Genomic DNA, 55,631 nt, shown 5'->3' with positions numbered 1-55,631 from the left:
CTTTAATACTTCTGATATTATATTACTTGTATATATATCTTCATAATACCAGGAAGTCACCACTGCAATATTGTTTATACTTTTTGATTTCTTAAACTCTTCCAATATAATAAAAAATGTTTTTCTTATCTCACCTCTAAGCTTTTCATTAGGATCCTCATACTCAATATTAAGCTTTTTCTTAACTATAGAGTTCCCTCCGATAGACTCAACTAAGCCTGCTGGAGTTTCTGAGTTAAATTCCAAAATTTTTAAATTACCATCATTGTCAACAACAAAATCTATCCTTCCTAAAGCACAAAGTACAGAAGTTAAGGATTTAGAAACCAACTTATAAAGTTTTTCTGGTATTCCAAGTATTTTTCCAAATATATCTATGTTTTTCTGGATATGAGGATACATTCTCTTTAATATTTCACAAAACTTTTCACTTACATATAGCATTTCTTCATGGAGATTTTTCTTTATAATTAAAGAGTCCAATGAAATATATTCATTAACATTAGTATACGCACCTGTAAAATTATACTTAAAAGCAATTTCTTCTATTACTTCATTCCATGTGTCACATCTATTTTCAGCTTCAAACTTTTTTACCAAAATAGGAAACTCTTGAACCCCTAAAGGACACATCCAAGTATAATTATCATTAGTAAGGAAGTTTTCGCTCCATCTTACTAAAAAACCTTGTACTTTATCTTTGATTAAGTAAACACCAAAATTCCCAAAAGCTGAAGTTGGAATGTTCATGTTATTATTACTTGGAACATAAGTATATTCCTGCTTAATATCTATTATATTTTGCCGTACATGTATCTTATTACTTTCATATATAATCTTAATTTGTGTATTCCATTCTTCCTGAGTATACAACTTACCAATATAAACTTCTTGACTATATCTTCCTAGCGAAGACTTAACAACATAATTATCCTTATTACTCATTACTTCTTCAATTCCATTTGCAGTTAATATTTCGGTATAAGGAATACATTGAGTTATAACCTCCTTATCTCTTGAAGAAATAAGGTTTGAATCTTCCTTAACTAAATCCCAAAGGTAAGCAAAAAAACCTTTTGCTTGAATAGCTATAATTCTCGGATCATTTATTAACAAAAGTTTACCATTATCCGCACATTCTAAAATTTCCTCTATATTCGAAATTTCATTGCAAAATTCAGTTGGAAACAATCGTAAAATTATAGGCAGCTTAATACTAGAATATCCATAAACATCTCCATCTCTAACAGATAAATTGTTAGGCCCAACCTGCACTATATTAATATTAGTATCTTTAAAGACATGTTTAAAATAGTAACTGTGATGCAACTCTTCATAATGACAGGGATCCATCAAAAACCCCACATTAATCTTTTCATCACTTTTAGTGTAACTAATACAGATTTCCATTAGCTCCTTCATAAATACCTCTAAAAAATTACTGTTTAGATTTCCACTAAAATTACTTTTCCCTGCCAGATGCATTTCTTTTTGCCCACAAGGTTTGTCATAATTAAATTCAGCAAAATAAATTCTATCGTTAACATCTCTAAAAGTGTCATATCTCGCCCAAAACATTGTTGAGATTGGGCACTTTAAGTTAAATATCTTATCTTTAAAAATAAAATCATCAAAGTAATTTAATAGTTTTTTGTGTTTATCATTACTCTCTTTTAGTATCTCTAAGGATATCTTGTTTATTTCTTCACTATAATACACCATTTTTTCATATGTACTCACTTCAAAATAGAAAGGTATTTGTGAATGGACATATTCTTCACCTAAAGAACTTACCATATAATTATTAAATAAAACATCCTCAATATAATTTATTTGTTTTTCCATATCACACTTCTCTTTCTATAAGATATATAGAACAAATATGAATCTCAGTATTTCTGACTAATTTTATTCTTACTCCAGAATCATTTTGAACATAAATTAGCTAGATGAACTTCCTCCTATTGAACCCGAATATCCAGAAGACTTTCCACCTGATGAACTTATGCTGCTTTTCCCGCTTGAAGAGCCATCACTTATAGAAGACTTACCGCCTGATGATCCTCCAGTAAATCCATGCCACCCTCCGGAAGTGCCTCCACTGCTGTATCCATTGTCTTCCTCATCTTTCTCTTTTTCTTGAGGATTATAACATCCTGCGAAACCAAGAGGACTACTAACCATAAATGTTGCAGCTACCGCTATCGCTAATGCTTTTTTCTTGTTCCCCTTTGCTATATCCTTTATCTCCTTTGATATTTCTTCAATATCTTTCATTACAACATCACCCTTATTATTTCTACCTTTATATCTTTACTTATAGAGTCTATATAAGCCCTTAGATCTTCTTTTAATTCACCTCTAGTTAAAATAACAACTCCATTGTATTTAAGTTCTTTTAACATGTTTACATATGGAAGGTCATCCTCCCCTACTCCGTACTGATTATTTAATTTATCTTCTAAATATTTAACTTCTAAATTATTGTCATATCTGTTACTAGGAATTAGCATAACAATTTTATTAGAGTTTACCTTATTTAATTTTAATCCATTATTTATTAATTTACTTATACCCACCCTATCTCCAACGATACCAAACGGGTGAAATAAAAGATTAATATTCAGAATTGGTTTAATGCTATATTTGTTATTTAATACAAGTGCAGTATCCAATATTTCGTTAAGAGGTAAATCAACTATTGTAAAATTATTTTCATCAAGATTTTCTTTTATCTTGTCCACCACATCTTGCCTACACTTATTTTTACTTCCCGCCTTTAGCTCAAAATTTTCGTAAGTTTGCAGCGAGACAAATGGTGTACTTCTGAAAAAGCCCTGAAATGGCCCTAACCCTGATTTCCATGTCCTGTATAGCTTTCTTAAATCTACATCCTGCAGTTTCATTGAAATGCCTACCTTTCATAAGTGACAGCATAAATTCCATCTAAGGATATACACTGCTTAAAACCATCTTCAGTTATAAAAACCAAGTGACTATCTCCACCTTCGTCTTCATGAACTTCACCTTTAAATGAAATATTGGGTTCAGAATTTTGCCAAGATTTTATATTCGAGTATATATTAATTTCCTTAGCATATGACAAAAATCCATATGGGAGCTTATATATAAAAGCGAAGTTATTCTTCAAAGAAAGTATCTGTCTATATTTCTTATGTTCACAAATTGTATCAATTGCCAGTACTCCATTATATGTAGAATTAACCTCTCCCTCAAGTACTTCTGTAGGAATATCATTAAACCATTCATCGTAAGTCTTATAAATATAAATTTCCATTCTTACCTCACACTTGTTATATTAATAGTAATATTATAATCTATTTCTTCTTAATTACATACTATAACTTATAAATTTTCAAAATTTTATTATATATAGAATTAATTATAAATTTGTTTCTTATTTGAAATTGTGATTTTATATTATTATACTAAAAATATATGTTTTAATAAGGAGGCACCTTAGTTAATGATTTCATTTATTAAATTACATTCAGAAATTTTCATTCTATTATTCCTTTTATTTTTAACAATTGATGCTTTTATACTAATTATAAAATTCACAAATAATTTAGATTCTCGTCCAAATCTAAAAATTTCATATGATATCTCAAAGAGTTACTATCTGGGTTCTTTTTATGATAATGAGTATATATTAGTAATTATAAACTTAACCATTGAAAATAAGTCAGCGAAATCTGTTGATATTTTAAACATAAAACTACTTAATAGAGATAGACCATATTTGGCAACCATGCCTAAGATTAAAGATATCACTAATGAATATAAATCCAGATCTATTAATCTTAATATTATTTCAGACAATATCCTTCTCAAAAACATGAACATTCCTTCACAAGATACAATTAATGGATATGCAGTTTTTGACAATGTTGACTTAATCACTGATAATGGAGATTACACTATTATTGTTGAAACTCCTAGGAAAGTTTTCACGAGTCAAATTGCTCTAAAGCCATCTGATGGAATCTTTTGATCAAGTAATCCATTATAAAAATAATTTATTTTTTTATAAATTGCTTTTTATTCTCATTATCATAAATATTATTATTCCTTTCACGCATAAATTTTCTCATTAGAGAAAACCTAATAAATATTATAATTTCTACTAGTACTATGGAGGATAATGATGAAAATATTCAGAAAAATGCTAACATTCATTATTCCAATTGTTATACTTTCCACATCAATTCATGTGATATTAAACAAAATACATTATAATACCTGTTTATCTTCTGCTAACACAGGAGGGATAACTAATATAGGAGTACTATTTTTTAAGCTTGATGATCCATATATGTCATTGGTTAAACAAAGTCTTGATAATATTCAAAAGCAACACGAAAATACTGTAAAATTCACATTCTTTGATGGCAAGGATAATCAAGCTATACAAAATGTAGCTCTAGATTCTATGTTTAGAAATAACTTTGATCTTTTATTGATAGACTTAGTTAATGAAAATGAAAATGCGGTATTGAATATTATTGTTCAGGCTAAACAAAATAATATTCCAATAATCTTATTTAATTTTGAATTATCTACTATACCAGAAGCTGTTAAATCTTATAATAAAGTTATCTTTATAGCAACAGATTCAAGAAAATCTGGAGTTTTACAAAGCAAACTGATCATAGATAAATGGATTACAGATAAAGAAATTATAGATAAAAATAAAGATAATAAGATTCAATATATTATGTTAAAAGGTAATGCAGACAGTAAAGCGACAATTTACAGAAGTGACTATTGTATCTCAACAATTAATGCTTCAGGAATAGAGACTGTTGAATTATCTTCAAAAGTATGTAATTGGGATAAAGAATTAGCTAAATCCAACATAGATTCTTTATTCTTAAGATATGGTAATAATTTAGAGATGATAATTTCCAATAATGATGCTATGGCAATTGGGGCTATTGAAGCCTTGCAGAAATATGGTTATAACAACAGCGATAAAACTAAGACTATACCAGTTTTCGGAATAGACGGAATACCAGAAGCGAAAGATTTAATCAGTAAGGGCTTTATGACTGGCACTGTTATTCAAAATTCTAATGAATTAGCCCAAGCACTTTACACTGTTGGAGTCAACCTAGTTTCAAATGTTAATCCCTTGGAAAATACAGATTATAAATTTGATAAAACTGGATTTGTAATCGAAATGCCATATTATGAATATACAAAATGATAACAAAAATACCAACAGTTTAGAGTTGCTCTCAACTGTTGGTATTACTACTTTCATGGTGCACCCAGTGGGACTCAAACCCACGACTTCTGGATTAGTTTTTTTGAAATTTATAATAATTTATATTATGTTATATCAGCTATAAAACTAACATTCTGCTTTATAATTTTCTTTGCTAATTTATATTAATTTATAACTTTTGTGGGAAAAGTGTGGGAATTAAGGAAACTAGAACTTTTCAGAAATATAGAGATATTATAAAATGTATTTCATCTGTTAGTATTACATTTAGTTTTTGAATTGGTCAAGATTTTAAAATAATGTCATAAAAATATAGCAGTATTTAAGTACTCTTAAACTACTGCTATATTTACACGATGAAATTGGCTTGTATTCCCACATAAATATCTTTAGAAATGTGATGCAATTATAAAAGTTTCAGGTTCTTGCTTACTTTTAAACTTTAGATTTTCAACCACTTTTGATATTAATTTATTAGTTGTTTTTACATTTATATTTACATCTACAGTTACAAGATCAAATAATTCTAATTGCTTCCTTATACATTCACTTCTTTCACTTTTTATATAATCCAGTGAAAAAACTTGTTCAGTTGAGTTACACATAGAAATTTCATTTAAATAATCATATAAAAAGGTAAAGTGTTTTAACTCCTCTGGACTTAAACATTCCTGTGCCAATTCTATTACCACAGATATAAATTGTTCATCCCATTCTAATTCCTCATTATCATAGATTAAAACCTTATGACCATCCCTATTACTCTCAATAAAATTAGTATCAGCATATATTTCACGTAGTTTTTGAATTAATTCTTTCATAATTTAAGCCCTCCTTACTTATTTTTAACAATTCTATAAAAATCTTTACTATGTCTTATTGCATTTTTAGCTATTCTATCATCCATCGGTTCTTTCGAATAATCCGCCTTGTGCCTTAAATCTCTTAATGTTTGAGTACACCTATTTGCCAATAATTTATCATTAAAATCTATTCTTTTACTAAGAATGTTGTCCATATACCAAGTTATAGTATAATTGTGAGAACCCATAGTGCTCTTTTTGGCTTCTGTATTTACCCCGTCTAATTCCTTACTTAAATCTATTTTATGTAAAATTATTTGAAACATTCCATAATATGCCCTATTCACGCAAGAATTATACTTCTTTTCTTCATATAGCTTGTCACTAGCATCTAAACTTTCTTTTGCCTTTTCTTCAAAAGTCATATTATTCACCAACTTTTAATTTTTTAGGAAGATTTATTTGCATATTCGAATTCTTAAAAATATACTCAATATGCTTTTTTATTTTGGGATAAGCTAAGTTAAATAGATAATTTGTAAATTCTTGCTCTCCAAGGTTATCTTCCTTATCATTATCTAGTTCATCTATTATAGATTTAATAGTTTCACCTTCATAAATATTTAATGTAGTTAAACTTAACTCTGACTGAGTTTTTTCTTCTTCATCCGAAACTTTTAACTTTCTAACAATGCTCATATCTGTTTTTAAGATTATATGACTTTTTTCATCATCCCATCCTAAGTTAATATTAACTGTTAATTTGCTTTTTATCTTTGCTGCTTCTGGATCTACATTAAGCATTTTAGTAAACTTTTCTTCCACAACATCATAAGCTACTAATTTTATTGCTTCAAACGGCTCGCTTAATTTCATGTTATTTTCTTTTTTACCCATAAGTACTCCCTCTTTTATCATAAACTACTAAAGTAAGTAAAGTCATGTATATATTTGTATGTTTTTGTATATATTTGTGTGTGTATGTATATATTATACATACATGCACAATAATTCTGTCAAGTTGGGAAAATTAACAAATTGCCCCATTAAGTTAGGTATCTTTTGTTTTCTTCCTAAATGCTAGTCTTATTGTATTATTTTGTAACAACATACTAACATAGCAAAAACTAACCTTATATATATTATATACTTTTTTCCTTTATTTGGAACAAAAAAAATCGTTATTAGTTATAATTATTTTCCTCAAAACTCTCTTAACCCTGTAAACTTTAATAGTATATCTTTTTCTTATAACATATTAACTACATAAAGTAGTAAAAGTCTTCTATTGTTAAATATAGACGACTCTTACATTCAACCTACATCAAGGAATAACTTGCTATTTTTTTATTCTATATTTTTATTATACTTATGTTTATATTTCTATTTCAATCGAACGATCTAAAAAGTCCAATAACCTTGCCTATTATTTTACAATCTTTAACTATAATAGGCTCCATAGCATTATTTTCAGGTTGGAGTTTTATAAAATCCTTTTCTTTAAAAAATCTTTTATTGTAGCTGAATAATCAATTAACGCAGCAATAATTTCCCCATTTCTTGCTACATTAGTATTCTTTATAATTACTAAATCATTATCTCTTATACCTGCATTAATCATACTTTCTCCAGACACTCTATTCTGTACAGCGCAGAAAAATAGATGAGCAATTAAAAGCTTTAGAAAAAGATATGTTAGATATATTAAAAGATAAATAATGATTTTGAATATTAATTAAGCTTGTATATGTAAAAAAATAGAACTAGTGGTATTTCCACTAATTCTATCTAAAAATTTATTTACTTATTTATACTATCAAAACTTATAACTGTTTTATCTAATCTATCAGCTACATATTGAACCGTTGCAATTCTAAATGCATTCATTATACTAATTACTTTTCCCTCAACTTTTCTTCCGTTTATGTCAATCCCACTAATTGTGATTCCCTCTTTTATCTCCATAGTTTACTCTTCTTTATAATCTTAGTAACTTCGCTAAACATAGATATATTAGAATTATTACTCATACAAACTTAGAATTGAGACTTAGAAACACCGTAAAATTTTAACTTATTGATCTTACTTCTTGTCTATATATTCTCTAAGTTTAAGAGATAGTTCATATATTTCCTGGAGTTCCTTCGTTAAGAACGATAAATCAGTATTAGTAATTCGAACATTGGGCATTCTGCTGAATTGTCTGTAAAATCCACTTTTCTGAATATTGTTAATAAGTTCTATATGATCAGAATCCATAAAATACATATAAGGCATAATTTTTTCTATATAATTACTCAATCCATAATATGAATCAGCTAAATAATTCCACCACGTTCCATTAATCCTATTTATCGGATCAATAACTATCGGAGCTTGGCTATTAGGGTTAACTGCCAAAGCAATTGTCTCAACGTCTTGAGCAGATAGTTTATCTTTTTGAGGCATATTAATACTTTCACGTAGCGCCTCAAAAAGACCAAGACTTCGAGAACTAATCATTCCAGATAGATAATAAGTGTAAACGGATATCTTTTCACGATCTCTATTTGCCGGGATATAAACTAGCAAATAGTAAAAGAAGGAACTACTAATAAATGCTATTGATAGATCGTAAATAACATCATCCAGTATAATAGAGCCTCCTTTAAATAGTTCAGGTGTATCAAAGAAAACTATCCTTATTATTATTAATATTACTGAGACAAGACAACCAATGTTTAATATTTTATGTAACTGTTTTGTATTCATAATCTACTCCTTTTCTGATTTTTTAGTAAATTCGATATGATTCATCTATCTTATCAAACATATAGAAATTATCACTTTTTTGCCAACTTTATATATTTATATAATGTACTTCTTCCAATCCCAGGCATTTTTGCAAATCCACTTGCAGTTATATTTCCATATTCACCACATTTAAATTTTTTATATTCTTTAATAAAATTACGTGATACCTCTGCTTTTGGTCTGCCTAATGTTTTCCCTTTAGATTTTGCAACTGCTAATCCCTGGTTTATTCTCTGAACTATCTTTTCTCTCTCTTGTTGCGCCATATGAGCTTTAAGAGTTATAAATATATCAGATATCATATTATAAATACTTGAATCCTGAATTTTCCCTCTAGTATTTTAAACTGTGGCCTATGATCTGCATTAATTGTTCCAGGTATTCTTTCATCTAATAATAGTCTACTTTTATTTGATTTCAAAAAGCACAAAATTTTCTTTACTTGTATTATAAGGTGCTATTTCTATATATTTAGCTTTATTGAAATCTCCTGATACAACAATTTTACCATTTTCATTGTCAGCAGTATCAATACCAATATTTTTTACTTCTAATGAATTTCCCTCTTTGTCTTTTACGTCTATAGCCATAAATTTATCTAAAGAGTATTTTAATAGTTGATATGATGGAGCAAAACAATTTACTGTAATCGAACTTTCATTTTTCTCCATACCACTTACATTAATAATTGGATAGCTTCCATCTGAATTTTTATCAGTGCTATCTCTATAAACTTTATTAAATTCTGCAAGCTCCTCTGGTTGCCACTTCTCACTAATTTGTGTTTGTTCTTGTTTTGAAGTCTCTTTTGCTTTACTAGCATTATCATTCGAATGGCCACATCCGACCAAAGTGAACAATCCAGCTATTATTAAACTAACTAATATTTTTTTCTTCATCACATTATCCCCTTTAATCCTATACCATAATTGTATATTATTTGATATCTTTGTCAAATATCTTAAAATTAGTATGTATATTTTTTCTAAAATAGGTCAATGATTATAAGGAATTTGAAATTAAAAGTGCATTTTAGCACAAAAGAGATAGTATTAAAGGATCACTCTCCATAAAATACTATCTCTATTTTTATACAAAAAAATAAAGGGTATAGGATTAACTCCTATACCCTTAAAATTATCTTAATATATCTTGATTAAATTCATTTATATCTACTGCAGTATTAATACCGTTTATTGTTCCTAACTCTGTGTATTGATGTCCTACTCTAGTTGTCCATATAAAGTTACCTGGAAGGTCCCATGGAGTATTATTGTAATTAGCTTCCCATAATGAATATCGAGACAATCTAGAATCTAAATTATTCATAAATCCACTATAGGTATAAATACATGGCTCCATACAACTTAATTCTTTAAACTTAGATATAAATTTTAATGCATAATCCATTAAACCCTCAAATAGAGTTTCTATGTCTAAACAAGGTTTTAAATCACTTTGTTTATCCTTAATTTGATTGTAGAAATTATTAGCTTGAGTTTCAGGTGAGCTTGTACCCACTAAGAAATGATAGAATCCTGTTTTTAATCCTGCTTGTCTTGCACCACAATAATTAATGTTTAAATAACTGTCCATAAATGTTGTCCCCTCTGTAGCCTTAATATAGACTGCATCAATTCCATAAGTTTTCACTTTATTAAAATCTATATTTCCATTGTGACTACTAACATCTATTCCCTTAAATATCGCATTATCAGGTGATTCTATCCATGCTCCATTTAAATCAAAGCTATAATTTTTACTATCTATAAGAATCGTACAATTGGAATAGCAATAACCTTTGTCTATATCTAAGTAGTACCATTTATCTTTGTACTGCAGCCATCCTGTTTGCATTATACAATCATTATTGAAATAATACCATTTACCGTTAATGTAAACCCATCCTGTATAAGCGTAACCTTTATCAACATCTAGATAAAACCATCTTTCCTTCGAATCCTGTAACCATTCCGTATGCATAGTTCCATCTTTATTCATGAAATACCATTTACCCTTCCATTGTAACCAATCGTTTTGAACTAAAGTATCTCCGTCTTTAGAATAAAGCCATTTTCCGTTAGGATCTTTGTCCCAACCTACTCTATATTTTTTTACTACAGGCTTACTGATAGGCTTATCAGTTATAATATAATAGTCACTTATTATATTTGAATCTTCATTTAGTATTAAATCATGATCCCATTCTCCATCCCACCAGTTTAATAAATTATAATCCTTACCTTTATATCCGGTTATAAGCATTTCATGATTTCCAATTTTATTACCTATTGGCACTGACGGAATTACATAATTATTATTTACTGCTTCATAAAAATTTGTATATACTTTTACTCCTATTAGAACTGGAATTCCTTGAGATACGAGCCTTCTGACATCTTCTTTTTCAATTTTAACATATCCGCTAATTTTATTTTTAGCAGCTTCCACGAATATTTTATCTTTATTACTATTCTTTATAAGATCTGTTCGTATATCAGGATATTCTTTCATTATATTAAATAATTCTAATGAGGTTACACCCTCATTCTTCATATGATTTAAAACTTCTCTAGGAATAGAACCAATGCCTTGATAATCACTATCTAACCTATTGGCATATAAGAACCACCATGAGAAAGGAACTGTCGCTGCCTTTTGTATCATATAGGCTGCAGCGCATGTACATGCATTGCAAGCACCTATATTTTTTTGCTTAACTTTAACAGGTAAAGAATAATTTATATGGAATTCTTCAGGAATAATAGTATTGCTACTCACAGCTTCAGTAATCACATCTAAGGTATAATCACGCATATCTACAGGATTTTCTTTAGATAACGGATGTTTATTTAACATATCTTGGATATAATCATCATTTATTGTTATGTTACTCATAAGTTAATCACTTCTTTCTAAAAAAATAAAAGAGCAACCTTGAAAGGCTACTCCTTGATCACTCTTCTTTACCTAATTGTTTAGTTGTTTGATTAATTCCAACAGATACTCCCCAGCACAATATACCTTGAAGTACTGCATTTACTATAGCTTTATACATAACTGAATACTCTGTATTTATTAAATTTAAAAGAACTGAAAATGTTATGCAAAATGCCATTAATATTGATGTTATATATTTATCTTTAAAATTTTCTAGTTTCTTTAAAAATATTCCAACCACATAAGCTGCTACTATTACAATCATTAAATTTTCAGGGATAAATTGAGTTAAATTTGTTAATTCCATTCTTCATTCCACCTTTTCTATTTTTTTATTACATAAGTTATTGCTGCAGTTGCACCTACAACAATTATTGTTCTAATTAATTCATTCCAGTTTTGGCCTGGTTTACTTTCTAATGCTTCCAATTTATTAGCTATTATTTTTATACTATCTTTTATTTCATTAAGCATTTTAAATAGAGACTTAGTTCTATCTTCATTAACTGCTGAATTTCTTTCTGTTTCTGCCACTTTATCCTGTAGTATCTCACATTTTTCTTCTAGCTTTGAAACTCTCTCATCTACTTTATCTAACATTTTCGCTTGTACACAATTGCTACAGTTATCACTCATATTTCACCTTCCTTGATTCAAAATAATATAAAAATGAACAATAAAAAACACCTTACTGGTGCTGAGTTATCGCCTTTTAATTAACATTTAATTGTTTATTCTACTAAAAACTACTCAAGTAACTCTTTTTCAGTGGCTTCCCTCCATTTCATCGGTACATCATCAATTGTCATTAATCCCTCACTAATTCTTCTAACATAAATTACAACCATTATTGTGCACCTCCTACAAGTGAAGCTAATTCTACAAGTGCTGCTTCTTGTTCTTCTATTCTTTTCTTTAATAATTCCGTTTCACTTAACGGAATATCTTCAAAGATTGGTTTATTAGGTGTTACCGTTACATCAATCTCCTTTATTTGCTTACCACTTGGAATTTCTACTTCTAAGTAGCTGATTCCTCCTTTTGGTACTTTATACCCACCAGTCATTTGTAAAAAAATTTCTCCTGTATTATCATATATTATAATTGTCATTTTTCATCTCTCCTTTTTATAGTAATATCGCTAAATATTTGCCACTAAAACTCATGCCTGATGACATTGTTGCTGATATTGTAGCACCTACAGCGGAAAAAGAACCATACCATGATTTTGTTTCTCTATCTATTATGTGAGCCGCTGTTCCAGATAAGGCCCAACTTCCAACATTTGCACTATTATATAAAATAACTATCGTTGGCGTAAATGGTAGATTTATAGATAATGAACCTCCACTAGCTACAATAAAATCACCAGATACAACTCTTGAGGCGCTTCCAGCTATTCCAAGTATATTTTTTCCACTTAAAATATTTGCAGCTAATAAATCTGGTTGTAAACTTCTAACCCAATTTACACCATTTAAGTATTTATTATTTGGTATTCCTAAATATGCATAGTTTTGTCCATCATTACTTGCTGCACCAACTGTTACATTTGAGGCAGGTATTTGATCAACATAATCTGGATTGGCTAATGGTATCGTACCTGTAATTTTAGATCCATTTACATATCCCGTAGAATTATATAACATTTGTGCTGAAGTTGCAGTTGCATCTGATGTATCTACTACACTTGATTTACCAGGAACACCATTTATAGTTACTCCACTTTTTATATTATCTGTAACTAAATTTGTTAAATCCAATGTACCTGTAACCAGTCCGCTATCTACTGTAGCCTTTTTACCAAGCAAAATTTGAGCTGCCGTTGCATCTCCACCACCTCCTTTACCCAACACAATAAAATTTGTACCATTGTAGCTTAAATGATATGGCAATCCAGCCTTTAAACCTCCACTAGTTATGGAATTTCCTAACGTATCTAAAATTGTTTTAGCCCCTAAACCGTTTATATTAATAGTACTTGCACCAGTACTTGCATTTCCTATCTTTACACGTACTGTTAAACCATCTGTATATGCTGTAATTTCACTATTAGTAACAGCATAAGTATTTGTTCCACTTGTAGTTCCGCAATAATAAATTCTATCACTCATCAAATCTGATAAAATCGCCTCAACTTTATCTCCTCCAGAATTAACTACTAATCCAGCAATTGTTCTAATATCTGTTATATTCGCATTCGTGATACTTGTTACATTTGCATTAACTCTTACTCGAGCTAATGATATACCTACAAATCCTGTTGGAAGTGCAGGTACTGAAGGTGATGCTGATGCTGTTCCTTTTATCACTTTAACCTGTGGTATATATGGTGTTGCTGTTGTATCAATTCCGATAACCACTAAATCTATTCTTGGATTTGTTGTATCTGCTGCAGGTATTGCTAATGTTGCTAACGAATCGTTAAATACTCTATATCCATTAGGCAACCATGCATTTCCGCCTGTTTGTCCTTGTGCTGCTCCGGATACAGTCACATTCATTGATGCTGTTGTTGTTTGTGCTACGACTAAATCTTGTGTTGAAAGTACTCCTGGACTTATCCAGTCTGCATCTCTCTGCATCATGTCCGCCGGAGTATATCCACCGCCTCCAGCATAATAAGTTGCATTTATCATTTATAATACCTCCCTTAGTTAATTGTTATTGTTAAGCTTCCAATTGCAAACGATAATGTAGCACCTGAACTTGCAACTACCTGAGGATTGTTTAAAGCTGCATACCCCAAAACATTCCCTCCTGTAGCTGCATCATAAAAGACTAGATATCCTAATGATGCTGATGCAAGCCACGCTCCTGTCGATGTCGGAAATGTGATTGCTGCACCATTACTTTTATTATTTGTAGCTGTTGTTGGGAAATTAGTTGTATTATTTGTTGCTGCTGCTCTTGCGTATCCATTAGTACCTATAGTTGGCTCTGTTATATTACCACCTGTAGCTGTAGGTGCAGTCGAAGATAAACCAGTGTAAATTGTAGCTGGAGGTGCCCAGTTAACCCCTCCGAATACTTCGTTGACTAGCGCATTTGCTAGATATGTTGAAAAAGCCATAATAATTTCCTCCTTAAAATTTTGTTTTATTTGTGATATTAGCTAATTGTACTCTTTCTTTATTGTTTAAAATTTTACTTGAATTTGAAATATTTGAACTAAAAATAACCGTTTCATACATATCTGAAACAGTTATTACCGTTTTATTTATTGAAATAGTTTGTACACTTAATTGTTTTATAGTATTAAATATTTCTGTTTCTTTAATGCTATTCATATACGTTAATTTCAATATATTTCTACCTAAAGTAACAATGTCAACAAAGTTAACATAAGGTGAATTAGTATATTTTTTTGAATCAAATTCTAAAGTTGCCTTAGAATTTCTAATAAAAATTCCTTTAAATATAATGGAATATGAATAAGATACTTTTACATTTACAGCTGAAGCAGAAATTAAATTCCCTACTAATTGCAGATTGTTTTTTGCTGTGCCTATAATACTTGAATTAGATTTAACAGTTGCAGTTAACGGGTTAACCTTTATTAAATCTCCCTTTATGCTGGAAGGAGCTATAAGACTTCCTGATATTAAAGTAAAGTCCTCTATTCCATCTTTAAAATAAAATGGAAAAGTTAATGGAAATCTAAATTTTTTATTAAGTTTAATTTCACCTGTTGATATACATGTACTTTCAATAAGGGAACATATATAGCCGCCTAAATTTACAGTACCTTTTAAATTCTCAGTTAAATCATAATCCACTATAGATATACAGTGTATTGATGTAGTGCTAAATAAGTCTGATGATATTAAATTTTCAATAGAGTTATTATCTATAACTACATTTGCACTTATATTGTCAGGATACAAATTTAAGTTGCTACATAAACCTATTCCTAAATAAAGCGGAAAATTTAGTGGAAATCCAAGTAATCCCTTCTCATATATACCACCCAATGCATCTATATTACTTGATATAAGATTAGTAGTAGTTCCGTTAATATCCGATAAAATAGAGACATTGGCTTTTAATAAATTTTTAATACCATCATTAATAATTAGAGATTCTGAAGTTAATTCAGTACTACTTAATTTTATGTTATTACTTATTCCTTGATTAAAGAGAAGTGGTAAAGTTAGTGGAAAATTTAATAACGGTTTTAAATAAACATCGCTAACAGAATTGCAATCGCTAGTAATAAGAGTACTTAAATGTCCATCTAAATTAGTTTCAATATTTAATCTGACACTTTCGACAAATGAAATATCAGTCAAACATTGTATTTTGGAAATACTCGATAAAGTTGCTGTTGATAATTGTTGAATGCCATTATTTATTATTGATGAATGTACATTAATTGATTGTGCATCTAACCCTAGATTATTGTTAATTCCATCATTAAAATATACTGGAAAATTTAAAGGAAATTCTATTACTCCCTGCAGCTCTATCAAAGTCTCTTGGATTAATATACTTGAAATTAAATTTTGTGTTTCTCCTTCAATATTTGTATTAGTAATTGCATTTGAATCCTCTGAATACTTAATTGAGGATATTCCTCCTATAGACTCACTACCAATAACCTGGCCAATTAAATTAGATTTGTCACTAATTGTAGGATTAATAGTTGATTTTATTCTTATATCTTCTAATAATAATCCAATATTTTGTGAAATAGTCGATGAAATGCTACTTATAATAGTTGCTATACTTCCTATTTTATAAATACAAGCTAATGTTGCATTTAAGGTAGTATCCGATTCTAAATTAACATTTATCAAATCCGTAATAGCTGTATTCATAATTATTGAGCTTAATGTTACATCACTATCAAGGGTTATATTAAATGCCTGGTTATCATCAAATTCTAAAGGTAGTTTTAAAGGAAAATTCATTCTTTCCAATATTACTATATCGGCATTTTGAATAACATCACTTTTGATTAAATTAATTGAATCTCCTTCTATATCTCCATTAACACTTAAATTGCTATCTAAATTAATGTTATTTTGTATTGAAATTGCTATTGATGTATTTGCAATTATATTAGTTATAAGTTTAAGTATCGCTGTCGGCTCCCCAACTATATCTGCAGTTGGATTAATAGTTTGTGGTACTATTAATTGTCGCTTTGAAATTTGTATATTGATTGTTGAATTACTTATTATATCTGCATCCATGTTACAAGCTCTTAGAATATTTGAATTAATAGTTGTTACACTCATTAATCCACATGAAATTCCTAAACTATTTTTAACTTGCCCTTTAACATTAGTACTAGACAATGAATTTCCTGAAATTGGAGTTATCAATTTTATAGTTCCATTAATTCTAACGTTACTGGTCAACGATGCAGATTCACTATATTTAATATTTACATTCTCTATATAAAATTTAAGTAGAAAACTAACTGGGAAATTAAATCTGGCAGGCTTTTGCTGTATGCTTGTGATTACATTTATTGAGCCATATATTGATATATTCGCCATTAAATCAATCCCCCAACTAAATTAAGCTTTTTTCAATCTTTATAGTTCCACTTATTACTATTGATGATCTACCATCAGCAGTTGTAACTCTTGCTAAATGACGATAGTTTCCTGATAAATTATCTGTATCACTTGAAGTTATCTCTATTTTAAACTGTCCTCCAGTTGCATTTGAAATTGTTATTCCGGAATTAATACTTTTTTTAATCAAGACCAAATCATTATTAATCAATGCCCATTCTACTGTTGCTCCAGTTAAATTTATTGAGCTGTTATTTTCATCAACTACATTTATAATAAGATTCCTACTATCTCCTGAATAAAATGAAAGATCCATAATTACACCCCCATTATTAATGCGGATGCATAAACTTGATTCGCTACATTAGATGTAATACTTATAGTAATCGGAGTATTTTTAACTGCATTTATGAGTAATGATTTTAAATAATATACACCTATAGCATACGATTGAATGCCAGAACTACATGGAAAATATAGTCCATTTCTTTCGGATAACATTATTTTAGTTTGTACACCTGTCGAATCTGTATAATTTACACTTACAATTATATTTGCTGCAGCTAATACTCTTAGATAAACATCTATTTTGAAATTACCTTGTTGAGCAGGAGTATAACTAAGAATATTGGTAGCTGCTATCGATGTAATTTTCATGTCACTAGCGGACTTTGAGTTTACTTTACTATCCGTATATAAATTTGCTTGGGATAGCGCACTAGCAACATCTTCTGGCGATGCATATACAATTGTTTGATCTATAGCTGCAGTAACATTTGAAGCATTTCCTACTATTGTATTAAGATTAATTTTTTTAGTAACTATTTCTGCTCCACCAAGCGGTGGAATATATTCTGCTAATGCTCCTGCATTTCCATATGAATATAATATTTCTCCTTGATCAGGATCTAAAGCAAATAATCCTATTTCTCTAAAGTAAAATCCTGTGGTTATGTCTTTATTAGATAATATTCCTCCAACAGTTGCTTTTCCTCCTGTCATTGTTTTAAGCGTTGTTATAGGAATTGATTTAACTTCATGTATAAGACTCGCTAAATTACTTGTATCTTGTCCATTACTTAAACTACCATCACCAACAGCTATTCTCGTGAATTTTAATTGAACCCCAGTTAATGCCTTGGCTTGTAGTGATTTTCCTTTATTGGTAAAACTAATTGCCAAAAAACTCATATTACACCTCCTGTTCTATGGTTATTTCATCACATATTTGGATTACACTAGCAAAATATGAATCAATTTTTCCTGAAATATCTATTATGATTTGCTCCAAATGTGATCTCATGTTTTTTACTGAATTTACCGCCATTGTAAATTGATTTGCAAGCTCTGATGTTACTGATGTATTTGTTGTAACAACTCTAAACATATATGGATTACCACCATACTCGAACCATTCCTCAATTGTTCCATCTCCGAAATAATCCTGGACTACTTGTTCAACAGCATATGGAGTTCCTCTGTATCTATGGACTTTTAGTGCATTCTTGATTAAATTTTTTTTGATATCAATATTAGCACTCATATCGTACCAATCAGCATGCATTTGATAAGCTAGTTCATCTAATATATCTTCACTAAGATAATCTATCCTGCTATAAATCAAGCAAGTTTTTACTTCTTCGCCTAGTTCTTGAAATTTAGAATTTAATGCTGCACAAATAGCTTTAGTAGTTGGATCTTGTTGCATTTGAGCAGTTTGAAGACTTAGTAAATCAATATTTTTAACAACCATTATTCAAGTCCTCCATAGGTTATTGTTTTATTCCCAACTTTAGCGACTTTTTCGCCTGTTAAAACAGTATAAACTGGAGATATAATGTTAACTCTGTCCGCTCCTGCATTAAGAGTAAGTTTTTTTAAATAATCAGGATTAATTGCCTTTCCAAGATTGGATTGCTGCCACAGTATATACGCGTCAATGGCACCTCCTTCTCCTTCTATTGCATTTCTTATATAAGTCTCTTTTGTTTGGTTTTTGGAATCTATATAGTAAATTAAATTAATATCGTAATTTAAAACAGTTGAAGCTACTACTTTAACATTATCTGTTAATGGTCTTCTATTCTTAGCTGAAACTGAATCATTTACTTTATCTAAAATATATTGTGATGGAATTCCTCCATTTTCTTGTAATACAACTATTTGTACTACCCCTGGACTTGGAGAACTAACATTAATATCACATATAGTTGAATCGGCTGACAAAGCAAAATATTCGTATGCACCCTCTGGACCTGCAACACTAAATGATTGAGGAGAAAGTCTTATTCTTTCTCTATAACCACTCCATACATTTGTTCCATCATCATCTGCTTCAACATCAGAACCGCCAGATGATGTGTCTATATTTACAATTGAAGCTATATATGGAATAGTATCTGTTAAAGTTTTAATTTGCCCAGGAGTAAAACCATTATATTTTTCACCAGTTTGAGTTGCTGTTAAAACTAAATCTATATATGTAGCTCCTGCTGGTACTATTGAATCGCTTGTTGTAGCAAAATATAAAACACCATCTGGAGTTACTCTTTTACCCGAAGCTATAAATATATCTTGTGATTGTGCTTCAGATAAATTAAATCTTTCTGTTACAGTTGCAAAATCTGCTTTTAACCTTGGACATGAATAAAATTCTCCAAAGGCATCTAATGTTTCTCCTGTTGCATATCTCAGTAAATTTTTCTTTGCAGTTTCATTTATATCATTTTTTAATGCAACAATTACTGGTGTTTCCTGCTCTAAAAATATTCTTCTTTCATCACCAGGATATAATGTTTCTCCTAATGTTGTTTCAAAACTACTAATTAAACTTCTATTAATACTTTCAGCATCAACTTCAACAAAATTCATATCACTCATATATCTATCACCACCTTAAATTTTGCATCACCTTCTTCATCAACTCCTAACAAAGATACACTTTTAACTACTGCTCTTGGTTCATCTTTTTGAACAACCCTGTACACTTCAGCAATATAAGCAGCTTGCATAATATTCACTGGTTTATCTAATATAGCTGGGCTTATTCCTTTCTCACGATTATATGCAACTTCATATTTAAATGTACTTATTAAGTTAAGTACATTTTGTGCTATCCTATCTTTTCCTTTAGCACTCCAATTAAGGTTAACTCCATTGGAAGTGTCAATTATATATTCCATATTGCACCTTCTCTCTAATCATCAATTAATGATGCAAATTCAGTACCAGATAATCCTTGAACTTCAGATGATTTTTTTCCTAATTTTTTATTACTTGATTTTTTATTAGAATCAGCTGATCCTGCTCTCACATATTCATCAAAATTTAAATCTAATTCTAAAGATAAAATATTACCTTCATTATCTATATTGAAATTACTTGGCTTAACCCCAACTAAAATATAGTTGTAACTCCCAAGTGGTTTCCCACCTAAAATAAATGGATATGCAACACCGGATTCCATTAAAGATTTCCACTCTTCCCAATCGCTTCTTGGATTAACTCCATATGAAGCATCTAATTTTACTTTGAAACCAAAAGAATCAAGATCAGGACCTTTATTATAAGTTGATGGTTTATTTCCATCGGAATCCTGTTTATCTGTTTGGAGCGAAGATGAATACTGAAAATCTTGAAATGTATATATTTTATTATCTCCACTAACTTCAAAGACTTTTGTTGCAAATGAAGCCATTGACATATAATCACCTTCCTAATATTTAGCTATTATTAATCCATCTTTCATGTTGTTTGAAAAAAATATAACTGCAACTTGGTCATTTATATTTAAATCACCAACATGACTAGCTTTTACAAGTAGAGGAGATACAGTATTATCTCTATCAGGAAATGTAATTCTTGCTTCCTCACCTTGATTGCTTGTAACTATACCTTTTAAAAACATCAATATCCCTCCAATATTTTTCTTACTCTAAAATTTGTTCTTCCATCGTTAACGAAATTATGTCTTGTTTGTTCACAAATATATTTACCATCTAAAATTCCTACTCCAGTAATGCTTGTATTACTTCCAGCTGTTAATTCAGTATTAAGTTTTAGTGCAAATACCCCAGTAGTTTCATACTTATTTTTTGACCTTAAAATATTCTTAGCAAATCTATTCCCCTCATCTAATGAATAAAAATATATATCACTACATTTTAAAATTGGTCCGTTTGGAGCATTCGATGGTGAATAACTTGCTTTCATGCCTCCACACATTAACTCACATGAATTATAAATTTCTGATGATTTATTCAAAAATTTATAATCTCCATCAAATAAACTAGCGTATATTTCTTTTGCACTTTGACTTTCAATGTATGATTCATCATATATAATCACTTTATTATCAGCTATTTTTAATACATACCCCTCTAATAAACATCTCCTTGCTAAAAATACGAAATCTGATTCTTCATATTGATCTACTCTTTCATATAAATAATTTTCAATTCCATATGTTTCTATAGAGAAACCATATCTTAAAGCAATTTCGGTTGCAAATTCTAAAAATCTAACTGTTTCCCATGATTGGGTATTGCTATTTTTAGCTTTTTGAGGAATAGAAAGAGCACGTAATATAAACGTGCCCCTTTGTTGTCCTATTTCATCTATATACATTGTTCCAGTACTAAGCCCATCTTGAGAAATTATTAATTTATCATTCTTTTTAGGATTCCAATCACTCCATGTTCCTTTAGGATCATTAAGTATCAGTTCAACGCTATCAGCAACATTACCAGCATTATCAGTAAATTCAGCTTTGCTAAAATTTATATAATCTGATATATCTTTATCTTCATAAACTAATTTCATAAAATCACCTCTTCCATGGTGGAAGTGTTGATGCTGCTTCCTTACTTATTATTGGTATTGTTAATTCTATTCCTTGAGAAAATACTAAAACATTAGCATAATTAGGATTTGCTTGAATAATATAATGAGCCTTGAATTCATCTCCATATGCTCTATAAGAAAGCATATCAAATGTATCGCCTTGTACTGTTGTATATGTTATACTATTAGCCAAATGATACCCTTCCTTTCTCATTCATTATTTCTTCTAGCATTGAACGTAATTCATCCTTATGTTTACTCAATATTGAAGATATCTCTTGAGTATTTCCACCATAAATTTGAGGAGCATAAGTTAACTGTATGCTTGCTGATTCCTGTTTTGCTGAACCAACTCCCAACATGCTTGCTGTTTGACTTAATAATCCTAAACTTCTTGATGTTTTTTTAAGTGGAATAGCCATTTCTGGCCCATCTTCTCCAAAAATAGCTGGTACAGATGATATTCCTCCTGATGCATATTGTTTCATTCCAGTTACGTCACCCGTATCCGAACCTGAATCTGATGATCCACTGCCAAATCCAAAGAAATTTTTTACTGCATCGAAAGCTCCAATTGCTAAATCTTTTAATTGTCCAAAGTGTTTTATTAATAATAACAATGGTGCAAGTGGTCCTGTTAATGCTAATGTAAGATCTGGCATTCCATCAATAATATTTGTGAACCAAGTCCATGCATTTGATACTGCAGTTGTAATTTCAGTCCAATTATTATATAACAATAATCCTATTGCTATTAAAGCTCCTATTGCAACACATACAACTCCAACCGGATTTGCATCCATCGCCACATTCAGAGCATCTTGTGCTATTGCTGCTAATGTCATTCCTTCTCTCATAGCACCTATTATTCCAGTTGCTATCCACCAAGTCTTTGATAAACCTTGAATTATCAAACCTGCCTTTGTTGCTAAATTTGATGCTTCCATAGCTATTGTATAAGCAACCATTGCTGCAGTTATTCCATATACTATTGGAGATATATTAGACCAGTTATTAACAATAAAATTATAAACTCCAGTAGCACCATCTAATAAGCCTGACAATACAGCTGTTATTACAGGTATTCCATTTTGAGCCAACCATTCAAGTTCTGGCTTACTATTTTGTATTGCATTATAAGCTATTTTCCCAACATCAAAAACAACTTGACCTACTTTTGAAATCGGTCCTGTAATCATATCTATAGATGAAGAAATTTTATCTGGATCCAAACCTTTAATAAAGTTATTCCCAAATTGTACAACCTTAGTTAACGCAGGTAGTGCTTTTGCCATAATTTTAGATGAAAGCTGTTCAAAATTAGTTTTTAATAGTCGTGTTTGATTTGCAAACCCTTCTTGTGTCTTTGCAAAATCTCCTTGTGCATCTTTTGAAACTTTCATTAAATAACTATATCTTAAAGCAGTTTGTGATGCTTGATCCATCTTATCATATGAGGTTTTTATTCCTTTGCTAAGTGCATATGCTTCTAAATTTGCAACTGACATATTTATACCTAGTTGTTTTAAAGGTTCAGTTTCACCTGAAATTCCTGCTCTAATTTTCTCAAAGGCATCATCTTGAGATAAATTATAGAATGATGCTAAATCTCCTGATAATCCAGTAAGCTTTTCTGACATTGTTACCAGACTATTCCCTGTTATTCCACTACTTTTCATCATAGCTCCAAGAGTAGAATTGTATTTCTTTGCTTGCAATTCTGATAACCCAAAATCATTCAATGCCTTTTGAGACCACTCATTAATACTATTTGAACTAGCTTCAAATGTTGTATCAACTACATTTTGAACTTCTGATAGATTCGATGCAAGTTCTATACCATTTTTACTAACATCAATCATTGCTGAACCTAGTTTTTCAACTCCCATCGCTGCTACATTACCAAGAAATGCACCTTTTGCAATTGTTCCGACTTTACTTAACTCTGTACCTGATTTCTTTGCTCCTTTTGATACATTTGAAGATAATTTTGAAGCTTTCATCATTGCAGATTGTAAGGAAGGATCTATTTTCCCTGCAAGTGTTATAAGAGCTTTTAATTCTTTTTTGCTCGCCATCTATTTATCACCCCTTTTCAGGTGGTCGCCTTGCTTCAACTTCTTCTATATAATCACTATAGAATTCATTAAGTTCAATTAAAGGCATAGTGATACATTCTTCACGAGAAGTTGATGTATCCATTGTTAATCTTATTATTGCTCCTCTGAGGAGTTCATCTGTGTATTGTCTTGGCTCTCCTCCGAGTCTATGAAGAAAAAACTTCTTACAATATTTGATGCTTTTGTTGCATCTTTTGCACTCATTCTTAATACATCGTTTATGTCAATATTACTATTTGCCTTTGAAGCTGCTTCAGCAAATAAATATAAATGATAGTCAGAATCTAAATCTGGAACTGATGCTACTCCTCCATCTTTCTTATACTTTACTCCTGCTTTCATCTTATCTCTTGCTGTAAAATTTTCTAAGTCATAAGGAATCTCTTTACATTCTTCTCCATTTATTTTAATAGGCTTTGTTAATGGTAATTTTTCAAATTCATTCATATCTTTTCCCTCCAAATATTAAAAAGCAACTCTAGTTAAGAGCTGCTTTTATTTTTGCCATATAATCTATTCCATTTACTTTATAGATATAATTAACTTTATCTATAAGTAATACTTCCTCGCCATCAATAACGATTCTATATCTTAATACTTCATATTCAATTGTTCCATCCATTGTTGCTCCATCTTCAACTTTACCTGGATCAAACTTTTTGAATACACCCCTTACGAATATTTTCGTACCTATAGGAACTGATTGACCTCCACTAGTAAATTGATCTTTGGAAAATCTAAGCTCAATATTATGAACTCCTGGAGTTGAAACATTGATAGCACCTTTATTTATAGATCTCATTGTTGCTGAAAAAGTCATTGAGTTTAATTGACCAGATGAAGGCATATCCACTGAACCTAAAATTCCTGCTCCTTTTACTTCACTTGAACCAAATTCTAGTGAAGGCAATTGACACGAAACATTATCTGCTATTTCTGCATCATTATCAAAAAATCTATGCGCAATTACCGAACCTGACATTATCATGAATTTTCACCCCCAAATAATACACTTATTCCTTTAGTTGTGTATTGTAATTTTGCATTTATGCTCTTTCCTGGTGGAGTTGTAGTTGTAGCAATATCAAAATCAAAATCTCCCTCAATTAAATCACTAGTTGGATTTGATCTTTCAGTAAATTGTATTAATCCGTAAAGCATTTTCCCCTCACTTATCAACGAATCCAACTTTTCTTGATAATTATTTATTATTGTGTCAATTCTACTTCTTGACATCGGTTTATCAACTTCAATACCATATGTTAATTGGAAATTGTTCAATAAATAATGCATCATCCTTATGCTACTATCAAACTTATCTCTTGCATCCATGGTTTTTCCATACTCATAGGCACCAGTATGTGCTCCCCATAGTACCCATTGTCCCCCCCAATAGATTGCTGTTCTGATTCCTTTACTATTTAAATCATTTGCTTGGAGCTTATCAAAAGTAATATCAGTTCCATCTGCCAAGCATAATCCAGTAATATCAATTTGCTTATTTGATGGAGTTTCATATGGAATATCATCATTTTGATAATCTACCCATTGCATTGTGACAGTTGCAAGTGTAGATAAATGAAAAATTCTACTACCATTCTTAGCACAAGGCCATGCTGGAGCTTCGCAGTTACTTGTATAAGCATTAGCAGTTTTCCATGCTTTTGCTTCACTTATAGTATCTGCATTTGTATCAGTAACCAAGTTACTATTAACCCATGCGTACCAATGACCATTTATAAGCTGACTTGCACTTTTAAGTGCTGCATCTACCTCTGCAATATGACTCCAACCTGGAGAATCCAATATTGTTGGAACTAAGTTTTCAGTTTGATACACCAAATCAACAACGCTTATTCCAGTTTTAGCACCTGTTGTTGCATTTGTACCTCCAATAATTTGAGTTTTTGTAACCGCTGATGGATTAACTTCATCAAAACTTACTGTTACCGCTGCAGTAAACGCTCCTTTTAAATCAGTAATTATTACAGATGTTCCATCACCTGAATATGCTACCGAAAAGTCAGTTCCAAGCACCTTTCCAGTTATAGCTATAGATTTTAGAATGATTTTATCATTTATTATTGTTGCCTGATAATTAGTAAATGTAACACTTGCTGTTTTACCAGCATTTTTCATTGTGTCAGGATCCAATACATTTACTAAAACTATAGGCCCTATTATTTGTATACTATTTTTAAAATGAGCATATATAGCTTCGCAAAGGTCAAAATCCTTCCAATTACTATCATTGTAACCAACCTTAGAAACTGCATCTGTAAAACTGCTTACTATAATTGGTTTATTTACCTTACCTGAGTAATCAGTTAGCTGATGTACTGGAAGTCTACCAAAATATACTGGTAAAGTTCCTGCAGATACATCTGTTAAATCTTGTGTTGGAGACATGCTCCCATAAGAACCATGTTGATAACTCAATATAATCACCTCTTATTCTAATAATTTATCTATTTGTGATGCTGGATAAGCTTTATTTTGTGTTCCAAATGTAATCCATCCATAAAAATAGGGATCTGTATCAGGAATTTGTTCTTCTTTCTGATAGATCCCCCATTTTAATGGACTTTGAATTGTTATTCCATTTAATATTCTATTTCTTAATATTTCTGCTTTAGTTTTATCTATAAAGTTTAGTAAATCAATCCAACCATTTCCGTCTGGAGTAACTTCAACAATGTTTTCCGAATTCTCCTTATGAAATCCTGGATTATATACTATAAAAATTAATCTTACATTCATGTCAGATGTTTGATTATCATCAATACCATCCTCAAAATTAATCATTATGCATGGAATTGTTGATTTAATTCCATCTGGCAAGAAATTCTTAGGAGGAAAATTCATGATAAACACATTCGGATTAACTAATTCAAATTCATCAACATTTTTATCATTGGGCTTTTTTAACTTATGTTTAGAGCATACATTTTGTTGTAAAAATAACTTTATTTCGTCTAATGTACTTACTGTAAGCAATTTACTACCCCCTTATAGCTTTATCCATTTTAGTCATTTCTCTAACTATTTCATGCTCAAGTCTTTCTTCAAATTTTGAACTTGCTGCATTCATAATTTGCTTATCAACTCCCTCAGCTGTAATCATTTGAGGAATTGATAATGTTCTTATTGGTGCTATAGGTAATCTTTTATTACCTACTCTCATAAATACATTAAATTGAGTTTTATCTTCTGATTTTGCTCCAGTTGATGCAACAAAACCTTTTTTAGATATAACTTTTCCCTTACTCTTCTTGATGGTTACCATTACAGCATTTCTAAATATACTTTTACCTCCTCTTTTAGGACTTTTAGGTGTATATGGAAAATGTGCAAGGCTTAAAGTAGGTCCACTTGATGTAATACTAGCCGACAAATCACTTTTGGATGGTCTTTTTATACCACCTTTGAAACTTGCTTTAACTTCTGCAGATTTTATTACATAAAACTTTGGTACTATTTGACCAGTTTTTGTTATAGCATGATCTATTGTTCTATTTAAGGCTAATCTTGTGGCTTCTCCTACTTCTCTTGGAAATTCTTTAAGCTCATTAGCTAATCTATCTATTTGTTTTGTATTTATGCTTAATGTTACATTTGGCATTTTATTCACCTCTATTTTGATAAAGAATTATTTCATACATACCATCTGTTTCAATAGCACTTTTTACTGACATAAATCTACCATCAAACTTTTGAGGAGCATCCACCGTAGGTAGCTCCCCAAAATCATCAGCCTTAACGTAATAGAGAATTTCTTCTGTGCTTATACCATCAAAATTTTTGTTTTTCATTTGCTCAAGCTTATCATTATCTATAATAATGCTTAAACTTCTTCCATCAATTCTATGTTCTGATGAAAATTCATCTTCATTAAAGAGTGTTGAATTATCTTGTTTTAGAATCTCTTTAAAGGTGGACATTTTATTTTCCACCCTTACCATTTCCTGATTTTTCAGCTTCTTCATCGTAAATAACTTCTACTTCATCAGCTTCACCATCATAAAATTCAGCAAAACCAAGATTAACTAATCTCTTTTCATCTACTTCTTTCATCTTAAGTTTAGCTCCAACTTCTTTTAAATCACCATCAACGTTAACTTTTCCTTCTATCACTTTAATAGCCATAATAATACCTCCTATAAAACAGTTGCAACATACCAAGAATCAACTTCTTGTGGTGCTGGTAATGGTCTACTATGCATTGCAAGATATCTAGCTGCCGGATCTTTTTTAATCCATGTATCTGCTGCTCTTTCCCCTAAAATTGATCTAAATCCACCTGTATTTTCATCAGTAAGAGTAATTTCACCATAATAAATAGTAGATCTTGCATTTGAAGATCCAAGCAAGCATGTACCATTTGGAACTAATGGAAGTTCAACTGGTGTATCTGGATTAGTCCAATCATCAATATACCATTCATTGTAAATATAGATTGGCATATTATATTTTAAAATCATTCCACCATATATAACATTCTCGCTTAATTGTTGTGGCTTGATTACTGCTAAATCAACATTCCCAGAATATTGATTCATATAGTTAAGTGCTATAAGTCTTTGAATAAATGCATTATGAACATCTGCTGACATTAAGCATACATTTGGTGTATGATATCCATTCTTTTGGCAAGTTTGAACCCATCTATCAATATCTTTAAGTGGATCTGATGTACTTGAATTCCACACTGCTGCTCCTGTTAAGGCTTCTTTATTTGAAAATCCAAAATCAATTGTATAACTTACCCCTTCACCTATAACTGGAATCTTACCAGTGAGCATCGATTGTGCAGCCATCCATTCTTCTCTTCTAATTATCGCATCATTAAATTCAGATAATTTATCTGTCAATAATGCAACTGCTCTTTCCTCTCTTGTAATTCCACCATATATATTTTCTCCTGGTGCTCTTACTGAAAGATCTTCAATCGAAGTAACATCCTTTGGCTTTAAAAGTGGTGTTTCAAATGTATTTGTTTTATATCCAATCTTTTCAACTGTTTTAGCAGCTGATTTTGGATTAACAAAGGGAGCTATTCTTCTTTTTCCTTTATAAAAATCAATATCAATTTTAGTTCCTGGTACTAGTGTACGTTTCTTAAAAAATGTATCTCTAAAAAAACCTCCTGTTGCAGGCATTAGTTTTACAACTCCATCTAATACTCTTGGATCATATATATTTATTGGCATTATCTATTCCCCCTCTAATTAATTCTTTTGAGCTTTTGTTAAGTAAATTGATTTATCAGCTAAAACATCAACATTATCATCTGCAGTTGAGCTTCCACCGAAACGCATTGCAGCTGAATCAAATTGACCTGTTTTATATCCGATACTTGCTACTGTTGTGCTTGCATCTGTTGTAATATCTTCTGATGCAACAACTACAACATCAGTACTTGCAATAACAGCTGTTGGTCTCTGAAACTTACCAGAAACCTTTTTAAGGATATCTCCTCTTTGAATTGTTTGTGATACATCTATAGTTATTGGTTGAGTAACTATATCAACATTACCAGCTAATAAATTGTCATACTTTAATACCTCTGACATATTGAATCCCTCCTCTTATTACTTTCCTAAAGTTTTCTTTGCTATATTTTGAACAAAATTTAAAGTACCAGTTACTTCATCTGGATTACTATTATCAGATGAAGATCCTGATACTTTATTTGCATTTTGAGCATCTGTTTCTATTTGATTCATAACGCCTGAGTTAATCATTTTTCCTTCTTGCATTGCTCTAAAAAGAACATCTTGAGCTGTAGCTCCATCCTTATACTTTTCTTCATTTAAGAAAGCAGGATCAACTTTACCATTAAGCATATCAAATGCTTTTAGTCTCTCTCTTTCAGCTTTAATTCCTTCCATGCTTCCCTCGTTATACACTTGATTGTGTATATCAGGTAATTGATTCTTTAATTCAGATACGTTTTTAATAACCATATCTTTACCCTCCTTATTATTTATAATTAGTTTTCTGCAATTACTCATTGTAGTTTTGTCACATTGACCATTATTGCAATTACAACCGCAACAACTTTGATTATCACAACAACTACACTGCCCACATTCAGAACACTTACAATCATCAGCTTCTTGTGAACATCCTTCACATTGGCATTGATTTTCATTTTTTACTATGTTGTTTGCATTGAATTCAAGAAAATGCTTCAAAGATTCATTCACACTATTTTTTATATCATTTCTACTAAATGCAAAGTTCATCACTGTTTCACTTTCTTCTTTATTTTCAGGTAAATATAATACACTATCTGCAAAACCTGCTTTTACTGCTTGATTTGCGCTCATCCAAGATTCATCATCCATCATAGTTGATATTTCTTCTCTGCTTCTACCTGTTTTTGCAACATAAGCATTAATGATTGTTTCTTTTACAGTATCAAGGACATCTGCTGTTTTTCTCATTACTCTCATATCACCTTGTGCACTAGTCAAAGGATTATGAATCATCATAATTCCAACTGGTGACATTAATATTTCATCAGCTGCCATAGCAATAACTGATGCTGCACTCATTGCTTTAGTTATTTTAGCAGTTACTTTTCCATCATGCTCTTTTAAAGCATTATAAATGCCTGCTCCTGCGAATACATCTCCACCATAAGAATCAATCCAAACAGTAATGTCTTTACCTTTGTATTGAGCTAATGTATTTCTGAAATTATTAGGTGATGCTACTGGTATGCCAAACCATTCACATATCCAACTATCATCATCACTCATAATTTCACCACAAATTCTTAGTTCAACACTTTCAGCTTGCGTTTCAGTAGCTTGATTTTGAACAAAGTTCCAAAATTTATTTTTCAATATTCTCACCTCCTCTCAGTGTATCATCAGCTAAAAGACCTGATTCTTTCATAAGTTTTTGCTCTCTTTTAGCTTGTTGAATATTTTTATCAAAGTTTCCTCCATTAATCTCCATTGTTTCCTGCTCTCTTGTAGAAATACAATTTTGAATTCTCTTTTCTGCTGCATTTATTTCTTTTAATGGATCTAATTGACCTGGGGCCGGCCCATTCCATTCTGCTCCACACCATGCTTTTCTAATTATAGGATCATCAAAGAATCCTCGAGCCTTAATTCTTCCCATAGCAACTGCTTGAGTAAGCCATTCTTCATAAATTGGCTGACAAAAGTCATTTGACATCCATTCTCTACGCATTTTAAACATCTTCCACGCTTCAAGTAGTGCTGCTCTTGCTGCTGAATAACTTGATTGGAATGATTTTTGAAGTAACTCTTGAGGTATTTCAAGTGCTGCTCCAATGTATCTACATAATGAATTTACAAAGCCATCAAAAGCTGTATTAGGTCTACCAGGATTAGCAATTTCTACTTCTTCATCAGGTTGTAGAACATTTATTGCCCCTGGTGCAAGCTCATAATCGACTTCTCTATCATTCCCAGGTATCTGTTGTTCGTCTGGAATCATAGAACCAAACGGTATATCTGAACTTGGTCCTTTACTCTTTATAAATACAGTAAACATACCTGTAACAACTGCTGCCATAAGTTCAGCTTCTGTATACCTAGTTAATTGCTTTAACGGTTCAATAACTGGTGCTAAAAATGGTACTCCTCTTCTTTGTTCTGGTCTTTCAGACTCCATTAAATGAAGTATATTTCTTCTTCCAGTTAGCTTTCCAAAGGCTTCAACCCTAGTCCATGATAAAGGAGCTGTATTGTTCATAATATAAAAGCTTTGAGGATATCTATTTGAAATATGATAAGCTACAACTGCACCATTAGAATCAATTTCAACTCCTGAAATAATTCTATTGCCATTGTCAGCTGTAGCTTCTATTGCAAATATTCCATTACTAACAACATTATTTAGTGTATTGGGTGTACTAACCCTATCAGCTTCAATTAAAGCTATCCTAAGACCATAAGGCATATAAGGTAATGGTTTATCTTGCTTTAATACTGCAAACGTATCTCCGCTTTGTAACCATGATAATTGAGCCAATTGTTGAATCTCATAAAAATTATTTAATTTACATGAATCACAATGAACTGATTCTGCCCAAAGTGCAAATTCACGTTCAACATTTTGTTCCCATTCATCTGCTTCATCTTCACTTATTCCTAAGAATTTAAAATCTATTCTTGATTTTAGTTTCAAACCACTACCTACAACATTAGTTCTTGTAGTTTGAATTGCAGATCTTCCAAGTGGTGAATTATATAAATCTCTACACCTATTTCTTAGCACCCAAAGGTTTAAATCAATATCTTCTTCTGGACTACTGCTTAAAGCATTATATCCTTTAAGTGATTTCTTTTGTGTACTTGCTCCACTTTCAGAATATCCTGTATTCATAAAAGTTTTAATTACTTTAGCCTGTGATCTAGCAAGCTCACGTTTAAGCCCAGCTTGAGGACTAACAAAACTGATTACTTTGTCTAAGACATTCAAATCATATCATCCTTTCTAAAAATCTAAAAATCTCTTGGAATAACTCCAAAAACTCTATTTCTTCCTTTGCCTTGGCTTTTGCTTTCTTCCGTAGCAATTTCTTTCTCTAAATACTGAATCATTTGAGAAATTTCATTCAAATCAGCACGTCTAAAATCTCTAGAACCAATTTTATATTCTTGAGCACCATTTAAAATTGAATCCTCAGCTTTATAATAGTTTTCAAGTCTAGTTTTCAATGTTTCTAATCTACTTGCCATATAATCACCTTTCTATTAGTAATCTATACCTTTTTTAACCACTCCATAACGCTTTTGAGCTGGTTTCTGAGTATACATATTGCTGTTTTGCTTTGAATTTTGAAGCGACTCAAATGAAGGATTTAATATTTCTAATGCTGCAGTAGCATAATTTCTAATATCTAAAGGCTCATTTCTAGTTCCTGATTTCTTTAACCATTCAACTTTTGGCTTTCCTTTATAGTATTTTATAATTCTTTTTTCACTTGTTAGGCCTTTGAAATAAGCTTCATCATACCCTCTATCACCTTCCATAGGAAAATGGCAATATCCTTCACCTTCAAATTCTAATTTCAACCTTGATAATAGTGTTTCTTTTCCTTGGTCAACTCCTAGATTGAATAAAGCAGCCTTTTCTCTATTGGTCCTCGATGCTCTACCTACAAACGGTATTCCATCTCCCCCTTGGCCTTTAACTGCAAATATTCTCCTATGTTCTCTAGCTTTACAAAACTTATAAACTTCACTAGTATAGTGACCACCTGAGTCTATACATGTACATGAAATAACTATTCCTTGACCACTTGCATATGTCCATGTTCTGCTTAAATAACTATCAAGCTGACTCCATATTGCTGATTGTGATGGATCTCCATAAAAAGCTTTATATTCAACTCCCCAGCTTTCTTTTCCCATACCCCAACCAACAATTTCAACTTCAAGCCTATCATCTTGAGTATCTACACCTGCAGTTAAAACAAGAACTTTATCAGGTACTTGGCAATTATATCTCTCCCTTCTCTTCATTAATGTTTCTTCATCAGCTTTTTCGCCCTGTTCCTCCCAACTCTCGCCAAGTGAGGTATTTACCCAAACTTTTAATGTTTCAGTGTTCTTTTTCGCTTCTCTAAAATCTTCAATGATATCAGTCCAGCGTTTCCAAGGTGATGCTAATTCATTTAGGTGAAATCCTCTTTTGTTTCTATGTTTCCGTCTAGCTCTCCATTCGCCTTTACCTGATTTCCATTCTGCTTCTGTACCTCTTTCCCTACAAAATAAACATTCCATAGTTGCATCTTCAAATCTTAACTGCCCCCAAGTTAATGGTTGATGCTTGCCACAATAAGGACATGGTAAACACCATTGCTCCATTGTGCTATCTTCATATTCAGTTTCAATTCTTGATGCTCCTTTTATAGTTGGAGTTGAAACATAAACCTTTTTTCTATTCCAAAAGGTTGTAGTTCTCTTAGCTGCTAGATTAACCGGATCTCCTTCTGTACCTGCTGACAATGGATATCTATCAACCTCATCAGCAAGAACTACTCTTATTGGTCTACTTGCAAGAGATGATGGAGAATTTGCTCCTGCCATCGTTATGTGACCACCAGGGAATGTTTTATGAAGTAGTGTATTCCCACTATTTCTTGCTTTAGCATCACCAATTTTATCTTTTAAAACCGGTGTGTCTCTAAGCATTGGAGCTAACCTATCTTTTGAGAATGCTTCGGCCATTTCTAAAGTTGGTTGTAATAATAACATTGGTGATGGATCATAATCCATAAAGTAGCCTATAATGTTTAAAATTATTTCTGACTTTCCAACTTGAGCTGATGACATAACAACAACTGTTTCAACTTCGGGATCATTTGTTGCATCCATTATTTCTCTTTGATATGATGCTCTGTCTGTTCTCCATTGACCAGGTTCAGCTGATGCTTCTTTTGATAATTTTCTGTAACTATCTGCCCATTGACTTGCAGTAAGTTTAGGTGGTGGAGCTAGAACTTTTGCAATGTTTTTAAATAAATTAGTTGTTCTGCTTTGAATCTTTTGTCTCACCTGCTTCACCACCTTCTAAAATCTCCTCTTCTTCTAGTTCAATGTATTTTTCATTATAGAATAAAGCAGGATCATAGCATGATAGTTCAGTAAGTACATCAAAAAATTCTCTTTGAAGCATCTCCTGAATCTCTGAAATATCATTTCTAGCAATAAGAATTGGAGCTATTTTAGTTGGTAATGCAATAATCTTTGCTCTGAAATTAGCAAGCATATCATTCATCACACGCTCAACATCATTTGAAAAATGCATTTGACCTTTCATTGCTGCAAGTTCGAGCTCTAATTTCTCTCTTTGTCTTCTAGTAAGTAAAGCTCTTTCTTCATCAGGGTCTAATCTATCATCATCAACTATCTTTTCTTTTAAATCCTGATTAGCTTTTAGATATACAATATAACTTTTTATATTTTCTTGGAGGTTATATCTACCTCTACTAGTTTTATGAATGATACCTTCATCAGCTAGCATCCTAATTCTTCTTGTTGTTAGTCCAAACATATCTGCAAGAACCGTACTTGAAACAACAACACTATTTACATCTTCAATTTTTTTATTTTTATCATCCAATTCATCATCACCTCCTTTTAGGGAAACGGAAACGTTGCTCCAGAAAAATTTTTATCTAAAAAGATATCGGGCATCGCAAGACCCGCATATCATTAAGGTTTCTAGAAGAACCTACGTGCATAATAAAAGACACCTACTATATTTAATAAATAGTAAGTGTCTTATTTAACTTGTTTAATTAAAAATATTGTAAAATTATAAATAATTTTCCTTTTGCCTATTGATTTCCACGTTATAACGTGGTATACTATATATATAGTAAAGGAAAGGAGATGATAGCAATTGATATAATAATAAAGGTACTTACAATCATCTGGTTGATATTACAAATAGCCTGCAAGCTTGCCGATATCATAGATGATGATAAGCACCAATAGAACTTGGGGAACTCAGTTCCCCTTGCAAAATAATTATATCATATTGCAAATGCCTATGAAACATTTAAATAATAATCTAATTACTATTATCCTTGTATTGGTTATTTTAAAACTTATTGATTTTAACCATGTTTCTATACTTAATATTATTATTCTTACATTGCTTATTATTAACACTATTCTATCTTTTATATCAAAAAAGGAGTAAGCTAATGAAACTAAAAAAAATTAGAAATTCTCAATCTTTAACTTTAAAAGCGTTATCTGAACTTAGCGGTGTGCCTCAACGTACTATAGAGGATATTGAACGTAAAGATGAATGTAAGGTATCTACAGCCATTAAATTGGCTGATGCTCTTAACGTAAGCCTTGATGAATTATGCAGATAACCATTAATAATTAACTAAAAAAGTATATTAAGATCTTGTTTCTTAATATACTTTTAATAAATTTTTAGCATTCATCTTAACTAACATCCTATCAATACTCTTCATTTCTTTTATTGCATTTACTAATTCATAATCTACACCACAATGTTGTTTGTCTATTATATCCGCAATATCATTTGTTATAAACTTTCTTTCTCCTTTGTATGAGCTTGTTTTTATTCTATAGCCTTGATTATTTATGTATGATGTAACCTTAACTAAATCTCCAAACTCCAAGTACTTTTTGAATACAATAGTCTCTAATGAATCATTAGGAGCTATTGTACATTTATCTAACACATTAACAAACCTATCTATCTTATAACTAAACTTAGCAGCTATAGTTCTATACTTAGCCTTTTTTTCTAATAGCTCTTCACTCATATAATCACCTTCATGTTATTACTAAATTAAAAATATCGCAAATCCATTTCTGAATATTACGATATCTTAAAGATATTATTTAAGTTTAAAAAATCAAACTAAATTCTAATATTTATTTTTCTATTTAATTTAGCTTAGAGCTAATCGATAAAATTAAATTATTTACTAAAAGTTTTTCTTCATAATCCGTTAACATATCAGTTTGTAAGTAAGATAAATTTCTTCTTACCTTTAATAAATCTTCATCATTTAATATATCTTGTAAAATTAGTATTATAGTTTGATGAAGATATTCCCTATCCATTTCACCAAGATCACTTAATAAATTACTTTTTACAAACTCTAAAAATTTATTTTTATCTTTAAGTAAGTTATCATTTAAAATTTTATTATACATATAAGTTGGGATATTTTTAACCATAATTCGTGCACCTAGTCGATTGAGCGAATCTACATATTCAGATACCATCTCCCCAAAACTTTGGACTGGCATTTCGTTGTTTCTATTTATATTTATTAATTCTTCTCGTATTTTATCCGATTCTTTCTCCAATTCTTCTGTACCGTCTATATTGTGCGAATTTGAAATGTATTTAATGAAATTCTTGGTAGTAATTGAATGGAAATACTGCTTAGTTTCGCAAAAGAATTCTTTGATTAGTTCTTTTCGTGGTCCAAATTCGTATTCCTTAAACTTATCACACCAGTCTTCTTTTCTATCATCAGATACAAACAATACATGTTGTTTCTTTTCTTTAGCAATTTTAATCATTTCTTTCCAAATAACTAAATCCCCATAACGATCTGGTTCAGGCTTTCTTGCCTTATCTTTATATCCTGGTGGAATTTCTAATTCATATCTTTTTTTACCTTCCTTATATATTTCCTCTAATTCTTTTTTTTCAAACTCGTTATTTATTTTATTTGCAAATATTTCTACCATCTTTTCTAGAATTGGATCACTATCTTCAATAAAGGCTTTACCTATATCTACATTATATGTATCTATTTTTTCCACTATTTGTGCCTGTGATTCATTTAATATTTTTAAGATATCCACCTTTAAGCTTTCCTCGTATTTAATCAAATTACATGTATCTTTATTTTTTGTGGTAAAATTATCATTACTGATTGTGTTATACATTCCATCAAGCATTGATTGTATTTCGTTTTTTAAATATTCTTTAAATTTATGTTTATTGTATATTATTGTTAATCTATTTTCATAAAACTCTTGCACTGCCTGATATGTTAAAAACATTCTATCTTTAACTGCATCTAGAATTTCAATATATTTTTCTCTACTCTGACTATTATATCTATAAACATTTAATAATGCATTTGCATCTAATATTATAATACTATCCTCCATAATCATATTTATAATACCGTTCTTATCCATATTATACTGAAAAAATAATTGATTCATTTTATCTCTCCCAACCTGGTTAACCTTAACTTCTAATGTAAATTATACCACATGTTTATACTTATGTAATATAATCATATTTCAATATCACATTACTTTTTCTTAAAATCTATAACACTTTAACTATTCTCATAATCTGAATGTTACGTTTTATATATTTTGTAACATTCCCCGTAATTTTTTCTTACTAATATATGCACTTAATTTTTCTACCTAAATGTTACGCTTGCCTTTTTATGTAACATTCATAATCAAATAAAAAAACGCTTCCGTTTTTAGCGTTTTCTAATCATATTCGAATTATCGTATATTGAATCTAATACGTCTTGTGTAATTCCAATATATCTAAGAGTAGTATTAGGACTCGAATGGTTATATATTTTCATTAATCCTGCTATATCATTTGTTCTCCTATAGTAATCATATCCAAATGTCTTACGAAGAGTATGACATGCCATATTCCGTATATCAAATTTTTCTCCTAATTCACAGAGTATTCTATATGCTTGCTGCCGACTTAATGGTTTATTTATACCTCTTGGACTTCTAATTATATATTCATATTCCTTTTTATCTTTTAAATATTCTTTTAATATTGATCTCAGATCCCTACTAAGTTTAATTTTCTTATCCTTGCCGGTCTTTTTTTCACTCAGAATAATATGTTCTCTAATATTGCCTTTAGAATCCTTAAAGTCTCTAGTCCTGAAATTCAAAATATCTGATATTCTTAATCCTGTGCTTACCCCCAGAATAAATAACATATAATTTCTTTTATTCTCACCCTCTAGGTAGTCTTCAATATCATATACAGTTTGTATATCCCTTATTGGTTCAACCGAATTCATTCCTGTCTCACCTGCCTTATCGCCCCTCGAACCTTTTTATATGATGAATGATCCATACACTTACGCAAATCACTTGTTTCATTTTCTTTAACTGCTCTTTGGCTTCCACAATGAGAACATGAAATATACTTTCCTTTTTTAATAGTGTCCTCAACTTTATCATTAATTAAAACATATGTCTTTCCACATTTACCACAAATACAAATTTTATATATTTCTTTCACATTCTCACCTTCTTTCTAGACTAAAAAGATGAATTGCTAAAAAAACAATTCATCTTTTCTATAACCACTGTTAACTATTTTTCTATTTACTTGTTTTTCGCTATTCTCATTTCTAAATGTTCTTGGAGTATCAAATGTAATTACTGGAGCTACATCTCTATCAATAATTAAATCTCCATCATTATTAGTTTTATAAATAGATCTGTTCTTTCTTATAAATGTTGAATCACTCATATATTGCTTTGATTCATGCCTTGTAATTCTATCAATTTCCTTATTTCTAATTTTGGTTGCCATATGCGAACTTTTAAACTGTTTAAAATTACGCTCTATGCACTTTCTGACAGTTTCAGGTTTACACTTTAAAATATTAGATATTTGAGATGAACCATACCCTTTCAGGTATAATTCTTTTACCTTTTCTTTATCCAACATAACCTCAACCTCCTAGAAATAGATATAGTTATTCCATACCAAAAACGTGACATTTCTTTTTATTGATTTTATGTTATCATAAAGTTTGAGACATTTGTCAGACATTTTCGGGACATTTTAAAGACATTTTATAAAAAATAAAGAGTGCTTATTGCACTCTATAAAATTATTTTTTTTGCCGCATTATTTAAAATTCTATTTATTTGCCTTTCTGTCCTATCAATTTCTCCTGCAACTTTTTTCTTGTCTTTCCCATCTATTAAAACTAATTTTACAACCTTATATTCTTTTTCAGGAAGTAAAGTTAATATATTATCAATTCTCTTATTTTCATTTTCTAATTTAATTATTTCTAGTCTCAAAGATTCTATCCTCGAATCATTTTGTTTATTTCCGCTTAATATTAAACTTTCAATCTCTATTTTCTTATTAGCTATCTTACATTTTCTTTCTCTATATAATTCAAATTTATTTTTAATTTCTCCCATTTTTACTACCCATCCTTTTTTTGTGATATAATTTAGATAGGTCGATTAGAGAACTAACGTTCCAAGGTCTACTTCTCTAATCTTATGTAAGGTGTTCGTGATGAACACCTTTTTATTTTTACTTTCTACATGAAATTTTAGTATTGCGAACTATAGTTCATTATTTTTAACACCAATAGTAATTGTTACACCTAATGCTTTAAAGATTCTATCTGCATAATCAAGACTTATACTTCTTTCCCCTTTCTCCCAATAGTCTATAGCTCTTGATGTACACCCTACCTTTTCGGCTAGTTTAAATTTAGATATATTATTTTTAATTCTTTCTTTTTCAATTAGTTTCCCTATTTTCATACTTATATTGACACCTTCTTTCCATTGTATTACCATATTACTATATGAACTATCGTTCTTATTTTATTGGTATTTAAGGGGTGATTCTTTATCAAATTTTTTTCTAAGATTAATGGCATAGTAGCTACTGTATCTGCACTTATTACTATCTTGGCATTTTTTCTTCCTACTGATCTTTCTCTTTCTAAAAAGTTAATAATTTTGCTAGTTTTAATTGCTGGTAATTTGCTATTTTATTTATACACAATTATTAAGGAATTCAATCAATTAGATAATAATTATAAAAAACTTAATTCTGAATATAATACATTAGTGACTTCTACAGAAGAATTAAAGAAAAAACATGATGCATTGTCAGAGCAATTTACCGATAAAAATAGCAATATAGATAATTTAGAAGATAAAATTAATATGTATAACTTACTCTTGACTAATGTAAATTCCATATTACATTATTTTATTGCTCAACCTTCTGTTCATGAAATAAATTGTATTGAGAAAGTTATAAAATATTTAAATGATAATCATATTAAGGAGTGATACTTTGAAAAGTTATGAAACTTATAATTATAAAGTAATCAAAATAATCAGTGATACTAAAATCTTAATTAACGCAGGTGCAAACTTCAACCTTAAAGTCGGAGATTCTTTAGATATATTAACAGTTGGTGAAGAAATAATTGATCCAGATACTAAGCAATCTCTTGGAACATTAGATACAATAAAAGCAACTGTTGAAATTGTTACTATCTATCCTAAAATGGCTTTATGTCAAAAAGTTGAATATGAAGCAAAAACTATGGTTGAGGTACTTTCAAGTACAATGAATGTAAAAAAAGTTAGAAGACTTGAAATAGACCCTTCAGAAATATCTGGAGGTTTATCTTCTGATTTCACAATCCGTATTGGTGACCTAGTAAGAAAGTCTCCAGCTTAAATTATATTAAGAAACTCTCCCGTCAATAGAGAGTTTCTTTTATAGTCTCAAATTCCACCTTTCTTTTTATTGCACTTATTTCCATATTACATATGTTCAAAAACAAACTTTTCTTCCTCTGAAACCTTTAAATTTACTAATGCTCTTAATTTAGCCACCTCTTTATACTCATTTTCATTTAATCTAAACTTTTTATAAGTCAAATATTCGATATAAAATCTTTGTTCACTCATATCTATTACATCCTTTCTACACATTCTGTATTTATTTAATAATCATCATTGTCTTCCTTCTCATTAGCTTCTTTAAATTCTTCATACGTTAGTAACTTACGATCACTCTCTAAGCCACCTTGCTTTATAAATCTGCATTTATACTCTTCGTACAATCTTCTCACTCCGGGTACCTTATTACTTCGAATATATCCTATTTTCTTAAATTCTTTATATAAAGCTTCTTTGTTACTTATCCCTTTACTTTTTGCTCTAATTTGTGCATTAGGGACTATTACATCTGCTATATCTTTAATAACTCCCATATTTAAGATCTCCTAAAATCCAAATAGTCTATTATCATCAAAAACAAATTTTTCTCTCTTAACCTTATTTTTGTTGGTTAGAACACTTGCTGAACTACCTATATTAGTTACAGCAATGCTTATAAATTCATTTCTGTGTTTGTTATAAGTGGATTGTTTAATTCCTAGTTCTTTTAGATAATCTTCTATATTTTTTTCGTATAAAGCTTTAGGATTTGCTTTAAAAAAGTTAAATGTTTCCTCCTTCTTAGTTCCTCCCATTAAATCACCTTCCCATCAATTTTAGTAACATACCACATATCAAATATTTCTTTTTCTTCAACGCAATAATATATCTGCCATGCTCCTAATACTGGATTAAAGAATTTTAATCTATCTTTTTTACCCACCTTCTCAACTTTATAACTTGCTCCAGTGATCTTACTTGTTATGATAATATTTTTATCGTCTATAACCTTTTCCCAAGCTGCCAAAAATGTATATTCAACTGATCTATTTATTTCAATCATATTTCACCTATTTTTACTAAGGGGATCTCTCCCCTTATATTTTTTTGCAGTAACCTTAACATTAGCAATTGTAATCCCTGCTGCTAACACTCCTAGTCCTGCAAGTGTTAATTTACTATATCTTTTAAATTCTTATAAAAGGCTAGCTTTTCTTCTACTGATAAACCTTTAGTAAATTCTTCAAAGATTTCTTTTAAGTCCTTATCAGGCTTTTCAAAATAAGCTTTAACAATCTTTTCTGTTTTTTCATAAAGTTTGTCCATCTATAACACCTCTTTCATAATTACTTATCCCATCCTAGTAATTGCTTTTCTAAAGAATCATAGTCATATTCTCTTGGCTCAAAGTTATTAAATCTCAGTGGCTTTACTACATTATCATTTTTAGTTCTGGCTCTACATTCGTCTCTACCTTTAGTTTGCCAATTCTGTAATATGCCTGAAAGATAACCATAATTATTTATCTTCCCACGTTTTACGCATTCACTAGCTGCTTCCATCATCCAGTCAGCTCCAAAAACTTTAATATCAGCATCTATAAATTCTTTTAATTTTGCACTACCTATAAAACCACACTTTTGAAAATGAGCATAAATATTAATAATGTCTTTTTCATCAACTACAACAAACGACTCATTGTTATTGGTTATTGGATTTAGGATTATGGATTTAGGATTATGGTTATTGGTTATTGGATTATGGTTTTGTCCACTTATCGATAACGTATCGTCAAAACATACTGATTGAGCCATTTCTTCAAAATTTATTTTTTTATTAGGTAAGTTATACGTATCGTTATTTATTTCATTCTGATTGGTATACGTATCGTCTAACGATACGTTGTTTATTGCAGATAAATATTCCTCTATAAGCTGTTTAATAGATGCATTTTTTACATTAGTTGAAATTTCTTTTATAAGGGTTTTATCAACTACATTTCCTAAATCCTTTTTTATACAATCTATCATAGGCTTTCCCCCCTTATTTAAATTGTATTTACCATAATTTTTAATGCATATTTCTTTAGTTTCATCATTGTAAACTACTAACTTGTGAGTATTAATAAACCTTGTCATAAGGCTATTTATAGATTCTATACTGTATCCTAAATCAAAGGCCATTTGCTTCTTCACTATTCTATAAATACCTATCATGTTAGTACAAGGATTAGTTAGAAGATATAAATAAAAATATTTATCTTCTGGTGTCATATCCTCCATTACTTTAGGATCATTCCAAAACTCCGTATAAACTATTCTAAATGCCATAAAATTCACTCCTTAATTATTTTGGTTGAAAAGTCCTATCTTTCTCTTAAACCATATATATACGCCATCAGATATCTTATATAAAATCTTAGGATTAACGGACTTCCCAAAATCAATTTCTATAGATATTTCATCTACTTTATCAAAGCATTTAACTTGTATTCCTAAATAAGATTCCTTATAAGCTTCAATGCTGATTGATAACATATTATCTTTCGACATACTGCATTGTTTTATATAAAACATGCCTTTAATATAATCATTTGAAATAATAAGTCTAGGATGCTCAAACTCTTTTAAGGCTCTTTTAAATTTATAAATAATATCTTCATCTTTAACTTCTCTGGATACAGTTGGATACATTTCATCTATAATCTGTTTATCCAATTCACTTTTAACTGGCTGTTTAATTCCTTCAACCAGTGTTTCAATTTCCTCTTTATGTTCCTTAGCATTTAAATCTTTGATTTCTTCATGTATAATCTCTTGTTCGTCCTTTGTTAAACTGCTAAGTGTATGCGCCTGAGTGAGCGTTATTTCCTCTTTATCAAGCTTTTCTTTAAATGGTTCTATCAAATCCTTGTCTACCTTCTGATACCTTCCTACCTGTACACCTGAAAGCTTCATATCAGCCCCTATTAAGTCTCTAATCTTTCCTTTAGGTAATTGCTCACCACTGGCTTTCTTTTGCTCATAGATAGCTCTAAGCCTTCGTATACCTTCCATCTTTTCAGTAGGCAATAATTCCCTTTGCTCAACATTCGCTTGAATAAGCATTATCTCTGCATCTAAATCGCTTATCTCTTTTATCTGGCATGGTACTTTATCATAGCCAAGACTCTTTAAAGCTCTATATCTTCTTTCACCTGAAATTATTTCATACTTACCATTATCAAGTTTTCTAACTACTAGATTATGCATAAGGCCACTTTCTTTAATTGATTCTGCAAGCTCTTCTATCTCTCTGATGCCATAAAAATTGTTCTGTGAAGGAACTAAGCTATTTATATCTAGTTCCTGTGTAAAACTTTGTTTTTCTACTCCATTTATCCTATTTGCTATACCCTTTAAATAAGACATTGTTGCATCTCCTCCACAAAACTTTTATAGTCTTTAGATGCATTTGCTCTTTCATTAAAATAAACTACTGGAGTAGTATTAAAAGTACTTTTAATTACATCTACATTATCTCTTATGCTTTGCTTAAATAGCATATCTCCTAATTCATCTTTAATCTCTTGTTTGACTTCTCTGTTAATTGTTGTAGCTCTATCCATTGTTATCAGAATACCTAACGTTTTTAATTTATCATTAAATTCTTCTTGCACTCCTTGAATGCTACTCATTAGATATTCAAAGCCATCCAGTGAAAACTTATCTATTTTTAAAGGAACAATAACATAATCACTAGCAGCTAAAGCATTAATAGATAACATTCCCAAGCTAGGAGGGCAATCTATTAAGATATAATCAAATGAATCTTCATTCTTACTATTGAGCCATTTCTTAAGCCTTGTTTCTCTAGCTTTCTTAGTATCTGCAAGTATTTCAGCTTCACTCATAATAAGATTTATGTTTGCTGGAACAATCCAAAGATTTTCATATATCGTTCCTTGTATTGGAATATCTTCACCTGAAAGTAATTCATATGACCCTTTGGCATTAGGATTATACATATTTAAGTACTTTGTAGCGTTGCTTTGTGGGTCTAAGTCTATTATCAACACTTTTTGACCTTGTTTCCCTAATTCTGCCCCAACATTTACACATGAAGTTGTTTTGGCAACTCCACCCTTTATATTTAAAAAACTTATGATATTCATATATTTACATCTCCAATCAAATAATTTATAATGGAGATAAGGTATTCGCAGTACCATATCTCAAACATTTATGAACCTTTATGTAAGGTTCTTTTTTATTTACTTGCATAAATTACATTTCTTATAATTATTACAACAAAAATTTATTAGTTGTTCTTTTCTAAGTTTTTTATCCACAATTTTGCTACGTAATTTATGGCTATTGTGAATAAACTTTGGACATTTTATTGCACACATTTCAACTGCTCCCCTCTTAGCTCTGTATGATTTTTAGACATTTCTTGCAACCATTTCTCGAACATAGCTTTATTAACCTGTATCTTTCTGCCAACTTTAAAATACGGGAATGTTGAATTAACTTTATATGTTTCCTCTAACAAAGTATTTCTTCCAATTCCAGATATTGCAGCACATTCTTCAAGGCTATATGTTAACTTTTCTTGCTTTTGATTTTGCAATTTTACGCTTTGCAATTCTTTTAGTGTATAAAGTATTTCTTCTAAAATTTTTTCCATATGTTTATACCTCCTACTCAACTTCTAACTTTTCTAACGCTATAACTAAATCATTAGTAAGCCCTGAAAGTTTTTTTAAATTATCTACTATATAATCTACTTTTGGTTTTTCATCTTCTGTTATTTTCCCGTCTTCAACAACATCAAGTAATGTTGTACTCATCTCATTACCTACACCAAGCAAATTAAAAATACTTATTGAAAGCTTATAAATATTTTTAATATTATCTTGATTTATTGGACTTACAGTTCGTTGTCCTATGGGACACTCATGACAACAGTAATGATTTAATAGCTCTGGTGCATTATATATATCTGCCATCTTGCAAACAATATCTACAGGTACTTGCCTACATAATCCTAGCTCATAATTTAGTAATGAATCCTTACTTACCCCTAAAACTACACTTGCTCCCTCCATATTCTTAAAACTATCATTGAATTCTGACGCTAGTTTTCTTGCTATTCTATAAGCAGAATCTTTATTTTTATTTTTTTCCATTTCCTTCGCCTCTCTTTCATAAATATTGGAACAATATTACATGATTTCAATCAAAAATTGGACCAGTTCTCTATGTTGTATCCAATTTATGTATTGTATAATGTAATTAACTTTTAGTTGTTTGACTTTACAAAAAAAATTTCTTCTATTGTAGTTTTATAAAATTTAGCTAAAAGATATGCCACCTCAATAGACGGCTTGCGCTTACCCGTTTCAAGCATTCCGTAGTAGCTTGTTGTCTTTTTTATAGCCTTTGCTACTTCTTTTTGGGACAAGTTATTTTTAGCTCTAAGCAAACATAATTTATTTATCAATTCACCACCTCCAAACAACTTTAAGTTATTTATATATTTTTATATTACACAACTATTAGTTGTTTGTCAACATTTTCCCCAACGATTTGTTGGATGTATTTTTTTTTACAACTTATAGTTGTATAATTAAGTAAAATACCGTTAAAGAGGATTTACGTTCCTCTTAAAAGGGATTTATTATATTATTAAAGGTGATTTTTATGTTATTAAAAGATCGATTAAAAGAACTTAGAACAGCAAGGAATTTATTACAAAAAGATATTGCAAAATTACTAAATATAACAACAAGCGCTTATGGGTATTACGAACAAGGCAAGCGTGTTCCTGATTCTGATGCCATAAAAAAGTTAGCAGAATATTATAATGTGTCTCTAGATTATTTAATAGGAAATTCTGATATAAAAGAATCAGCCGAAAAACTATTAGTCCAAGAAGAAACTTGTAATATTCCTAGGAGCTATTCTGATAAATATAAAGTTACTTCTAGAGATAAAAAACAATACGTTGAAGAAATGAAAAAAGCTAATGAAGCTTTCTTTATGAATGATGATTTTAATGAGGAAGCTAAAAAAGACATGCTTGATTTGATGTCCGAATTATTTTGGGATGCTAAATCTAAAAATAAAAGAAAAAAATAATAGGTGGTAGTCATATGGTCGATTATAGAAAGAAGGTTAGAAGCCTCATTAAAAAACACAAAACTAGAGACCCTTATACTATTGCTACTGGGGAAAAGGTTGAAGTAAGATTTAAATACTTATCCCCTAGTTCCCCTGAGGGTATTTTTAAAAAGGTATTGAGACAAAAATATATTATTATAAATATGACTAGAATAAAAGATAACGCACATCTTAATATGGTCATAGCTCATGAGTTAGGACATGCTAAAATGCACTCTTCCGATAGAGCTTTCTTCTTGCACGATCACACTTTTTATGATAGAGGACGCTTTGAAATAGAAGCAAACGCATTTGCTGCCGAATTGCTGATAGATGAAAGTAAAATTGATAAGATATATTTAGAGAACTTTTCAATTGAACAGCTAGCATCTAGTTATAAAGTTTCTGTTGAACTAATAAAATACAAATTTAACTATAAATGAGTTGATTAATATATTAACTTATTGTGTTCGTAAGGAACACCTTATAAAAATTTGAATTTATAAATAATGAGATTGCTACCCAGTTGATACATAACAACTGGTTAATTTATAAAATTCAAAAGAACATACATTCTGTTAAAATAGGAGTGATTTTATGGCTGTGAAAACTAATTGCGTCAAGAATGGTAAAAAATATTATAGGCTCGCAGTTACACTAGGTCGTAATTCAGAAGGCAAGCTAATCAGAAAAGAGTTCTACGGAATCTCTAAATCAGATGCCGAAGAAAAGCGAGATATTTATTTAAACAAAATAAATTCAGGAATAAAAAAAGACTTTGATAAACTTTTTTTAGGCAAAACTATAAACAATTGGCTCATTGAAGTTGTGAAGTTATCCACAAAACCATCCACATTTGATAGATATTATGGAATATATAAAAATTATATTGAAGATACTACTCTATCTTTTTTAAAGCTTAATGACGTGCATCCTACTGATATGCAACAATACTATAATAATCTCAAGAAAAAAGGTAAAACTAGCTCAGTAATATTTAATTTAAATAAATTATTAAGATCTTTTTTTAATTATGCTGTTTTGCAAGACTATATACAAAAAAACCCGTGCCTTGCGAACAAAATAAAAATACCTGGTGATTTAAGAAAAGAAAAGAAAAAAATAAAAGTATTTGAAGATAGCGAAATAAAGTTAATTTTAAACGCACCAGAAGACTCTACAATAAAGTTTATAGCATTGTCTTGTGTATCTACAGGAATGAGACGGGGCGAGTGTATAGGGCTTAAATGGAACGATATAGACTATGTCAATAATGAAATACATATACGTCGCTCTGCTAAAACTATTGCTATATATGATGATAATATGAAAAAGCACTATATCCCTACTATCCAAACTACAAAAACTTATGAAAGTGAACGTGACATACCACTTCCAACTAGCTTAATTAATATACTTAATAAAATAAAAGAGTTGCAAAATATTCGAAAAGAAAAGGCTGGTGAAAGTTATATAGACAATGATTTAATATTTTGTAACGAAGTTGGCGAACTACTAGATGATAGTAACTTAACAAGATCGTTTTCTAGATTCTTAAAAAGAATTGGAGTTGAATACAAACATATACATTGCTTAAGACATACCTATGCAACTAAACAATTTGAAAACGACATTCCTTTAAAAACTGTCTCAAAACTTCTAGGGCATAAATCTATAAAAATAACTGCTGATACTTATACTCATGTATTAAAACGTCATAAAGATAAAACTATCGATATTTTAAGTTCTGTCTAATGTGGGAAAAGTGTGGGAAAATTAAAAATACCAACAATTTAGAATAACTCTAAACTGTTGGTATTACTACATTTATGGTGCACCCAGTGGGACTCAAACCCACGACTTCTGGATTCGAAGTCCAACGCTCTATTCAACTGAACTATGGATGCATATTCATTTGTATATAAATAAAAACAACTGAAATCAGTTGTTTTTTGGAGCGGGTAGTGGGAATCGAACCCACCTTTCCAGCTTGGAAGGCTGGAGTATTACCGATATACGATACCCGCATATTAATTTATTTTATCTTAACGTGTATGGAGCGGAAAACGGGATTCGAACCCGCAGCCTCCACCTTGGCAAGGTGGCACTCTACCGTTGAGTCATTTCCGCTCATTTGGTGCAGATGAAGAGAGTCGAACTCTTACACCGAAAGGCGCTAGATCCTAAGTCTAGTGCGTCTGCCAATTCCGCCACACCTGCATAAATATAAAATTGGTGGCTCACCCGGGAATCGAACCCGGGACACCATGATTAAAAGTCATGTGCTCTACCGACTGAGCTAGTGAACCAAAATAATGGCAGGGATAGCAGGATTTGAACCTACGAATAATGGAGTCAAAGTCCATTGCCTTACCGCTTGGCGATATCCCTATAATGGAATTAACCATGTGTTATCCCATAACTTAGTAAATTAAAATCTACTATTGGTGCGTCATCAGGGATTCGAACCCTGGACACCCTGATTAAGAGTCAGGTGCTCTACCGACTGAGCTAATCACGCATATTATAATTAATGGAGCGGGTAGTGGGAATCGAACCCACCTTTCCAGCTTGGAAGGCTGGAGTATTACCGATATACGATACCCGCATGTAGGTTTGTCTTATATCTTTTATAAATGGAGCGGAAAACGGGATTCGAACCCGCAGCCTCCACCTTGGCAAGGTGGCACTCTACCGTTGAGTCATTTCCGCTCATTTGGTGCAGATGAAGAGAGTCGAACTCTTACACCGAAAGGCGCTAGATCCTAAGTCTAGTGCGTCTGCCAATTCCGCCACACCTGCATAAATATAAAATTGGTGGCTCACCCGGGAATCGAACCCGGGACACCATGATTAAAAGTCATGTGCTCTACCGACTGAGCTAGTGAACCACTGATGGCAGGGATAGCAGGATTTGAACCTACGAATAATGGAGTCAAAGTCCATTGCCTTACCGCTTGGCGATATCCCTATATGGGGTGAACGATGGGACTCGAACCCACGACAACCAGTGCCACAAACTGGCGCTCTACCAACTGAACTACGTACACCATATGGTGCGTTTTAAGGGATTCGAACCCCTGGCCCACGCCTTAGAAGGGCGTTGCTCTATCCAGCTGAGCTAAAAACGCATAATATATATTTCACAAACTTAAAGTTTGTATGGAGCGGGTAGTGGGAATCGAACCCACCTTTCCAGCTTGGAAGGCTGGAGTATTACCGATATACGATACCCGCATATATTAATTTTTCAAAGAAAATTTAATTTTGATGGTCGGGGTGACAGGGATTGAACCTGCGACCTCATGGTCCCAAACCACGCGCGCTCCCAGCTGCGCCACACCCCGGTATATGGTGCGTTTTAAGGGATTCGAACCCCTGGCCCACGCCTTAGAAGGGCGTTGCTCTATCCAGCTGAGCTAAAAACGCATATTTACCTTAATCATTACTTTCAGGCCTATATTATTATATAACATCCCGAATACCTTGTCAATCTTTTTTTTGCTTTTGGAACGTTCTTTATTTTAAACTTCCCATCAAACTTTGTCAAGACTTTTTTAACTTGCTTTATAGGTTTCTTTGGTGGAGCGGGTAGTGGGAATCGAACCCACCTTTCCAGCTTGGAAGGCTGGAGTATTACCGATATACGATACCCGCATACATTAAGTCTCCAATAAAACTTTAGTTTAAATGGTCGGGGTGACAGGGATTGAACCTGCGACCTCATGGTCCCAAACCACGCGCGCTCCCAGCTGCGCCACACCCCGAAGGTCTTAACTTTTTTTGTTTCATCGCTTACTGTTCAGCGACAATGATTATTCTACAATATCAAATCTGTTTCGTCAATACTTTTTTTAAATAATTTTTTAAAAATCCTTCATAGTTTGGATAACCTCGGTTTTTATAAGCTTGAACATAACTTTTTTATGTATTAAATAGCACATCTAAATATACATTTTCTAATTTTTATTTATGATATCAAACATTTCATGCAAATATAAATAACTAAAAGGAATCAAATTCGACATCATTAATATTATTAACTCTTCACATAATTAACTTTAGTTTATTCTCTAACCTCCTTAAATGATATAGAAACATCTCCATTGTCATTGATACTAATAAATCCTATACCTCTTTTGTTCAATCTTGGGAGCGATATACTGCCTGGATTCATTAATATAATGCCGCTTGCCTCTTCTCTTAATGGTTCATGTGTATGTCCGAACAAAACAATGTCTGCTTCCAGTTCTCTCCCCCTGTAATAAATATTATTTATAGCGCTTTTAACGCCATACATATCTCCATGGGTATAGAATATTTTCTTTCCGTTTACCTCTAGAATATCTTCCTTAGGGTACTTTGTTGAATAATCACAATTTCCTGCGACTGCGTATATTTGCCCTTTAAAGTCTCTTTCTAGTATCTCAACATCATCAACATTGTCTCCTAAATGTATTAATATATCAGCATCCTTTATTAATTCTTTTGCCAAATTGATGTACTTAGTTATTCTATGTGTATCACTAATAACTGCAATTAACATAAATATCATCCTCTCTGTAATCTTTTTCTCAATAAAATATTAATTATGATATTACTTATTATAAATAATATCATAATTAATATAATCACATATATTATTTTTAATCAATTACAATAACTCAGAAATTACTTTCTTCAATTTTTTTAATGCAACACCTCTATGACTTATATGGTTTTTTTCCTCAGAAGTTAATTCTCCAAAGGTTTTGTCTAATGGTTCATAGAAAAACAATGGATCATAACCAAATCCACCTTCTCCATGCAGTTCTTCTATGATACGCCCCTCTACCTCTCCTGTAACCTTAAAATACTCTCCTTGGTCTGTAAACATAGCTAATTGACAAATAAATTTAGCTGTTCTATCTGTTGCTTCTACGCCCCTCAAATTCTCCAAAAGCTTTTCATTATTCTTTGCATCATTCCCATGTTCCCCTGCATATCTAGCTGAATATATTCCTGGTTCTCCATTTAAATACTCTACCGCCAAGCCCGAATCGTCCGCCAATACAATGAAATCTTTATCTCCTCTTTCAATCACATACTCATATATTTCCTTTGCTTTCTTCTTAGCATTTTCTTCAAAAGTATTTCCATCTTCAACAACATCTATGTCAATCTTTTCATTTTCTAAAGACATAACTTCTATATCTAAATCCTTTAATATCTCTTTCATTTCTTTAATCTTTTTCTTATTATTACTGGCTAATATTAATTTTTTCATTATAACTTCTCTCCTGACATTCAAATAAAGAAATAAATCAAAGACATTTGTGTCATATAGATTATATTTCTTCTTAATTTAATTAAAAATAGTTTATTAATCCTATTTTTAGGCTCGTATTTGTTATCTTATCTTAATCCTATGTAGTTAATAGAAATGAAAAACATTTACAAATCAACTAATTTTCCACCCTTATATTGAACAATTCATCTCTCTTAGGCGGTTCAACCTTTATTTCATTACCATTATCAATTAAGATTCCATCCTGATCACATATTTTTCCGATTATGCTGGCCTCAATTCCCTTATCTTTAAGCTGCTTAACTAATTCCTCCCCATTCTCTGAAGTAATGAGCATACTTCCAGACGATATAAGTCTAAGAGGATCTATTTGAAATTCTTCACAAATTTTTCTTGTAATCTCAAGTATAGGTATTCTATCTTTGGAGATTTTAAACCCCGTATTTGATGCCATAGCAACCTCAAAAAGACCTCCTAGAAGACCTCCCTCGGTTATATCATGCATTGAATTAACTCCGAATTCTCCGCCTATCTTTCCTTCTTCTAGAACACTCAGTTTGTTTATTAAACTTTTTCCTAGTTCTATTTCTTCTGCAGATAATATCTTTTTCAATTTTTCTTCGTAATCATTTATTAGAATATACGTTCCTTCTAGGGCTAGAGTTTTAGTTACAATTATATCATCACCTAACTTCGCTCCCGCTGTCTTAACAGATTTACCTTTTAAATTTTTGCCTATTACAGTAACGGATATAACCATTTTATTTACTGCGCTAGTCACCTCCGTATGGCCACCTATAATTTCAACATTAATCTTTGCAGCTTCCTCATCAATTTCATTCATAACTTTATTTATTTCCTGCAGAGTTGAATTAACAGGAGCTAATATAGTAACCAAAATTCCTATAGGCTCGCCGCCTGATGATGCAATATCATTACAATTAATATGCACAGCTAGTTTCCCAATATTTTCGTTAGCCCCTGTTATTGGATCAGTAGAAAAAACGCCTTCATAATTACCAAAATCAATTATTGAGCAATCTTCCCCAACATCATTTCTAACTACAATTTCATCTCTTCTAACTGATTTATTATTTAGGATTATTCTTCTTAAATCATCAAAATCTAATTTTCCTTCCTTCATTATAAAAAATCTCCTTTTATTTATATTTTATGTACTTTTTATTCACTAATTTCATATTAATTAATAAGATGAGAATTTTATGAGAGGTGTTATACATTGAGATATATAGGACCATTTTTTAGGATGAATAGCCTTTCCTCAAAAGAAATTAGTGGTCAACTTTTTCATTTATCAAAAGAATCAATTAAAACTTTAGTATTGAACTCTAAATGTGGTCTTTTGGCACAAGTTAGAACTTCAAAAAAATCTTCTATAGATGATATTAGCATATTAAATAATTTTTCTCCACTACTATGCATGTACAGAAAAGCCTCACCGTTGCTCATTCACAGTAAAAGCAGCCATAGCTTTGATGAATCAAGTTTTAAGAAGGAAATAACCCCTTCTACCAACGCTCTTATGACTCTTTGTTTACTTGAGTTAAGTGAATATTATTCGCATTATAATGATGGGAAGAGAAATATAGCGTCTCTTGAAAAACCATTTAAATATATTGCAAAAGAACAATTGCAATTCTACTCTGAAAATTTAAGAAATAATGAAGGATTATTTGTTGACAAGAAAAACATATCCGAAGGAAATTCTAAGGGCTTTTCCTTAGTTGATACGGATGACAAATTCAAATTTTCTGACCAAGCTTTTATGATGGCGGCCTATATGCTTTATGCTCACTATAATAAATCTGAAGAAATAAGTAGTGAGTACATCAAGTTTTCAAATGAAATATTAGATATGTTTAAAAACTATAAGTCAGCTTTATACGAGTTATCATTTAATGAATGCGTACTAATTTTTCTTGCTTTAAATATCTTTTATAAATATTCCTGTAATTCAGATGCTAAAAGACTTATTTTAGATTTAGGAGACTTTTTGATTTCTAAATTCCAAGAGAAAGATTATTACCTAAATTCAATAGATGATTGCTCATTGTTCTCTATATGCTTAATGGAGGCTTATAAACATACAGATATAATTTCTTTTAAGGAAACAGCTAAAGAAATTAATGATAAATTAGTTAGTTTATACGATTCAGACAAACATATATTTGTTAAAATATCTGATAAAAAAGAGAGCAAATACTCTTGCTTAGAGGTTAACTTCTATCTTCTCAGCCTTCTTATGTATTCATTTAATGAAGATAGATCTAATGAACTACGGCCAACTATATCAAATGTTTACAGAAAGTTTTTTGTAAACGGAGGCCTTTTAACAAGTTGGCCTGACGCTCCTACTTTAGATGAAGTAGAAAGATACCGAAAATTGAGCCTACGTTCTGATGATATGTTGGATGAAACATTCTTTAGAATGCCAGTATTATCAACACCTAAAAGCACAGGGCTAGCGCCTATATTTGTAAAAAGCCTAACTTATTCAAAACGAAAAGATTCTTTAAGTTCAAAAAAATCTTCTTTTGATAGTAATAAAAATATGCTTAATTTCTTTTTAATTATTTTCCTTTTAAAAGATACCATTGAAGATTTAATGGAATTTACTAATCCTATGAATTGTGAATCACAAGGGGATTTAAAGAAAATTCAGCAACAAATTATACGTCCGAATAACCCTAAAATAAATATAGAAAATATTTCGGCTGATACTAAAGAAAGTACATCAATTTTATTGGTATCAGAAACTTCAAATGATGTTAAAAATCTTACCCCGAATGCATTAACAAGCACTAAATGTATTGAAAAAGAAGAAGTTGAGGTGAAAAATATAGTCAACTTAAAGAAGATAAATAAAATTTCACTTTTGAACAAAGATACTATTTCAAAAG

Annotated in this window: 72 protein-coding genes, 19 tRNA genes and 2 pseudogenes (2 of these 93 only partly in view); 9 read left to right on the top strand and 84 right to left on the bottom strand. The window is 30.7% G+C overall.

The genetic code is table 11. The annotated features are described in order from the left end of the window. From D2A34_RS22035 to D2A34_RS22020, 4 genes are all read right to left on the bottom strand, one after another. A protein-coding gene (locus D2A34_RS22035; RefSeq protein ID WP_079439118.1) for a glutathionylspermidine synthase family protein crosses the window boundary here: on the bottom strand, positions 1–1,845 show its 5' portion. Its footprint begins 618 nt before the window's first position; only the first 1,845 of its 2,463 coding nucleotides appear in the window; the start codon lies at positions 1,843–1,845; its stop codon lies beyond the left edge, outside the window. Positions 1,846–1,941: 96 nt separating this feature from the next. Continuing rightward, positions 1,942–2,277: a hypothetical protein gene (locus tag D2A34_RS22030; protein ID WP_079439120.1), complete on the bottom strand. Its 336-nt coding sequence runs from the start codon at positions 2,275–2,277 to the stop codon at positions 1,942–1,944. Beyond that, on the bottom strand, positions 2,277–2,906 hold the full coding sequence (locus tag D2A34_RS22025; protein WP_119367952.1) for a normocyte-binding protein: 630 nt from the start codon (positions 2,904–2,906) through the stop codon (positions 2,277–2,279). The genes D2A34_RS22030 and D2A34_RS22025 overlap by 1 nt, the downstream gene beginning before the upstream one ends. 8 nt (positions 2,907–2,914) lie before the next feature. After that, on the bottom strand, positions 2,915–3,298 hold the full coding sequence (locus D2A34_RS22020; RefSeq protein WP_079439123.1) for a hypothetical protein: 384 nt from the start codon (positions 3,296–3,298) through the stop codon (positions 2,915–2,917). A gap of 189 nt (positions 3,299–3,487) precedes the next feature. On the opposite strand from D2A34_RS22020, the gene D2A34_RS22015 reads away from it, so the two are divergent. Beyond that, a complete protein-coding gene (locus tag D2A34_RS22015; protein ID WP_119367951.1) occupies positions 3,488–4,015 on the top strand; it encodes a hypothetical protein in 528 nt (175 codons plus the stop codon). A 153-nt stretch (positions 4,016–4,168) separates the two neighbouring features. Continuing rightward, on the top strand, positions 4,169–5,230 hold the full coding sequence (locus D2A34_RS22010; protein WP_119367950.1) for a galactose ABC transporter substrate-binding protein: 1,062 nt from the start codon (positions 4,169–4,171) through the stop codon (positions 5,228–5,230). Between the two features lie 410 nt (positions 5,231–5,640). On the opposite strand, the gene D2A34_RS22005 is transcribed toward D2A34_RS22010, so the two are convergent. The 40 genes and pseudogenes from D2A34_RS22005 to D2A34_RS21820 form a co-directional block, all read right to left on the bottom strand. Next, positions 5,641–6,072 carry a hypothetical protein gene (locus tag D2A34_RS22005; RefSeq protein WP_119367949.1) on the bottom strand — a complete coding sequence of 144 codons (432 nt, stop codon included), beginning with the start codon at positions 6,070–6,072 and terminating at the stop codon, positions 5,641–5,643. Between the two features lie 14 nt (positions 6,073–6,086). After that, positions 6,087–6,479, bottom strand: a complete 393-nt coding sequence (locus D2A34_RS22000) for a hypothetical protein (protein WP_119367948.1) — start codon at positions 6,477–6,479, stop codon at positions 6,087–6,089. 1 nt (position 6,480) lies between these two features. Then, a complete protein-coding gene (locus D2A34_RS21995; RefSeq protein ID WP_119367947.1) occupies positions 6,481–6,951 on the bottom strand; it encodes a hypothetical protein in 471 nt (156 codons plus the stop codon). 491 nt (positions 6,952–7,442) lie between these two features. Continuing rightward, positions 7,443–7,693 (bottom strand): annotated as a pseudogene (locus D2A34_RS21990) (LexA family protein); the annotation flags it as partial. A 161-nt stretch (positions 7,694–7,854) separates the two neighbouring features. Continuing rightward, on the bottom strand, positions 7,855–8,019 hold the full coding sequence (locus D2A34_RS26905) for a hypothetical protein (protein WP_182629439.1): 165 nt from the start codon (positions 8,017–8,019) through the stop codon (positions 7,855–7,857). Positions 8,020–8,136: 117 nt separating this feature from the next. Next, positions 8,137–8,805 (bottom strand): hypothetical protein, encoded by a 669-nt coding sequence (locus tag D2A34_RS21985; protein ID WP_119367946.1) that lies wholly within the window; start codon positions 8,803–8,805, stop codon positions 8,137–8,139. 71 nt (positions 8,806–8,876) lie between these two features. Then, positions 8,877–9,176: pseudogene (locus D2A34_RS21980) on the bottom strand (recombinase family protein); the annotation flags it as partial. Between the two features lie 78 nt (positions 9,177–9,254). Then, positions 9,255–9,746: a hypothetical protein gene (locus D2A34_RS21975; RefSeq protein ID WP_119367944.1), complete on the bottom strand. Its 492-nt coding sequence runs from the start codon at positions 9,744–9,746 to the stop codon at positions 9,255–9,257. A gap of 238 nt (positions 9,747–9,984) precedes the next feature. Continuing rightward, positions 9,985–11,745, bottom strand: a complete 1,761-nt coding sequence (locus tag D2A34_RS21970; RefSeq protein ID WP_119367943.1) for a GH25 family lysozyme — start codon at positions 11,743–11,745, stop codon at positions 9,985–9,987. 58 nt (positions 11,746–11,803) lie between these two features. Next, the gene (locus tag D2A34_RS21965) at positions 11,804–12,094 is read right to left on the bottom strand and encodes a phage holin family protein (RefSeq protein WP_119367942.1); all 291 of its coding nucleotides are present in this window, start codon (positions 12,092–12,094) and stop codon (positions 11,804–11,806) included. Positions 12,095–12,111: 17 nt separating this feature from the next. Continuing rightward, positions 12,112–12,423: a hypothetical protein gene (locus tag D2A34_RS21960; protein ID WP_119367941.1), complete on the bottom strand. Its 312-nt coding sequence runs from the start codon at positions 12,421–12,423 to the stop codon at positions 12,112–12,114. Between the two features lie 110 nt (positions 12,424–12,533). Continuing rightward, entirely contained in the window at positions 12,534–12,635 is a 102-nt protein-coding gene (locus tag D2A34_RS27525; RefSeq protein WP_279221648.1) for a CD1375 family protein, read from the bottom strand. Continuing rightward, positions 12,635–12,898, bottom strand: a complete 264-nt coding sequence (locus D2A34_RS21955) for a hypothetical protein (protein ID WP_119367940.1) — start codon at positions 12,896–12,898, stop codon at positions 12,635–12,637. Before D2A34_RS21955 ends, D2A34_RS27525 begins: the two co-directional genes overlap by 1 nt. A 16-nt stretch (positions 12,899–12,914) precedes the next feature. Next, on the bottom strand, positions 12,915–14,426 hold the full coding sequence (locus D2A34_RS21950; protein WP_119367939.1) for a hypothetical protein: 1,512 nt from the start codon (positions 14,424–14,426) through the stop codon (positions 12,915–12,917). Positions 14,427–14,440: 14 nt separating this feature from the next. Beyond that, positions 14,441–14,860 (bottom strand): phage tail fiber protein, encoded by a 420-nt coding sequence (locus tag D2A34_RS21945; RefSeq protein ID WP_119367938.1) that lies wholly within the window; start codon positions 14,858–14,860, stop codon positions 14,441–14,443. A gap of 13 nt (positions 14,861–14,873) precedes the next feature. Beyond that, positions 14,874–17,294, bottom strand: a complete 2,421-nt coding sequence (locus D2A34_RS21940; RefSeq protein WP_119367937.1) for a hypothetical protein — start codon at positions 17,292–17,294, stop codon at positions 14,874–14,876. A 16-nt stretch (positions 17,295–17,310) separates the two neighbouring features. Then, complete coding sequence (locus D2A34_RS21935; protein ID WP_119367936.1) at positions 17,311–17,631, bottom strand: BppU family phage baseplate upper protein; 321 nt, start codon at positions 17,629–17,631, stop codon at positions 17,311–17,313. 2 nt (positions 17,632–17,633) lie between these two features. Beyond that, positions 17,634–18,506 carry a phage tail-collar fiber domain-containing protein gene (locus tag D2A34_RS21930; protein ID WP_119367935.1) on the bottom strand — a complete coding sequence of 291 codons (873 nt, stop codon included), beginning with the start codon at positions 18,504–18,506 and terminating at the stop codon, positions 17,634–17,636. A gap of 1 nt (position 18,507) precedes the next feature. Beyond that, positions 18,508–19,068, bottom strand: a complete 561-nt coding sequence (locus D2A34_RS21925; protein ID WP_119367934.1) for a phage tail protein I — start codon at positions 19,066–19,068, stop codon at positions 18,508–18,510. Beyond that, positions 19,068–20,195 (bottom strand): baseplate assembly protein, encoded by a 1,128-nt coding sequence (locus D2A34_RS21920; RefSeq protein WP_119367933.1) that lies wholly within the window; start codon positions 20,193–20,195, stop codon positions 19,068–19,070. Before D2A34_RS21920 ends, D2A34_RS21925 begins: the two co-directional genes overlap by 1 nt. Continuing rightward, a complete protein-coding gene (locus D2A34_RS21915) occupies positions 20,192–20,497 on the bottom strand; it encodes a hypothetical protein (protein WP_119367932.1) in 306 nt (101 codons plus the stop codon). Before D2A34_RS21915 ends, D2A34_RS21920 begins: the two co-directional genes overlap by 4 nt. Positions 20,498–20,511: 14 nt before the next feature. Next, positions 20,512–21,018, bottom strand: a complete 507-nt coding sequence (locus D2A34_RS21910; protein ID WP_119367931.1) for a phage tail protein — start codon at positions 21,016–21,018, stop codon at positions 20,512–20,514. 12 nt (positions 21,019–21,030) lie between these two features. Further along, positions 21,031–21,222, bottom strand: coding sequence for a hypothetical protein (locus tag D2A34_RS21905; protein WP_119367930.1), 192 nt, complete (start codon positions 21,220–21,222; stop codon positions 21,031–21,033). Continuing rightward, the gene (locus tag D2A34_RS21900) at positions 21,222–22,136 is read right to left on the bottom strand and encodes a phage late control D family protein (protein ID WP_119367929.1); all 915 of its coding nucleotides are present in this window, start codon (positions 22,134–22,136) and stop codon (positions 21,222–21,224) included. The genes D2A34_RS21905 and D2A34_RS21900 overlap by 1 nt, the downstream gene beginning before the upstream one ends. Positions 22,137–22,140: 4 nt before the next feature. Beyond that, a complete protein-coding gene (locus D2A34_RS21895; RefSeq protein WP_243128383.1) occupies positions 22,141–22,350 on the bottom strand; it encodes a tail protein X in 210 nt (69 codons plus the stop codon). Then, entirely contained in the window at positions 22,343–24,235 is a 1,893-nt protein-coding gene (locus D2A34_RS21890; RefSeq protein WP_119367927.1) for a phage tail tape measure protein, read from the bottom strand. Before D2A34_RS21890 ends, D2A34_RS21895 begins: the two co-directional genes overlap by 8 nt. Before the next feature lie 135 nt (positions 24,236–24,370). Then, positions 24,371–24,724, bottom strand: a complete 354-nt coding sequence (locus D2A34_RS21885) for a phage tail assembly protein (RefSeq protein ID WP_119367926.1) — start codon at positions 24,722–24,724, stop codon at positions 24,371–24,373. Between the two features lie 31 nt (positions 24,725–24,755). Next, positions 24,756–25,265, bottom strand: coding sequence for a phage major tail tube protein (locus tag D2A34_RS21880; protein WP_119367925.1), 510 nt, complete (start codon positions 25,263–25,265; stop codon positions 24,756–24,758). After that, entirely contained in the window at positions 25,262–26,716 is a 1,455-nt protein-coding gene (locus tag D2A34_RS21875) for a phage tail sheath protein (protein ID WP_243128382.1), read from the bottom strand. The genes D2A34_RS21880 and D2A34_RS21875 overlap by 4 nt, the downstream gene beginning before the upstream one ends. A 12-nt stretch (positions 26,717–26,728) precedes the next feature. Next, positions 26,729–27,274 (bottom strand): hypothetical protein, encoded by a 546-nt coding sequence (locus D2A34_RS21870; protein ID WP_119367924.1) that lies wholly within the window; start codon positions 27,272–27,274, stop codon positions 26,729–26,731. A 4-nt stretch (positions 27,275–27,278) separates the two neighbouring features. Beyond that, complete coding sequence (locus tag D2A34_RS21865) at positions 27,279–27,899, bottom strand: phage tail protein (protein ID WP_119367923.1); 621 nt, start codon at positions 27,897–27,899, stop codon at positions 27,279–27,281. Position 27,900: 1 nt separating this feature from the next. Beyond that, the gene (locus D2A34_RS21860) at positions 27,901–28,218 is read right to left on the bottom strand and encodes a hypothetical protein (protein WP_119367922.1); all 318 of its coding nucleotides are present in this window, start codon (positions 28,216–28,218) and stop codon (positions 27,901–27,903) included. 1 nt (position 28,219) lies between these two features. Next, a complete protein-coding gene (locus D2A34_RS21855) occupies positions 28,220–28,423 on the bottom strand; it encodes a hypothetical protein (RefSeq protein ID WP_119367921.1) in 204 nt (67 codons plus the stop codon). A gap of 11 nt (positions 28,424–28,434) precedes the next feature. Next, positions 28,435–29,487 carry a major capsid protein gene (locus tag D2A34_RS21850; protein WP_119367920.1) on the bottom strand — a complete coding sequence of 351 codons (1,053 nt, stop codon included), beginning with the start codon at positions 29,485–29,487 and terminating at the stop codon, positions 28,435–28,437. 18 nt (positions 29,488–29,505) lie between these two features. After that, complete coding sequence (locus tag D2A34_RS21845; RefSeq protein WP_119367919.1) at positions 29,506–29,850, bottom strand: hypothetical protein; 345 nt, start codon at positions 29,848–29,850, stop codon at positions 29,506–29,508. A gap of 18 nt (positions 29,851–29,868) precedes the next feature. Beyond that, a complete protein-coding gene (locus D2A34_RS21840; RefSeq protein WP_243128381.1) occupies positions 29,869–31,131 on the bottom strand; it encodes a head maturation protease, ClpP-related in 1,263 nt (420 codons plus the stop codon). Continuing rightward, a complete protein-coding gene (locus D2A34_RS21835; RefSeq protein WP_119367918.1) occupies positions 31,121–32,743 on the bottom strand; it encodes a phage portal protein in 1,623 nt (540 codons plus the stop codon). The genes D2A34_RS21840 and D2A34_RS21835 overlap by 11 nt, the downstream gene beginning before the upstream one ends. Positions 32,744–32,766: 23 nt before the next feature. Further along, positions 32,767–33,003, bottom strand: coding sequence for a DUF6148 family protein (locus D2A34_RS21830; protein ID WP_119367917.1), 237 nt, complete (start codon positions 33,001–33,003; stop codon positions 32,767–32,769). A 15-nt stretch (positions 33,004–33,018) separates the two neighbouring features. Continuing rightward, positions 33,019–34,824 carry a phage terminase large subunit family protein gene (locus D2A34_RS21825; protein ID WP_243128380.1) on the bottom strand — a complete coding sequence of 602 codons (1,806 nt, stop codon included), beginning with the start codon at positions 34,822–34,824 and terminating at the stop codon, positions 33,019–33,021. Next, entirely contained in the window at positions 34,793–35,392 is a 600-nt protein-coding gene (locus D2A34_RS21820) for a hypothetical protein (RefSeq protein ID WP_119367916.1), read from the bottom strand. Before D2A34_RS21820 ends, D2A34_RS21825 begins: the two co-directional genes overlap by 32 nt. Positions 35,393–35,981: 589 nt before the next feature. On the opposite strand from D2A34_RS21820, the gene D2A34_RS21815 reads away from it, so the two are divergent. Beyond that, positions 35,982–36,158 (top strand): helix-turn-helix domain-containing protein, encoded by a 177-nt coding sequence (locus D2A34_RS21815; protein WP_119367915.1) that lies wholly within the window; start codon positions 35,982–35,984, stop codon positions 36,156–36,158. 42 nt (positions 36,159–36,200) lie between these two features. Here the strand turns inward: D2A34_RS21815 and D2A34_RS21810 are convergent, their stop codons facing one another. The 7 genes from D2A34_RS21810 to D2A34_RS21780 all read right to left on the bottom strand — a co-directional run bounded on the left by D2A34_RS21810 (position 36,201) and on the right by D2A34_RS21780 (position 40,359). Further along, positions 36,201–36,581, bottom strand: a complete 381-nt coding sequence (locus D2A34_RS21810; protein ID WP_119367914.1) for a hypothetical protein — start codon at positions 36,579–36,581, stop codon at positions 36,201–36,203. 124 nt (positions 36,582–36,705) lie between these two features. Next, positions 36,706–38,010 carry a PIN-like domain-containing protein gene (locus D2A34_RS21805; RefSeq protein ID WP_119367913.1) on the bottom strand — a complete coding sequence of 435 codons (1,305 nt, stop codon included), beginning with the start codon at positions 38,008–38,010 and terminating at the stop codon, positions 36,706–36,708. A 275-nt stretch (positions 38,011–38,285) separates the two neighbouring features. After that, positions 38,286–38,858, bottom strand: a complete 573-nt coding sequence (locus D2A34_RS21800) for a tyrosine-type recombinase/integrase (protein ID WP_119367912.1) — start codon at positions 38,856–38,858, stop codon at positions 38,286–38,288. Further along, positions 38,855–39,082 carry a hypothetical protein gene (locus D2A34_RS21795; RefSeq protein ID WP_119367911.1) on the bottom strand — a complete coding sequence of 76 codons (228 nt, stop codon included), beginning with the start codon at positions 39,080–39,082 and terminating at the stop codon, positions 38,855–38,857. The genes D2A34_RS21800 and D2A34_RS21795 overlap by 4 nt, the downstream gene beginning before the upstream one ends. Positions 39,083–39,118: 36 nt before the next feature. Beyond that, the gene (locus D2A34_RS21790) at positions 39,119–39,517 is read right to left on the bottom strand and encodes a DNA-binding response regulator (protein WP_119367910.1); all 399 of its coding nucleotides are present in this window, start codon (positions 39,515–39,517) and stop codon (positions 39,119–39,121) included. A gap of 158 nt (positions 39,518–39,675) precedes the next feature. Further along, positions 39,676–40,005, bottom strand: coding sequence for an RNA polymerase subunit sigma-70 (locus D2A34_RS21785; protein ID WP_119367909.1), 330 nt, complete (start codon positions 40,003–40,005; stop codon positions 39,676–39,678). A gap of 150 nt (positions 40,006–40,155) precedes the next feature. After that, positions 40,156–40,359, bottom strand: a complete 204-nt coding sequence (locus D2A34_RS21780) for a helix-turn-helix domain-containing protein (RefSeq protein ID WP_119367908.1) — start codon at positions 40,357–40,359, stop codon at positions 40,156–40,158. Between the two features lie 150 nt (positions 40,360–40,509). Between D2A34_RS21780 and D2A34_RS21775 the strand changes: the two genes are divergently transcribed. Together D2A34_RS21775 and D2A34_RS21770 are read left to right on the top strand one after the other, a co-directional pair. Next, the gene (locus D2A34_RS21775; protein ID WP_147357753.1) at positions 40,510–40,899 is read left to right on the top strand and encodes a hypothetical protein; all 390 of its coding nucleotides are present in this window, start codon (positions 40,510–40,512) and stop codon (positions 40,897–40,899) included. Positions 40,900–40,903: 4 nt separating this feature from the next. Continuing rightward, a complete protein-coding gene (locus D2A34_RS21770) occupies positions 40,904–41,296 on the top strand; it encodes a hypothetical protein (RefSeq protein ID WP_182629438.1) in 393 nt (130 codons plus the stop codon). An 86-nt stretch (positions 41,297–41,382) separates the two neighbouring features. Here the strand turns inward: D2A34_RS21770 and D2A34_RS26900 are convergent, their stop codons facing one another. The 11 genes from D2A34_RS26900 to D2A34_RS21720 form a co-directional block, all read right to left on the bottom strand. Then, complete coding sequence (locus D2A34_RS26900) at positions 41,383–41,529, bottom strand: hypothetical protein (RefSeq protein ID WP_207669033.1); 147 nt, start codon at positions 41,527–41,529, stop codon at positions 41,383–41,385. Between the two features lie 35 nt (positions 41,530–41,564). After that, positions 41,565–41,834 carry a hypothetical protein gene (locus D2A34_RS21765; RefSeq protein ID WP_119367906.1) on the bottom strand — a complete coding sequence of 90 codons (270 nt, stop codon included), beginning with the start codon at positions 41,832–41,834 and terminating at the stop codon, positions 41,565–41,567. Between the two features lie 12 nt (positions 41,835–41,846). Next, positions 41,847–42,095 (bottom strand): hypothetical protein, encoded by a 249-nt coding sequence (locus D2A34_RS21760; RefSeq protein ID WP_119367905.1) that lies wholly within the window; start codon positions 42,093–42,095, stop codon positions 41,847–41,849. Next, positions 42,095–42,343, bottom strand: a complete 249-nt coding sequence (locus tag D2A34_RS21755; protein WP_119367904.1) for a hypothetical protein — start codon at positions 42,341–42,343, stop codon at positions 42,095–42,097. Before D2A34_RS21755 ends, D2A34_RS21760 begins: the two co-directional genes overlap by 1 nt. Positions 42,344–42,450: 107 nt before the next feature. Then, positions 42,451–42,606, bottom strand: coding sequence for a MarR family transcriptional regulator (locus D2A34_RS21750; RefSeq protein WP_119367903.1), 156 nt, complete (start codon positions 42,604–42,606; stop codon positions 42,451–42,453). 20 nt (positions 42,607–42,626) lie between these two features. Further along, positions 42,627–43,610: a DnaD domain-containing protein gene (locus D2A34_RS21745; RefSeq protein ID WP_119367902.1), complete on the bottom strand. Its 984-nt coding sequence runs from the start codon at positions 43,608–43,610 to the stop codon at positions 42,627–42,629. 12 nt (positions 43,611–43,622) lie between these two features. Continuing rightward, positions 43,623–44,690, bottom strand: coding sequence for a ParB/RepB/Spo0J family partition protein (locus D2A34_RS21740; protein WP_119367901.1), 1,068 nt, complete (start codon positions 44,688–44,690; stop codon positions 43,623–43,625). After that, a complete protein-coding gene (locus D2A34_RS21735) occupies positions 44,678–45,433 on the bottom strand; it encodes a ParA family protein (RefSeq protein WP_119367900.1) in 756 nt (251 codons plus the stop codon). Before D2A34_RS21735 ends, D2A34_RS21740 begins: the two co-directional genes overlap by 13 nt. Positions 45,434–45,657: 224 nt before the next feature. Then, positions 45,658–45,948, bottom strand: coding sequence for a MerR family transcriptional regulator (locus D2A34_RS21730; protein WP_119367899.1), 291 nt, complete (start codon positions 45,946–45,948; stop codon positions 45,658–45,660). 13 nt (positions 45,949–45,961) lie between these two features. Beyond that, positions 45,962–46,450, bottom strand: coding sequence for a transcriptional regulator (locus D2A34_RS21725; RefSeq protein WP_119367898.1), 489 nt, complete (start codon positions 46,448–46,450; stop codon positions 45,962–45,964). A gap of 113 nt (positions 46,451–46,563) precedes the next feature. Continuing rightward, the gene (locus D2A34_RS21720; RefSeq protein WP_119367897.1) at positions 46,564–46,764 is read right to left on the bottom strand and encodes a helix-turn-helix transcriptional regulator; all 201 of its coding nucleotides are present in this window, start codon (positions 46,762–46,764) and stop codon (positions 46,564–46,566) included. Positions 46,765–46,964: 200 nt separating this feature from the next. Here D2A34_RS21720 and D2A34_RS21715 point away from each other — a divergent pair, with 200 nt between their 5' ends. The 3 genes from D2A34_RS21715 to D2A34_RS21705 all read left to right on the top strand — a co-directional run bounded on the left by D2A34_RS21715 (position 46,965) and on the right by D2A34_RS21705 (position 49,178). Further along, a complete protein-coding gene (locus D2A34_RS21715; protein WP_119367896.1) occupies positions 46,965–47,402 on the top strand; it encodes a helix-turn-helix domain-containing protein in 438 nt (145 codons plus the stop codon). 14 nt (positions 47,403–47,416) lie between these two features. Then, a complete protein-coding gene (locus D2A34_RS21710) occupies positions 47,417–47,866 on the top strand; it encodes an ImmA/IrrE family metallo-endopeptidase (RefSeq protein WP_119367895.1) in 450 nt (149 codons plus the stop codon). Between the two features lie 154 nt (positions 47,867–48,020). Then, the gene (locus D2A34_RS21705) at positions 48,021–49,178 is read left to right on the top strand and encodes a tyrosine-type recombinase/integrase (RefSeq protein WP_119367894.1); all 1,158 of its coding nucleotides are present in this window, start codon (positions 48,021–48,023) and stop codon (positions 49,176–49,178) included. Positions 49,179–49,253: 75 nt separating this feature from the next. Here the strand turns inward: D2A34_RS21705 and D2A34_RS21700 are convergent. From D2A34_RS21700 to D2A34_RS21595, 22 genes are all read right to left on the bottom strand, one after another. Next, positions 49,254–49,330: transfer RNA gene (locus D2A34_RS21700), tRNA-Arg, on the bottom strand. A 46-nt stretch (positions 49,331–49,376) separates the two neighbouring features. After that, positions 49,377–49,450, bottom strand: a tRNA-Gly gene (locus tag D2A34_RS21695). A 28-nt stretch (positions 49,451–49,478) separates the two neighbouring features. After that, positions 49,479–49,553: transfer RNA gene (locus D2A34_RS21690), tRNA-Gly, on the bottom strand. A gap of 5 nt (positions 49,554–49,558) precedes the next feature. After that, a tRNA-Leu gene (locus D2A34_RS21685) sits at positions 49,559–49,643 on the bottom strand. 13 nt (positions 49,644–49,656) lie between these two features. Further along, positions 49,657–49,732 (bottom strand) — tRNA-Lys (locus tag D2A34_RS21680). Positions 49,733–49,739: 7 nt separating this feature from the next. Then, positions 49,740–49,814, bottom strand: a tRNA-Gln gene (locus D2A34_RS21675). A 54-nt stretch (positions 49,815–49,868) separates the two neighbouring features. Next, positions 49,869–49,944, bottom strand: a tRNA-Lys gene (locus tag D2A34_RS21670). 13 nt (positions 49,945–49,957) lie between these two features. After that, a tRNA-Gly gene (locus tag D2A34_RS21665) sits at positions 49,958–50,031 on the bottom strand. Between the two features lie 29 nt (positions 50,032–50,060). Then, positions 50,061–50,135, bottom strand: a tRNA-Gly gene (locus tag D2A34_RS21660). Positions 50,136–50,140: 5 nt separating this feature from the next. After that, positions 50,141–50,225, bottom strand: a tRNA-Leu gene (locus D2A34_RS21655). 13 nt (positions 50,226–50,238) lie between these two features. Next, a tRNA-Lys gene (locus tag D2A34_RS21650) sits at positions 50,239–50,314 on the bottom strand. 5 nt (positions 50,315–50,319) lie between these two features. Continuing rightward, positions 50,320–50,394: transfer RNA gene (locus tag D2A34_RS21645), tRNA-Gln, on the bottom strand. A 3-nt stretch (positions 50,395–50,397) separates the two neighbouring features. Continuing rightward, a tRNA-His gene (locus D2A34_RS21640) sits at positions 50,398–50,473 on the bottom strand. Between the two features lie 4 nt (positions 50,474–50,477). Next, positions 50,478–50,554: transfer RNA gene (locus D2A34_RS21635), tRNA-Arg, on the bottom strand. Positions 50,555–50,586: 32 nt separating this feature from the next. Next, a tRNA-Gly gene (locus D2A34_RS21630) sits at positions 50,587–50,660 on the bottom strand. Between the two features lie 34 nt (positions 50,661–50,694). Further along, a tRNA-Pro gene (locus D2A34_RS21625) sits at positions 50,695–50,770 on the bottom strand. Between the two features lie 5 nt (positions 50,771–50,775). Further along, positions 50,776–50,852 (bottom strand) — tRNA-Arg (locus D2A34_RS21620). 154 nt (positions 50,853–51,006) lie between these two features. After that, positions 51,007–51,080: transfer RNA gene (locus D2A34_RS21615), tRNA-Gly, on the bottom strand. A 34-nt stretch (positions 51,081–51,114) separates the two neighbouring features. Next, positions 51,115–51,190: transfer RNA gene (locus tag D2A34_RS21610), tRNA-Pro, on the bottom strand. Positions 51,191–51,489: 299 nt separating this feature from the next. Further along, entirely contained in the window at positions 51,490–51,969 is a 480-nt protein-coding gene (locus D2A34_RS21605) for a metallophosphoesterase (RefSeq protein WP_119367893.1), read from the bottom strand. Positions 51,970–52,077: 108 nt separating this feature from the next. Continuing rightward, positions 52,078–52,689: an XTP/dITP diphosphatase gene (locus D2A34_RS21600; protein ID WP_119367892.1), complete on the bottom strand. Its 612-nt coding sequence runs from the start codon at positions 52,687–52,689 to the stop codon at positions 52,078–52,080. 178 nt (positions 52,690–52,867) lie between these two features. Then, positions 52,868–53,854, bottom strand: coding sequence for an AIR synthase family protein (locus tag D2A34_RS21595; protein ID WP_119367891.1), 987 nt, complete (start codon positions 53,852–53,854; stop codon positions 52,868–52,870). A gap of 96 nt (positions 53,855–53,950) precedes the next feature. Here D2A34_RS21595 and D2A34_RS21590 point away from each other — a divergent pair, with 96 nt between their 5' ends. After that, a protein-coding gene (locus D2A34_RS21590; RefSeq protein ID WP_079439134.1) for a hypothetical protein crosses the window boundary here: on the top strand, positions 53,951–55,631 show its 5' portion. 71 nt of this gene lie beyond the right edge of the window; 1,681 of the gene's 1,752 nt are visible here — the first part of the coding sequence; its start codon is at positions 53,951–53,953; its stop codon lies beyond the right edge, outside the window.

It is taken from the genome of Clostridium chromiireducens (genome assembly GCF_003575225.1).
Classification (GTDB): domain Bacteria; phylum Bacillota; class Clostridia; order Clostridiales; family Clostridiaceae; genus Clostridium; species Clostridium chromiireducens.
The sequence above is the reverse complement of the archived record's forward strand: the minus strand, read 5'-3'. Positions and strand labels throughout refer to the sequence as shown.

What these genes read in the sequence shown, in the direction of transcription:
- D2A34_RS22030 (WP_079439120.1), bottom strand. Translation starts at nt 2,277, where the DNA reads ATGAAAGATATTGAAGAAATATCAAAGGAGATAAAGGATATAGCAAAG.
- D2A34_RS22025 (WP_119367952.1), bottom strand. Translation starts at nt 2,906, where the DNA reads ATGAAACTGCAGGATGTAGATTTAAGAAAGCTATACAGGACATGGAAA.
- D2A34_RS22020 (WP_079439123.1), bottom strand. Translation starts at nt 3,298, where the DNA reads ATGGAAATTTATATTTATAAGACTTACGATGAATGGTTTAATGATATT.
- D2A34_RS22015 (WP_119367951.1), top strand. Translation starts at nt 3,488, where the DNA reads ATGATTTCATTTATTAAATTACATTCAGAAATTTTCATTCTATTATTC.
- D2A34_RS22010 (WP_119367950.1), top strand. Translation starts at nt 4,169, where the DNA reads ATGAAAATATTCAGAAAAATGCTAACATTCATTATTCCAATTGTTATA.
- D2A34_RS22005 (WP_119367949.1), bottom strand. Translation starts at nt 6,072, where the DNA reads ATGAAAGAATTAATTCAAAAACTACGTGAAATATATGCTGATACTAAT.
- D2A34_RS22000 (WP_119367948.1), bottom strand. Translation starts at nt 6,479, where the DNA reads ATGACTTTTGAAGAAAAGGCAAAAGAAAGTTTAGATGCTAGTGACAAG.
- D2A34_RS21995 (WP_119367947.1), bottom strand. Translation starts at nt 6,951, where the DNA reads ATGGGTAAAAAAGAAAATAACATGAAATTAAGCGAGCCGTTTGAAGCA.
- D2A34_RS26905 (WP_182629439.1), bottom strand. Translation starts at nt 8,019, where the DNA reads ATGGAGATAAAAGAGGGAATCACAATTAGTGGGATTGACATAAACGGA.
- D2A34_RS21985 (WP_119367946.1), bottom strand. Translation starts at nt 8,805, where the DNA reads ATGAATACAAAACAGTTACATAAAATATTAAACATTGGTTGTCTTGTC.
- D2A34_RS21975 (WP_119367944.1), bottom strand. Translation starts at nt 9,746, where the DNA reads ATGAAGAAAAAAATATTAGTTAGTTTAATAATAGCTGGATTGTTCACT.
- D2A34_RS21970 (WP_119367943.1), bottom strand. Translation starts at nt 11,745, where the DNA reads ATGAGTAACATAACAATAAATGATGATTATATCCAAGATATGTTAAAT.
- D2A34_RS21965 (WP_119367942.1), bottom strand. Translation starts at nt 12,094, where the DNA reads ATGGAATTAACAAATTTAACTCAATTTATCCCTGAAAATTTAATGATT.
- D2A34_RS21960 (WP_119367941.1), bottom strand. Translation starts at nt 12,423, where the DNA reads ATGAGTGATAACTGTAGCAATTGTGTACAAGCGAAAATGTTAGATAAA.
- D2A34_RS27525 (WP_279221648.1), bottom strand. Translation starts at nt 12,635, where the DNA reads ATGGTTGTAATTTATGTTAGAAGAATTAGTGAGGGATTAATGACAATT.
- D2A34_RS21955 (WP_119367940.1), bottom strand. Translation starts at nt 12,898, where the DNA reads ATGACAATTATAATATATGATAATACAGGAGAAATTTTTTTACAAATG.
- D2A34_RS21950 (WP_119367939.1), bottom strand. Translation starts at nt 14,426, where the DNA reads ATGATAAATGCAACTTATTATGCTGGAGGCGGTGGATATACTCCGGCG.
- D2A34_RS21945 (WP_119367938.1), bottom strand. Translation starts at nt 14,860, where the DNA reads ATGGCTTTTTCAACATATCTAGCAAATGCGCTAGTCAACGAAGTATTC.
- D2A34_RS21940 (WP_119367937.1), bottom strand. Translation starts at nt 17,294, where the DNA reads ATGGCGAATATATCAATATATGGCTCAATAAATGTAATCACAAGCATA.
- D2A34_RS21935 (WP_119367936.1), bottom strand. Translation starts at nt 17,631, where the DNA reads ATGGATCTTTCATTTTATTCAGGAGATAGTAGGAATCTTATTATAAAT.
- D2A34_RS21930 (WP_119367935.1), bottom strand. Translation starts at nt 18,506, where the DNA reads ATGAGTTTTTTGGCAATTAGTTTTACCAATAAAGGAAAATCACTACAA.
- D2A34_RS21925 (WP_119367934.1), bottom strand. Translation starts at nt 19,068, where the DNA reads ATGGTTGTTAAAAATATTGATTTACTAAGTCTTCAAACTGCTCAAATG.
- D2A34_RS21920 (WP_119367933.1), bottom strand. Translation starts at nt 20,195, where the DNA reads ATGAGTGATATGAATTTTGTTGAAGTTGATGCTGAAAGTATTAATAGA.
- D2A34_RS21915 (WP_119367932.1), bottom strand. Translation starts at nt 20,497, where the DNA reads ATGGAATATATAATTGACACTTCCAATGGAGTTAACCTTAATTGGAGT.
- D2A34_RS21910 (WP_119367931.1), bottom strand. Translation starts at nt 21,018, where the DNA reads ATGTCAATGGCTTCATTTGCAACAAAAGTCTTTGAAGTTAGTGGAGAT.
- D2A34_RS21905 (WP_119367930.1), bottom strand. Translation starts at nt 21,222, where the DNA reads ATGTTTTTAAAAGGTATAGTTACAAGCAATCAAGGTGAGGAAGCAAGA.
- D2A34_RS21900 (WP_119367929.1), bottom strand. Translation starts at nt 22,136, where the DNA reads ATGAAATTAGTTTATGAAGATAAAGATATATCAGATTATATAAATTTT.
- D2A34_RS21890 (WP_119367927.1), bottom strand. Translation starts at nt 24,235, where the DNA reads ATGGCGAGCAAAAAAGAATTAAAAGCTCTTATAACACTTGCAGGGAAA.
- D2A34_RS21885 (WP_119367926.1), bottom strand. Translation starts at nt 24,724, where the DNA reads ATGAATGAATTTGAAAAATTACCATTAACAAAGCCTATTAAAATAAAT.
- D2A34_RS21880 (WP_119367925.1), bottom strand. Translation starts at nt 25,265, where the DNA reads ATGATAATGTCAGGTTCGGTAATTGCGCATAGATTTTTTGATAATGAT.
- D2A34_RS21865 (WP_119367923.1), bottom strand. Translation starts at nt 27,899, where the DNA reads ATGCCAAATGTAACATTAAGCATAAATACAAAACAAATAGATAGATTA.
- D2A34_RS21860 (WP_119367922.1), bottom strand. Translation starts at nt 28,218, where the DNA reads ATGTCCACCTTTAAAGAGATTCTAAAACAAGATAATTCAACACTCTTT.
- D2A34_RS21855 (WP_119367921.1), bottom strand. Translation starts at nt 28,423, where the DNA reads ATGGCTATTAAAGTGATAGAAGGAAAAGTTAACGTTGATGGTGATTTA.
- D2A34_RS21850 (WP_119367920.1), bottom strand. Translation starts at nt 29,487, where the DNA reads ATGCCAATAAATATATATGATCCAAGAGTATTAGATGGAGTTGTAAAA.
- D2A34_RS21845 (WP_119367919.1), bottom strand. Translation starts at nt 29,850, where the DNA reads ATGTCAGAGGTATTAAAGTATGACAATTTATTAGCTGGTAATGTTGAT.
- D2A34_RS21830 (WP_119367917.1), bottom strand. Translation starts at nt 33,003, where the DNA reads ATGGCAAGTAGATTAGAAACATTGAAAACTAGACTTGAAAACTATTAT.
- D2A34_RS21815 (WP_119367915.1), top strand. Translation starts at nt 35,982, where the DNA reads ATGAAACTAAAAAAAATTAGAAATTCTCAATCTTTAACTTTAAAAGCG.
- D2A34_RS21810 (WP_119367914.1), bottom strand. Translation starts at nt 36,581, where the DNA reads ATGAGTGAAGAGCTATTAGAAAAAAAGGCTAAGTATAGAACTATAGCT.
- D2A34_RS21805 (WP_119367913.1), bottom strand. Translation starts at nt 38,010, where the DNA reads ATGAATCAATTATTTTTTCAGTATAATATGGATAAGAACGGTATTATA.
- D2A34_RS21800 (WP_119367912.1), bottom strand. Translation starts at nt 38,858, where the DNA reads ATGAATTCGGTTGAACCAATAAGGGATATACAAACTGTATATGATATT.
- D2A34_RS21790 (WP_119367910.1), bottom strand. Translation starts at nt 39,517, where the DNA reads ATGTTGGATAAAGAAAAGGTAAAAGAATTATACCTGAAAGGGTATGGT.
- D2A34_RS21785 (WP_119367909.1), bottom strand. Translation starts at nt 40,005, where the DNA reads ATGGGAGAAATTAAAAATAAATTTGAATTATATAGAGAAAGAAAATGT.
- D2A34_RS21780 (WP_119367908.1), bottom strand. Translation starts at nt 40,359, where the DNA reads ATGAAAATAGGGAAACTAATTGAAAAAGAAAGAATTAAAAATAATATA.
- D2A34_RS26900 (WP_207669033.1), bottom strand. Translation starts at nt 41,529, where the DNA reads ATGAGTGAACAAAGATTTTATATCGAATATTTGACTTATAAAAAGTTT.
- D2A34_RS21765 (WP_119367906.1), bottom strand. Translation starts at nt 41,834, where the DNA reads ATGGGAGTTATTAAAGATATAGCAGATGTAATAGTCCCTAATGCACAA.
- D2A34_RS21760 (WP_119367905.1), bottom strand. Translation starts at nt 42,095, where the DNA reads ATGGGAGGAACTAAGAAGGAGGAAACATTTAACTTTTTTAAAGCAAAT.
- D2A34_RS21755 (WP_119367904.1), bottom strand. Translation starts at nt 42,343, where the DNA reads ATGATTGAAATAAATAGATCAGTTGAATATACATTTTTGGCAGCTTGG.
- D2A34_RS21750 (WP_119367903.1), bottom strand. Translation starts at nt 42,606, where the DNA reads ATGGACAAACTTTATGAAAAAACAGAAAAGATTGTTAAAGCTTATTTT.
- D2A34_RS21745 (WP_119367902.1), bottom strand. Translation starts at nt 43,610, where the DNA reads ATGGCATTTAGAATAGTTTATACGGAGTTTTGGAATGATCCTAAAGTA.
- D2A34_RS21740 (WP_119367901.1), bottom strand. Translation starts at nt 44,690, where the DNA reads ATGTCTTATTTAAAGGGTATAGCAAATAGGATAAATGGAGTAGAAAAA.
- D2A34_RS21735 (WP_119367900.1), bottom strand. Translation starts at nt 45,433, where the DNA reads ATGAATATCATAAGTTTTTTAAATATAAAGGGTGGAGTTGCCAAAACA.
- D2A34_RS21730 (WP_119367899.1), bottom strand. Translation starts at nt 45,948, where the DNA reads ATGGAAAAAATTTTAGAAGAAATACTTTATACACTAAAAGAATTGCAA.
- D2A34_RS21725 (WP_119367898.1), bottom strand. Translation starts at nt 46,450, where the DNA reads ATGGAAAAAAATAAAAATAAAGATTCTGCTTATAGAATAGCAAGAAAA.
- D2A34_RS21715 (WP_119367896.1), top strand. Translation starts at nt 46,965, where the DNA reads ATGTTATTAAAAGATCGATTAAAAGAACTTAGAACAGCAAGGAATTTA.
- D2A34_RS21710 (WP_119367895.1), top strand. Translation starts at nt 47,417, where the DNA reads ATGGTCGATTATAGAAAGAAGGTTAGAAGCCTCATTAAAAAACACAAA.
- D2A34_RS21705 (WP_119367894.1), top strand. Translation starts at nt 48,021, where the DNA reads ATGGCTGTGAAAACTAATTGCGTCAAGAATGGTAAAAAATATTATAGG.
- D2A34_RS21605 (WP_119367893.1), bottom strand. Translation starts at nt 51,969, where the DNA reads ATGTTAATTGCAGTTATTAGTGATACACATAGAATAACTAAGTACATC.
- D2A34_RS21600 (WP_119367892.1), bottom strand. Translation starts at nt 52,689, where the DNA reads ATGAAAAAATTAATATTAGCCAGTAATAATAAGAAAAAGATTAAAGAA.
- D2A34_RS21595 (WP_119367891.1), bottom strand. Translation starts at nt 53,854, where the DNA reads ATGAAGGAAGGAAAATTAGATTTTGATGATTTAAGAAGAATAATCCTA.